The organism is Planktothrix paucivesiculata PCC 9631, from assembly GCF_900009265.2.
GTDB lineage: Bacteria > Cyanobacteriota > Cyanobacteriia > Cyanobacteriales > Microcoleaceae > Planktothrix > Planktothrix paucivesiculata.
On record NZ_LR735028.1, the window covers coordinates 1 to 57,671 of the forward strand.

Below are 57,671 nucleotides of genomic sequence, written 5' to 3' on the forward strand. Positions count from 1 at the left end.
AATTATACACCATCTGTAGGGGCGAACGGCCGTTCGCCCCTACTAGATATGGTTGTTTTGCGTAAGTCCTGTATTAATTACCCGATTAAAACCCCTTTCTCTTTCTTTGTGTCTTCGTGTCTTTGTGGTTCCTTCTTGTATCTATGAATTCAGCAATTAACACCAATCTAGTTAAACAAAAAGCCCTAGATTTGGGATTTCATCAAGTTGGTATTGCAGCCATTAGTGAAACCGAAGAAAACCGTCAACACCTGCAATCTTGGTTAGATCAAGGATATGCGGCGGATATGGCATGGATGAATAGCCCCAAACGCCAAAATATTCGTCAATTAATGCCAGAAGTTGCATCGGTTATTTGTGTTACACTTAACTATTATACCCCCGATAAACAACCAGAAAATCCCGAATTGGGCAAAATTTCCCGTTATGCTCGGGGACGAGATTATCATAGGGTTTTACATAAAAAATTAAAGACTTTTTCCGAATGGTTACAACAACAAGCACCAGGAATTCAAGCCCGATATTATGCCGACACCGGGCCAATTCAAGATAAGGTTTGGGCGCAAAAAGCAGGAATTGGATGGATTTCTAAAAATAGTAATCTGATAACCAGAAAATACGGATCTTGGGTCTTTTTAGGGGAAATTTTAACTAATTTAACCCTAACTCCCGATCCTTCCCATACTCAACATTGTGGCACTTGTACCCGATGTTTAGAAGCCTGTCCCACGGGCGCAATTACTCAACCATTTGTAGTCGATGCTAACCGTTGTATTGCCTATCATACCATTGAAAATCGCGCGGAAACCTTACCGGAAAATATTAGCAAAAACTTAAACGGTTGGGTCGCCGGATGTGATATTTGTCAAGAAGTTTGCCCTTGGAATCAACGTTTTGCTCAGGAAACAGACGTTATAGAATTTCAACCCTATCCTGAAAATATTGCCCCCAAATTAACCGAATTAGCAGAACTTTCTGAAACCGAATGGGATCAACGATTTCGTGCTTCTGCTTTACGACGCATTAAGCCGCAAATGTGGCGTCGAAATGCCCGCGCAAATTTAGACTATTAAGAAATAAGAGGGTTTTTTGGTGGTTAATTATATCAGTTTAGTTCGGTTTAGAAGCTAAAAAAGATTGATAGTTTTTAACCGCTTGGGGTTCAGAGGGAACAGCTTTTTTCATTAAAATTACCCCATCTCTAAAATCAATAATCCCGTATTCTTTATTAGCAGTTAACTGTTCAATTCGTTGATTGATTTCTTTGAAAGCATCGCGATCGCCTGAAAAAGCAATCCCATATTTTTGTAATTGCCATAAATCCGCTAGAACATAGTCAACAGAAATAACCTCTCCCGCATCATTTTTTAACTGATATAACGGAAACCTTAATACCTCGCGACGACTCGATAAATGCGGCACAATATAAGTCGTGGTAGCAACACTGGCATCGGCAGGAATGGCATCCATTAAGGGTCTAAATTGGGCAATGTGTGACCATTGGGTGGTAACGGGAATATAAACCCAAGGATCAACGGAATCAGGAATAATAAAATAGAGGCTACGATGGGGATTGGATGTGAAACTAAAGAATAACGATAACCCAATACAAAATAACCAAAAGCGACGGAATTTGACCGAGGGTAAAGCCACCTTTGCTCCCGAAATTTCTCCTGATTCGGGGTTTAATTGCAGGTCAGACTGTTCTTGTAACTGTTTTTGACGATTTGACCACCATAAAATTGTGCCATAAAACAACCCGGGAACCACCGTTAAAGCATAACGAATCGTAATTGATAATACCGATTCTCCCTTAGCCATAAATAGTTTTAATAAAGGAAAACCCGCAATCATCCAAGACGCTGGAGCGATCGCCGGAATAAAAGCCAAGGGCAACCACTGACCTAATAAATATTTTAATGTTCCCCCAAAAGGAGTAAAAATTTCCATCAGTAATCTGCCGGGATTACTAACAATTCCCCAAAGAATTTCTAAGGTTGAAGCCTTATCGCCATCGGCATATTGACCAAACCTTTCCATCATAAACCGTTCGGAAATATCAGCCGAAAATAAGGGCATGATTAAATTAGTTAGGGCTAAAATATAACCAAAACTCAGTAAACAAACGATTAAACCCTGAAGGGGATAACGTTTACTTAAAATTAGGTAAACCCCAACCCCAAATAAAATAATTCCCGAATCCTCTCGCACCATTAAAATTAAAACCGCACAGATCCAAAATAGCCACCACCAGCGTTTTTCCATCGCTAGTAGCGCAGTGAACATAAATAATGGAATTTGACAGATATCATGGAAATTGCTCAGGGTGGGGCCAATAACCGCATTAGCCCCATAAAAGCTGACAGTGATTAGGGCAGCTAAGGGGGGTTCCAAATGCTGACGAGCTAGGAGATATAACACCAGTCCCGCGACGGTAATTAATGTTACTTGTAAAACCGAGAGGGTAACGGGGGAAGGAAACAGCGCGTAAAGTGGTAACCAAAGTAATAAAGCTGGGGTGAAATGCTGTCCTAAACGATGGTAACTAACACTAGGAAACTCCCCCTGATGGACAACATTGGTGGATAGGGCAGAAGACAGGGAACTTTGAAAAAAACGTCCCTGGGCGCCATTCCAAAAGACTTGATTAAAAATGCCTTGGTCATAGGAGGCATAAAAACTAAAGTAACGGTGTAGAGTTAGGCTTAAACAAATGATAAAAAATGCGATCGCCACTCCTACGACCCATTTCAACGACGAATTTTTCTGCCAGTTTTGCCCGCTTAGGAACATTTGGGATCTACCTAAATTTTTTCAACAGCTATCAAGACCCCCAGACACTCAAGACAGGTGAGGGACATCAAATTACAATCACGGAATAGTCTACCATTCTCTTTTGGCTTTCCGGTTTTCCTGATCGCCAAAAAAAATCAAATCTAAAGAAGATATTAAATTACACTATAAATAAATGCAGTTGCCCATGTACTATCCTTCTTCCTTCCGAGACGGTGAAAATAGTTTACCGCACCTGCTGAAAACCCATGAAATGCAGGCCTTTCCCGAAAAACAGTCTCCGTCCCCAGAAGTCCCCTTGCAACTCCTTTTATTTGTAGATCAGCGTCCTAGCTCCCAAGAGCGAATTCGGCGAATTCGTGATTTCCTAGAGAAGTTAAATACTCAAGATGAATTTGAACTTCAGATTATTGATGTCGGTGAACAGCCCTATCTGGCTGAACATTTTAAACTGATAGCCACACCCACCCTAATCAAAATCCACCCCGAACCTCGACAGGTGCTCGCGGGAAGTGATTTAGTGGCTCAACTCGAACACTGGTGGCTGCGTTGGAGAGAAACAACGGAGTTATTGGAGTTAGAGGAACAACCGCCCGCTCCTCTGACTTCCGGTTCCCCCCTGGCTCATGCTGCTAATTCCGTAGCCCATGTCACTGAATTAATTCAACTCAGTGATCAGATATTTCACCTGGAACAAGAAAGGGAACTTTTACAGCAACAATTACAGTTTAAGGATCGGATTATTGAAATCCTAGCCCATGATTTGCGGAGTCCTTTAACAGCGACTTCCCTGGCCCTAGAAACTTTATCTTCTGATCAAATTACTCCGGCTTTAAAGGTGCGTTTAATTCAACAGGCTCGCGCTCAAATTCGTATTATTGATCGGATGATTACGGATATTTTACAAACATCAAATAGTCCTAATATTCGCTTACAAATTCAACCGAATCAGTTAGAATTAACGACTTTTCTACACCAAATTTTAGCGGAGTTAGACTCACAATTTCAGTCTAAATCGTTGAATCTAAAAACCGATATTCCCCATGATACCCCGTGGGTTTATGCAGATCCCGAACGGATTCGGCAAGTGATTGTTAATTTATTAGATAATGCAATTAAATATACTCCCCGAGGCGGAACCCTGGAAGTGAGTGTCTTACACCGCACCAGTCAAAAGGTACAGGTGAGTATTGCCGATAGTGGGCCAGGAATTCCCGAAGACAATCGCGATCGCATTTTTCAAGAACGTTTTCGTTTAGCCCGGGATGAAGATCAAGATGGTTATGGAATTGGTTTATCCTTATGTAAAAAAATTATTGTTGCTCACTATGGCAATATCTGGGTTGATTCTAGTTCCACCCGAGGCAGTTGTTTTCACTTTACCTTACCCGTTTACCATTAAGGTTGAGGAGGGAACAGGGCTGGATCAGTCTTTATTTCTCAACGCGGCAATAATTTTTTCATTGGCTTTAGGAAAGGGAAATTGATCAATTTCATCTAATGTCACCCAGCGAATTTCATCACATTCTAAAGGCTGAGGTTCTCCCCCCAAATAACGACAGTGATAAACATTTAAAGTGACTTTAAAATGGCTATAGGCGTGTTCAATCGTCATTAAATAATCTTCGACTTCGATTTCAATGGCTAATTCTTCTTGAATTTCCCGTTTAATACAATCTTTTAGGGTTTCTCCCGCCTCTAATTTTCCCCCCGGAAACTCCCACAGTCCTCCTAATAAACCCTGGGCTGGCCGTTTATCAATTAAAATTTGTTTTTGTTGATTCCAAATCACACCAACACCAATAATTTTATGGGGTAAGGGAGAGGAGATTTCAGGCATAGGAGTTGGGGATTGAAGATTAAGGTTCAAACATCAAGGATAATAACTATTCTTCAGGGGATTTTTCACTCACGGCGATCGATTTTTCAAAGGCCATTCTTTGTTCGGCATTACGCAGAAAATAGCCACTAATCATTGCCGACGCTAAGAGTCGTCCCAAATGTTCGCGACTGGTGGTTACTGTAATCCCAAAATGTTCCGAGGGTAAATTGCCTAATAGTCCTAAAATATTCCTTTCCATGACTTGGAAAACTTCCGAAGAATTGGGTTTAGAGAGTTGAGAAACCGTATCAGGACTCATGGACTGGACATATTGCCACAATAGATTTCCAAGTTCTCCAGTTTCTTCTTGGAAAAATTCTGAATTGCGCTTAGATCGGTCGTTCATGTTCATCTACTCCGTTATAGCAAGAGTTTTCTTAGATCTCAACCTGATACCCGGTCGGTTTGTCAGTAGTCCCGATCCGGCTTAGGTTTTAGGGTATGGGGCTAGGACTGCAATAGGAACAATAGACATCTCCCTATATCTTAATGGATTTTAAGCGGTTGAGCAGTTAGACTATATATTCTAGGCCGTGGAAACACGGATTAATCAGGATTAAAATTATTAATCACCCGCAAAACCTATGACTGTTGAAATTAAAGTTACTTCTATTGTTTGTCAAGCCTGTGCCAATACGGTGACTAAAGCTATTAAATCTTTAGATGCTGAGGCTGATATTAAAATTGATTTAGAGACAAAAATGGTCAATATTAATGGTAAACCCTCGGAAACCGCAATTAAAGAAGCGATCGCCGCCGTAGGTCATACCGTAGAGTAATAATTAGGCTAAGTAGTAAGCCCTTTAGGGCTTCATTCCCCAGAATTAGTAACAAAACCTAATACCAATAACTATGTCTTAGGTTTAGGGGACTAAGCCCTGAAGGGCTTACTACTAATAAATTTCTGGTTTGCCCAAGCAAGTTTGCCTAATATTCGCTACCCTGGACTTAGGAGCAAAATATTTCCGATTTCAGTCATAGATTAGTAATTAGACTCAAAAGCAGGAGATCATTTTCCCTTATCGGCGAGGCTATTTACAATTTAAGTAAAATCATGACTCAGGAATTCCATATTTCCGTAACCCCGGTTGGAGACAATCAATATTTGGTGCGAACCGAAAAAGTCGCATCCGGTGTCCCTTTGGCCGAAGAACAAGTTAAATGGCCGGTGGATGAATGGTTAGCCCAAGCCCGTCAATTGATGAATGATCCCCTGTTAGGGGTCTTAGAAGGCCAAAGCGTTCGTCGTTCTCGGGGTTTAAGTCAAACCATTGACCCTCAATCTACCAGTGATCCGCCCCTGTTGAGCTTAGTCGAATTGGGTCAACAGCTTTATCATGGCTTATTCCAAGGAACGTTACACGATAGTTGGACTTGCGCCCAAGCGATCGCTCAAAATCGCCAGGAACTCTTACAATTACGCTTAGGCTTAAAAGGCAAACGCTTATCAAGTTTACCCTGGGAAGTATTACACGCCGCCGACCGTCCCATAGCCACGGGAACAGATGTGGTATTTTCGCGTTACCAACCGGGAATGAGTTCCACTCTCCAGACCCAGGTTAGAAAACCCAATCAACCCTTAAAAATTTTAATTGCGATTGCTGCACCCACCGACCAAGACACCCTACAACTCAAGCGGGAAGTGTTGCATTTACAAGAAGAATTGCGACGGGAAAATAGACGGAGTAACGGCAATTTTGTGGAACCCCCAACCCCCGATATTCAACTCACAATTTTAGAACAACCTGACCGAGAACAACTCACCCAAGCTTTAGAACAAGGGGAATATCAAGTCTTTCATTATGCCGGACATAGTAATTTAGGGGTATCCGGGGGAGAATTATATTTAGTTAGTCGTCGAACCGGATTAACGGAAACTCTAAATGGCGATGATTTGGCCGGATTATTAGTTAATAATGGCGTGCAAATGGTGGTGTTAAATTCCTGTCGGGGAGCCTATGGAAATACACCGGATGTTAGTGATGATCCGGCCCAGTTAAATTTAGCTGAATATGCCATTAAGCGTGGTATTCCAGGGGTATTAGCCATGGCGGAACGGATTCCCGATGATGTGGCACTCACCTTAACTCGATTATTATATAGAAATCTTAATCAAGGTTATCCGATTGATTTAAGTTTAAGTCGAGCTAGACAAGGATTAATTTCTGCCTATGGTTCCGATCAATTATATTGGGCATTACCGATTTTATATTTACATCGAGGATTTAATGGGTATTTAACCACGACTCAAGCTAATAATTCTATTCTGGAAGAACAGGAATTTTTACCTTTACTTTCTGCTTCAGCAGAACAAGAACCCCAGCCCAAATCTACCTCTAAAACTCTCTCATTATCCGAACTGGATAACATGAATGATGATCATATCGAAGATCTATTAGATGATATGGTTTGTGAAGATAATTTAGATAATGATTCAGATGATCTGGACTTTATTGGAGATTTTCTCAATCAATCACGAGTTGAAAATCCTCCGACAAAAACCGAATTAATATCCAATTCAGGAGCGGAAAAACCTCTTTTTTCTCCTTTAAATTCACCTTCAAAACTAATTAAAAATAAGTCTTCAAACTCTGATTATAAAAACTTTTTATCCGGTTTAACTGCCGTTAATTTATTTAAGGGAAAACGATTATTTTGGTTTCTGCCATTTTTGCTAATTCCCTTGGGTTTTGGGGCTTTGTGGTGGCAAAATATGGCTTTACAATCGAAAAAATTATCACAGACAGGCCATAGCACGTCTCTAGGAACTGTTAACTCAAATAAACCTCAAGCAACGGATTTAAAAACAGCAAATACGGATTATGTTTTGGGAATTGCCGTTGATCAATTTTATCAAAGAAATCTCTTAGCCGCAGAAGAAGCAACTACGGAATTATTAGATAGAGGCGCCTTACAAAAAGCTAAATCCGCCTTAGCTGCGGTACAGTTTCAAGATTTGAATAATCCGATAATTAATTTTCTACATGGTCGGTTAGCTTGGCAATCGATTCAACGAGGAAGTACGGAATATAAAATTGATGATGTCCGACGCCATTGGGCAAAAGCAGTGCAACAAAGTCCTGATAATATTGAATATAAAAATGCCTTGGGTTTTGCCTATTATACCGAAGGAAAGTTAGAAAATGCCTATCAAGTTTGGATGCAAGTTTTAGAGATTAATGAACCAGTTTTATCGGGGAATATTAGACCTGGAACAGCCAATAATATTCAATCTGAAGTTAAACAACACGATAAGTTAAATGCTTATGCAGGTATTGCTTTGGTTTGGTGGAAGTTTGCTCAAACTTTGCCCAGTGCAGAAAAAGAATTTATGTTAAGTAAAGCGGTTAAATTTAGTAATAAAGTGCTCAGTGAAGCCCCAACTCAATTTCAACCCAATGAACTCTCTCAAAATTGGATGTGGTCTAAGGAGTTAATTCGAGATTGGCAATTATTACAAGAAGAAAAATAAGGAATAGGTAATACTTCGACTTCGCTCAGTATTATTTATTTTCCCCCCAATGTTGGGGGCTAGGGGGCTAGATGCCCTAAAATGTATAGTGTTTAGAATGGATAAGGTTATGAAGGATTGATCAGCAGTTTTAGAGACGATTTCTCAAGCAGCAATATTTGCCCCCTAAATCCCCCAAAATTGGGGGACTTTAAGAGGTTGTCCTGTTAAAGCGATCTCGTTTGAGTTACGAGCGCGAGCGCCAACTCATTAGTACGCTACATATAGCGTAACTGCGTAAGTCCTGATAGAGAAATCTTTTCCTTCCTATTCCCTGTTCCCTGTTCCCTGTTCCCTGTTCCCTGCTCCCTGTTCCCTGTTCCCTGTTCCCTGTTCCCTGTTCCCTGTTCCCTGCTATATTAGGGTTTCTGCAATTCAAATTCCTGACAGATAGATTTAGAATCAATGCCACTTTGATATTCACAGGAGAATTTTTCCTGACACCATTTTTTAATATTGACTTCCTCTAATTTAATCTGATTAGAACAGGAAGGTTGAATCACCTGACTCACCAAAGCCCATATAATAGTTCGGGTTACATCTAGTCCTGTTTTTAGCCACAATTCACGATTTGCAGGCACTCCGGTTTCTTTTACAGTTTCCACATCGACCCAAATTCCATGAGAACCTAAGATAATTTGAGCCATCCATTTAGCCCGAGGTAAATGGGTCGGAGAGGTAATTAATTTAATATGACGAGAGTGCCATTGACTCAAAATAGGTTGACTATAAAAAAAGTTATCAAACGTAGAACGGGCACATTTTTCCAGCCAAACTTTTTGGGTCGGAGCTTGTTCCCGTTGAAATAATTTTAAAATACAAGGATCATCTGAGCCCGTTGAAATTAAAATAGGAATTTGGGGATTTTGTTTTGCCAGTTCCGTGACATACATTTCCCGTTTAATACTTCCCCCCAACACAAAAAATGTATCCACCGGGGATTGGGATGCGGCAGAAAGTTTCTGGAATTGATGCCAAACACTACTCGAAAAGGTGATTAATAGAATAATCACGCTCAAAAGTAGAATTTTTAGGCAGAATTTATGTTTCAATTGTAAGTGTTGCCAATTCATCTGGGAGTGCCTGAAGGAATCAAAGGTGGCTCTATCATTTAAAATCAATCTCCTATGAATATTATCAATCCTGTGGTCATGGCTCGTTTATTTTATTGTACGTTATTCTTAGGTCTGGGACTCGATCCGGACTTGAGTTTAGCTCAAAATAATCTAACTCAACCCCAACCTAAATATAAATATCCCCAAGAAATTGTCAATGCCTATATTAGCAGTTGTAGTAAACGGAGTATTCAAGAAGGTTTAACCCAACCACAGGCCAAAATTGTTTGTCAGTGTACGATTAATCAATTTCAATCTCGATATAGTTTTGAGCAATTTCTAAAAATTTATACTCAAGCTCAAAAGGCGAAGGAATCTCCCGATGAGTTTGTGGATGTCGGGATAGAATGTGCTGAAAAACTCCTCAAATAAACTTATTCTAAAGATTGTTTATTGATAATCAAATTTCAATAATATCATCAATTTTTCACTTATTATTTATCTGCTATGATTCAGCCTTCACTCAAGCCTTCCCTGCGAGAAAAGTTGAATATTTCTCGTTTTTCTATTGCATATCCTCGAATTACCATTGGGTTTTGGATTGCGGTGATTGTCGCAGGAATCATGGCTTTTAGTAGTCTCAAATATGCCCTGTTTCCCGAGGTGACTTTTCCGGTAGTTGTGGTCAGTACCACCGCCCCCATTTCCACGGCAACGGAGACAGAATTAAAAGTTACTTTACCCATTGAAACCGAGGTTAAATCAATTCCCGGCGTCTATGATTTACGTTCATCTACCTATGCAGGTCGGAGTATTATTAGTTTAGCTTTTTTAGTGGGAACCTCCTTAGAATCCTCAACAAATCAGGTGGAAACGGTTTTAAAAAATATTCAATTTCCGACTAAAACCGACTATAATATTATCCCATTAAACTTAAATGAATCAACAGCAATTACCTACGCAATTCAAAGTGAAACCCAAACCTTAAAAGAATTAACCACGATTACTAAAGCGGAAATTCTGCCTCAACTTCAAGCCCTACCTGGAGTTTTAAAAGTTAATTTATTAGGGGATGGATTAAGTCGAGAAGCTAAAAAAGATATTGCCTCTTTATCGAGTTCTCAAACCTTAATTCAAGACCCTCCCACGTTAGTTAGATATAATGGGGAAAATGTCTTAGCGTTTCAGGTAATAAAACGCAGTGATGGCAATACCTTAGAAGTGGTTAATCAAGTTGAAAATACAATTAATACTATACAAAAAAACTTAACCGATGTCAAGATTATTCTAGCAGAAACCCAAGCGGATTATATCAAAAAAGCTACCCATTCTACAATTAATGAATTATTCTTAGCCGTTATTTTAGCAATTGCCGTTGTTTACCCGTTTTTAAGAAATTTTAGAGCTACTTTAATTACTGCTTTAGCAATTCCAACTTCTTTATTAGGAACCTGCATTGTGATGGCAATTGCTGGATTCAACTTAGAAACAATAACCTTATTAGCCTTAGCTTTAGTAATTGGAATTGTGGTTGATGATGCTATTGTTGATGTGGAGAATATTTCTCGATTAATTGATGCTGGAGAAACACCTAGAGAAGCAGCCATAAAAGGAACTAATGAAATTGGCTTAACCGTAACCGCTTCCACCTTAACCATTGTGGCGGTGTTTCTGCCTGTTGGCTTTATGGGAGATGCGTTAGGACAGTTTTTTAAACCCTTTGCCTTAACCATTTCTTCGGCCGTTTTAATATCCCTATTAGTAGCTCGAACCCTATCCCCGGTTTTAGCAGTATATTGGTTAAAACCCGTTAAAAATAGACCGGAAAATTACACTCCCAAACCCCACCCCATTATTGAAACTTATCGCCGAGTCTTGCAATGGTCACTCACCCACCGGAAACGAGTTATTCTAATTGCTATTTTCAGTTTTATTGCCGGTTTAGCCTTAATTCCTTTTGTCCCCCAAGGATTTTTACCCCGACTCGATAGGGGAGAATTTGTGATTAATTATTCCTATCCTCTCCCTCAAATTTCTAATCTTCAACGTAGAGACGAGCCAGGGCGCGTCTCCTCCACCTCAAACGAGCCACAGGGCGTCGTCTCTCCCTCCAGTGATATGTTTCAACAGCCAGGAGCTTTTGATTGGTTAACAGATTTAGCCAGAAATCCCATTCAACTTTTTTTGAGAAAAACTCGCACAACGGCTACAAAAATAGAGGCGGTTATTTTAAACACTCCCGATGTGGAAAAAGCTCTAACAATTATTGGGATTAAAGGCCAACCGAATCGAGGTAGAATTTATGTCAAACTGAAAAATAATCGTCAATTAACAACTTTAGAAGCTCAAGATAAAATTCGTGCTAATTTACCCCCCATTGATAACGTTACGGTCAGTGTTGAAGATATTCAATTTGTGGAAACTGGGGATGAAAAACCTCTGCAAATTGTGTTAGTAGGAGAAGACATTAATCTGTTAACCAATACAGCCAAAACCCTGCAAGAAAAAGTAGCAAAATTACCCGGTTTTGTCGATGTTCGAGCAACAGGGGAAGATAACACATCTAATAATATTAACCAAATTGAACGATTTAATGGTCAACGGGCGGCTTATATTACGGCGAATTTAAGCCAAGGTCAATTATTAGGAGATGCGACTAATCAAGTCATTGAAATTGCTCAACCCTTAATTCCTAATGAAATCACCTTAAAATTAACCGGAGATTCGGCTAGAATTGGTCAAGTTTTAAAGAGCTTTCTAATTACGCTTTTATTTTCGGTGGTTTGTATGTTAGGGCTACTATTCTTATTATTTGGTCGCTGGGTTGAACCGGCGGTGGTGGGGTTAACCCTTCCCTTATCTTTGGTCGGGGCAATGTTAGCTTTATTAATTACCCAAAGTGCTTTCGGGATTATCTCTTTAATTGGGTTAATTTTCCTGTTAGGATTATTAGATAAAAATGTGTTATTATTGATGGATTATATTAACCAATTACGTCAAAAAGGCATGGGTCGAAATGAAGCAATTATTGAGACGGGAGTTGTCCGTTTAAGACCCATTATGATGACCACCGCTTCGACGGTTTTAGGAATGTTACCGATTGCTTTAGGATTAGGTGCGGGGGCAGAATTAAGACAACCGATGGCCGTTGCGATTATTGGGGGTTTAATTACTTCTACTTTATTAAGTTTAATTGTTGTTCCGGTTTTAAATACGTTTTTAGAAGATGAAGGATTGAAGATTAAAAACCGATTTAAGAAACTGGGTTTATGGAAATAAACCACAAAGACACAAAGACACTAAGATATAATGAAAGCATTTGTAACGGGTGGAACAGGGTTTATTGGGGCGAATCTAGTTAGATGTTTATTAGAAAATGGTTATGAAATCAGGGCTTTAGTTCGTCCTGAGAGTAACTTAGATAATCTGAAAAATTTAGACGTTGAAATTGTTCAAGGAAGTTTAATTGATTCTAACTTGTCTCAATCTTTAAAAGGTTGTCAAGTTTTGTTTCATTGTGCCGCCCATTATTCTCTTTGGCAAAAAGATAAACCCTTATTAGAACAATATAATATTATCGGAACTCGTAATATTTTAGCCGCCGCCCGACAAGCGGGAATTGAACGAACTGTTTATACGAGTTCCGTTGCTGCGATTGGCGTAAAACCCGGAATTGCTGTTAATGAAACCTATCAAAGTCCGGTGGAGAATTTAGTAGGATATTATAAAAAATCAAAATATTGGGCAGAACAGGAAGCCCAGAATGCAGTAAAATTAGGTCAGGATATTATAATTGTTAATCCTAGCACGCCCATTGGCCCTTGGGATATTAAACCCACACCCACGGGGGATTTAATTTTACGCTTTCTTCGCCGACAAATGCCCGCCTATGTGAATACTGGATTAAATTTTATTGATGTTAGAGATGTTGCTCAAGGTCATTTACTTGCCTTAGAAAAAGGCAAAACTGGAGAACGTTATATTTTAGGTCATCAAAATTTAACCTTAAAACAATTTTTAGATTTATTATCACAAATAACCGGATTACCCGCCCCTGAAAAAACCCTCCCAGTTTGGCTTCCTTTGGGCATCGCTTGGGTCGATGAAATAATTTTAGCTAATTTAGGAAAAAAACCTTCTATTCCCTTAGATGGCGTTAGAATGTCCAGACAACCCATGTATTATAATGCTTCAAAAGCGGTTCAAGAATTGGGTTTACCTCAATCTGCAATTAAAACCGCCTTGAAAGATGCCGTTAATTGGTTTATGTTAACAGTTGACCGTTGACAGGTAAGGGCGGGTTTAGTCAGATATTTTTTAATGAATTGAAATCTTGATAAACCCGCCCCTACAAATCCGCAAAATCAGTGAAATCTATCTAAATCCGTAATCTAAAAGGAGAAAAATGGCCATTCAACTTGAACAAGCAATCACCGTTGGTAAATATTTATTCATGCAACGGTTAATGGGGCGAAAAAAATTCCCCCTGGTGTTGATGTTAGAACCGTTATTTCGCTGTAATTTAGCCTGTTCTGGCTGTGGGAAAATTCAACATCCCAAAGAAATTCTCAAGCAAAATTTAAGCCCTGAAGACTGTTTTAAAGCCGTGGAAGAATGTGGCGCGCCCGTGGTTTCAATTCCTGGGGGTGAACCTTTATTACATCCCCAAATTGATCAAATTGTTGAGGGTTTAGTCGCTCGGAAAAAATTTGTTTATTTATGTACCAACGGAATTTTACTCGAAAAAAGTTTAGATAAATTTAAACCTTCTCCCTATCTAACCTTTAGTGTGCATTTAGATGGATTAAAAGCAGATCATGATCGCTGTGTTGATCGAGAAGGTGTTTTTGAAATCGCAGTTCAAGCGATTAAAATGGCAAAATCAAAAGGATTTAGAGTCACAACTAATACAACGGTATTTGCCGGAACTCAGCCCGAAACAATGCAGAAATTCCTTGATTTTCTGGAAAGTTTAAATTTAGATGGGATGATGATTTCTCCGGGTTATAGTTATGAATGGGCTCCCGACCAAGAACATTTCTTAAAACGGGAACAAACCCAAGCCTTATTCCGTGAAATTCTATCGCCCTATCAATCGGGGAAAAAGAAATGGAATTTTAACCATAATCCTTTATTCCTAGATTTTTTAATGGGAAAAGAAGACTATGATTGTACGCCTTGGGGAAGTCCGAGTTATAGTGTTTTAGGATGGCAAAAACCCTGTTATTTATTGAATGAAGGGTATTATTCCAGCTATCAAGAATTATTAGAAAAAACCGACTGGGAACAATACGGAAAATCCAGTGGTAATCCCAAATGTGTGGATTGTATGGTTCACTGTGGTTATGAACCCACGGCGGCGGTAGAAGCGATGAAACTGGAAAATATGGGCCGTTCCCTGGGGGCTTTGTTTTAATCAGACCTAATCACCATCCTAAAGATACCCTCGTTTACGCACCCCCTCCTTTTTGTCTAAATTGCCCCTCCTGACGGGGTTACACCCCCAAATTAGCCTCAGTCCAACTCTATGAATTCTAAGAAGAATGTAAAGATTTGTTAATTTAGGGCATTTTGTAAAATAGACTACAGAATGTTCTGGTATATTAGAAATTGAAGACAAAAACAGCCTCTTACTTTTTAGGCTATTCATTCAGGAGAAACGAATTATGGGTACTCAAGATCAAGCTCGGGCTTTAATGATGCGTCATCACCACACCATCAAAAATCGTCAACAGTCCTTACTCAACCGGGTTTCCGATCAAGTCGGTGCAGAACCTGGCGATATCTCGACCATTCAAGGCAAACCCAGCGCCCATTCTGCCAGCAGCTATGACCGCAGCAACGCCACCATGAGTTAGAAAGATTAATAATTGCAATCTTTCTTCACATTTTAGTTAAGCAAATTTTAGTTCAAAAACCTTTCAATTTTAAACACAGGAGAAACAAACTATGAATACTCAAAACCAAGCTCGGGCTTTAATGATGCGTCATCATCAAGTGATCAAAAACCGTCAACAATCAATGTTGAATCGAGTTTCTGACGAAGTGGGTACGGAACCCGGCGATATCTCAACGATTCAAGGTAAACCCAGTGCCAATTCTGTCAGTAACTATGACCGTGGCAACGGGATGATTTAGGCGAGTTGAATATAATATTAAGCTGAAAAAACCCTTCAATTTTACACACAGGAGAAACAAATTATGGATACTCAAAATCAAGCTCGGGCTTTAATGATGCGTCATCATCAAGTGATCAAAAACCGTCAACAATCCTTACTCAACCGAATCGCGGATGAAGTCGGCATTGAACCCGGAGATTATCGGACAACAAACAATTCAAGGTAAACCGACAGACAGCGCGAGCAGCTATGACCGCAGTGGCTCGTCCATGAGTTAATTGAGTTGTTATTGAGATAACTGTAAATTCACCATGAATCAATCAATGCCCCCGCTTTGCTCCAGCAAGTGGGGATATTTTTATGGTTGAGGTGAAAGTTACTTAAACAGGACTTACGCATCACCGCTATCAATAGCAGGGGGTTTTCATTTTCCCAAATGCGATCGCTATCTTCAAAAAAAATTATCAATNTTTCAATTTTAAACACAGGAGACACGAATTATGGATACTCAAAACCAAGCTCGGGCTTTAATGATGCGTCATCATCAAGTGATCAAAAACCGTCAACAATCAATGTTGAATCGAGTTTCTGACGAAGTGGGTACGGAACCCGGCGATATCTCAACGATTCAAGGTAAACCCAGTGCCAATTCTGTCAGTAACTATGACCGTGGCAACGGGATGATTTAGGCGAGTTGAATATAATATTAAGCTGAAAAAACCNCTTTGACCCAATGTACTTGATTTTCAATTAACCAATGTGCTTTAATTTTTTCTGCAAATGTTTTCGCACTTAATTTCTGACTACTAATATAATATAAAGTCTCATTATATTCTTGATCACCCCGAAAACCCGTTCTTTCTACCTGAATAAAACTTTGAAGATGAGGATAATTTTTATGGTTGACATTTTGGCTATCAAATACTGATACTTTTCTGCTAATATTTCGCCCATGACTGACATCTTTTTCTTCATATACCGTTAAAGGTTTTTCGATTTCTGCTAAAATCTTGATCCGATTGTGCAATTTAATTTGATTCCCTTTTACCGTAATTAAATAATTATTTTTGCTCTCAATTATTGCCTGAGTTGTTTCCTTACTACAATGGAGAGCATCGAGGGTAAATACTTTATTTAATAACCCGCATTTTTCTATCATAGACAGAACTTTAGCGTTTTCAGAACTTTGTTTACTTTCAAAACTTTCCGATTTAATTACTAACTTTGTTTCTTGACTAAACCAAGATACCATAATTAACATATTTTGTTTCTGATTTTCATAGTTAGTCAGGGTGTTTTTTAAAGATTTTCCATCGATCGCAATCCAATCAACGCCTTCTTGTTGCCAATAATATTCCTGGACTATTGACTGAAAAACCAACTGAATTTCTATTGAATTTATTCCGAGCATTACTCGTCTTATGGTACTATAAGACGGCAATTTTTTAGTGTTAGTTTCTAATAATTTAATTAGCTTATTTTCTTCATTTTTTCTAAAATTATCTATTTGCTTATAAGTAACATTGCCAGTTAGCAGTGCTAAAACAATGATAGTCAACACTACCCATAATTCATGTCTTTTACCACGATTTTTCCGAAAATCCTTGACTAACTTCAGTTGTTCGATTATACTGTTTAACATAGTTTTTTAAAATCAAATAAAAGTGATCTTTCTTTGATTTTACCAAAAAAAGATCACTTTTATTTTCTTTTTTACCCCCGACAATGAAAACACCCTGCTATCAATAGTAGGGGTAATTCATGAATTACCCCTACATCTAGGGTTATATCCCCAAATTTGCGTAAGTCCTGTTAAATATTCCGATCGCTCAATGATATAATAAGCCGATATTCCCTGTAAATAAACAAACTGCTCCGTTAATAATCCCATATAGAAACCGGGTTTTTAATAATTTTAACCGCCAAAATCACTTAATTAATAAGTCAATTCCAATGGAGGAAAAGTGATGGAATTTGCCACAATTAATTTATCGACTCCTCTACAATTAACGATTGATTTAACAGAGGAGCAGTTTTTTCAGTTATGTCAAAACAATCGAGATTTAAAATTTGAACGGACTGCATCAGGAGTTTTAACAATTATGTCACCAACGGGAGGAAATACAGGCAGACGTAGTATTAAAATAGCGACTCAACTCGAAATTTGGAGTAGTAAAACCAATCTCGGTGAGGCTTTTGATTCTTCGACCGGATTTAAACTTCCCAATGGTGCGGATCGTTCTCCTGATGCGTCTTGGATTAAACGCGATCGCTGGGATACTTTAACCCCCAAACAACGGGAAAAATTTGTACCTTTATGCCCTGATTTTGTGATCGAATTACGGTCAGCAAGTGATACGTTAAAACCGTTACAAAATAAAATGGTAGAATATCAAGAAAATGGAGCAAAATTGGGCTGGTTAATTGATCCCCAAAATAAACGAGTTGAAATTTATCGCCCAGATCAAGAAGTAGAAATCCTGGAAAATCCCCCAACCTTATCAGGGGAAAATGTTCTCCCCGGATTTATATTAGACCTAACCTTAATTTGGTAAAACGTAGTAAGCCCTTTAGGGCTTCAATTCCCTATTTTAATCCTGAACAAATGAAACCCGCCCAATAAAAAAGAAGATTATGCAGCGTTTTCGCCGAAATAATTAATGAAAATCAATTTAAGTTTTCTCACCCGGGTTCTTGATATAATCCCTTGTCAGTCATAGTGCAAACACAAGGGGAAATCATGACAGATTGGACAGTGATTGAGGGTGGGGTGACTGCTCCTAGAGGGTATCGGGCATCGGGAATTACGGCGGGATTGAAAGCATCAGGATTACCGGATTTAGCCTTAATTGTCTCTGATGTAGATGCGATCGCAGCAGGAGTATTTACCACCAGCCAAGTTAGAGCCGCCTGTGTGGATTATTGCCGTCAACAACTGCAAGCCAAACCCAGTGCCAAAGCCATTTTATGTAATTCAGGACAAGCTAATGCCGCCACGGGATCAGCCGGTTGGACAGATGCGGTAGACTCTGCCCAAGCCTTAGCCGGAGTCTTAAATATTGCACCGGAATCGATTTTACTGGCTTCTACCGGAGTCATTGGTCAACGGATTAAAATGGATATCCTCAAGGCAGGAATTCCCAAGTTAGTCGAGGAATTGTCAGAAAATGGTAACGCGGCGGTAGCCAAAGCGATCATGACCACGGATTTAGTCCCGAAAACCATTGCCTTAGAAACCCTGTTTGGCGATCGCCCTGTGAGAGTGGGGGGAATTTGTAAAGGTTCGGGGATGATTCACCCCAATATGGCAACTATGTTAGCTTTTGTCACCTGCGATGCGGTGGTTTCCCCTCCCCTGTGGCAAGAAATGTTAAGCCGTGCCGCTAACCGGAGTTTTAATCAAGTTACCGTTGATGGCGATACCAGCACCAATGATTGTTTAATCGCCTTGGCTAATGGGGCGTCTCGGACTCCCGCAATTACGGGTATGGGGCCAGAAGCCGAAAAATTAGAAGGGATGTTAACGGCCGTTTGTGAATATTTGGCCAAAGCGATCGCCCGAGACGGAGAAGGAGCGACCTGTTTAATTGAGGTTCAGGTTTCCGGGGCGGAAGATGAAGCCTCAGCCTGTAAAGTGGCTAAAACCATTGTCGGTTCTTCTTTGGTGAAGTCCGCCATTTTTGGCAATGATCCCAACTGGGGAAGGATTGCGGCGGCCGCAGGCCGGGCGGGAGTCCATTTTGACCAGAATGATTTAGAAATCAAATTAGGGGATTTTGTTTTAATGCAGCAGGGTCAACCCCTAGCTTTTGATCGGAATCTGGCTAACGAGTATTTAAAACAAGCCAAAACAGGAGAATATCTCAAAGAAGATACGGTATTAATTTCAGTTAAAATCGGCAACGGCTCCGGCGTGGGCAAAGCCTGGGGATGCGATTTAAGTTATGACTATGTAAAAATTAACGCGGAATACACCACTTAATCAGTGATCAGTGTAGAGACGTGCCTGAGCGCAGCGATGCCGTAGGCTATTGGCGCGTCTCTGCCATGACTGATTACTGATTACTGATTACTGTTTCCTGTTCATATTGTGGTTCTAAGTTAACTAAAGAGGGTGTTAGGTAAAAGGGATAAGTGATAGAAGAATTAAGCTGAATATGATTAACAATTAAGCCAATACAAGGCATTCGATAAGTATTAAGTTGATCTAAAGTTTCCTGAAAAACTGTTTTATGAGTCTTATGAACAGTGGCGACTAAAATTAAACCATCCAAATGTTCCGCCAAAAATATACCATCGGTATATTCATGTAATTCTGGAGTGTCATAAATCACTAAATCATAACTATCTTGAAGGGTTTCGATCACTTTTTGCATTTGTTCTGAACCCAATAATTTAAAGGTATTAGCGTAGGGAACTCCGGCTGTTAAAACAAATAGAGTTTCTGCCAAAGGTGTTCGCTGAATCACAGAACTTGGTGTATTTTTTCCCATTAATAAATCACTAAGTCCCTTTTGATTAGATACTCCTAAAACCGTATGTAGTTGGGGATAACGTAAATTAGCATCTACTAACAAAACACGCTGCCCCATATTCGCAATTGTTTGAGCCAAATGCAAAGCAATAGTTGATTTTCCATCCTTAGATTCGGCTGAACAAATGGCAATCGAACGAATTAAAGAATCAGCATATAAAAATCTAACATTAGCATAAACTTGATCAAAAGCACCCAAAAACTGAGCCATTTTTTCTAACATTCGGCGGTTTGATTTTGCCAATTTTGGACTTCTGAGATCAACAGAAACAGCAAAATTATTATGGCGAGGAATCTCCCCTAAAAGGGGAAATTGAATAATATCTTCCAAGTCCTCACGGGTATAAAAAATATTGCGGAATCGTTCTAATAAAAGTGATAATAAAACACCCAAAGCCAGACCTGCACCCCCCACCATAATTAGCTTTTTCATCGGCCCCTCAGCTTCAGAAGAAACCGGTTTTCCTTTGGCATCCAAGAGAATACTAGGTTGAGAAATAACCTCCCAAGGAACGTTATTTTGAGCCGCTTCAATGCGTAATTTTTCTCGCTCGTCTAAAAATAAATTCAATCGTTTATTAGTTAAATCAAGTTGTTGTTGAATTTCAGTATATTGACGAACGACACCGGGAAATATTTGGGCTTGTTGATTTAAAGTATTCAATGTCTTATTTAACCCTTGTAGCCTAACCTCTAAGGATTTCATTAGACTATTCGTATTCACCAGTTGTACAATCAAACTTTGACGAATTGAGGTTTGAAAAGCCATTACCGAAGAATTATTTTCTAATTGTGAGGCTTTTTCTCCGAGAACTTTTTTATTTTCTGCTTCTAATAATTGGGATAAATTAGCCTGTTGTTCTTTTAATTGTTGAAGTTCTGGACTATTAGAATTAAAGGTGGCTGATTGAATCGCAATTTGAGTTTCGACCGCCATCAAACTATCTAATATTTGTTTGCGGAATGGACTTTCACTTAAGGCGGAAGCGGCAACTGCTTCCTCGGGATTCAGTGATAATTGTTCTTGAAGGTGTTGATATAAAACTTTCTGTTCTTCCAGTTGCCTTTCGGTTTCTTGACTCTGATTTTGTAAAGTCCGAATTTGTTCATATAAAGCCTGACCGCCTTGGGTTGGCTCTAATAATTCATACTCCTGTTGAATCTTTTCTAATCTACCTCTATATTCATCAACTCGTGTTTGCAATAAAGGCAGTTGTTCATCAATGAATTTAACCCCTTGACTAATCCGAGATTTCCGCTCATCCAAACTGTATTTTAAGTATTTTGCTTTAGCTTTCTCTAAAACAAATAGGATTTCTTTTTGGTCTTCTCCCTTATAGTTAACTTCTAAAATTTTAGTTCTATCCAGGGGGCTTTTACCATTGGATACCCGTGCTAATTTTAATTTATCTGCCAAAGTTTCCGCCGTTATTTTAGGATAACGAGTTTGAACTTGTTTAGCAATATTATTTAAAACTTCGGGACTGGTTAAAATTAGAATTTGAGTCGGATAATCTAACGTAAAAAATTTGTCACTGACTTCTCCATCAGAACGAGTAAAGGTTAAAGGGTCTGATAGTTTTTGTTCACTGGTAATCGGTTCAACTAGCAGTTGAAAGTTACCTTTATAAACCGAGGGTAACTCTGCTTTAATAAAAGGTAATCCAGCAATAGTGGTAATCCCTGTCACCCCAATAATCAGAAATATCTTGCGTTTTAAGGTTCGCAGTAAGGGACGAATACCGGGACGGCTAGTTTTGGGTTCCGCTAGGGGTTGTTGATCTTCAAGAACTGCTATTTCTTGCTGCATAGTGATGTAATACCCTTGTTATATAAAGTTACTTAGTGGGTGTGCTCAACCCTGACTGGAGTTTCTTCTCCACCTTTAAAATGATTTGAAATAACTTAGACAATCTAATCAAGAATAATCAATGGATAAAACTTTTGGAAATTATACTTCAATTGGTGAGAATTTCAAGAACGCCTTAAGTAATAACTACGGGTTTTTACTTAGAACTTTACTTACTCGGTATGAAAACCTCAAATAACCGATAAAAGGTAAAGAAGTTCTGAATTGGCTGTAACAATGAAGCACCACCATCACCCATTCTAGTTACGAAAGACCGACGGACAATAATCACATCATTATTGTGTAATACGGGATTATTCTCCTGGGCATTTCCTAATTCAAAATCGACATCAATGGTTCTTCGAGTCACCGAACCATTGGGGTTCAGGCGAATTAATTCGACAGACCTCTTATTAGCTCGGGTGTTCTCAAACCCCCCCGCCGATAATAAAGCTTGATTTAAAGGACGATTAGGGGGAATTTGAATCAAACCGGGACTTTTAACTTCCCCAACTACATTCACCGTGATTGTTGATGGAGAAAAGCTGGCGGAAGCAATTTTCTGTAAGTCAGTGGCAGCGATATCCTCAGCCGTGGGGACAATGATCGTATCTCCCTCCTGTAAAAAGACATCTTGGTTGATATCTCCCGACTGCAACAATTCCCAAAGATTGATGGTTGTGGTTTGTACCCCAGTTCTGGTGATCCTCTGGACTTCAATATTACGAATATCGGCCACATTGGTAATCCCTCCAGCCGTTTGTAATGCCCGGGTAATAGTGGGTAAATTTGTTGTGACTGCTACGGCTGTGTTTCCACCGTTAGTATCAGTTGCACCTCCTTCTTGACTCAGAGAATATGCCCCCGGACGAAATACAGCCCCGACAATCACTACCTGAATCGATTGACTCGGCGGCGCAGCCAAACTAGAAGAAGCGATTTGGCGCATTTGTTCGGAGTTAAAACCCGTCATTGTCGGAACAAAAATACTATCCCCGTCCCGGAGAATCGGATCTTGCATTAGGTTTCCCTGATCTAATAACTCCGCCAAATTTAAAGTCACAATCGGTTGTTGCGTGGTCGCCCGTCGCAGTTGCACTAAACTTAAATCCGCCGCTTGAGTCAGACCGCCAGCTATTTTAATCGCTTGGGTCAGTCGGGCAAATTGTTGATCTCCGGCTAAATTATAGGAACCCGGACGATAGACTTCACCGGCGATCGCAATCTGTACAGGACGAGGTGCGGTTAAATTAACCGTAACGATCGGTTGTCGGAGGATAGAAGAATAGAGTCGAGTAATCAATTTTTGAGTTTCCACCAGGGTTAAACCCACAACGGGTATGGGCCCAATCCCTTGCAGACTAATGGTTCCATCGGCGAGAACCGATTGTTCACCCCCATATCGTTCTACCCCAAAAACATCCACCCGAATCCGATCGCCCACTCCTAAAAGATAGGGAAAATCTCTAACTGGATTTTCTGCAATGGGTTGCTGTTTAGGCGGCACAGGATTAATTAAACGGGGAGTTTGGGCTTGTAGGGGCAACACAGAGATCAGGGGAACTCCTAAAACCAAAATTAGGGAAGTTAGAGGCGGGCAAACACAGCGAACAAACATATAATTATTAAACGCTAATTCTAAACAGGAGAGGCTTAAACCTAATCATATTACTTCTAATTATTTTTCAGAGTTTTTGGCTCTGGTCTTGATCTGCTATGGTTAAGCCAGTATATGGGAATTCTGGGAGCCTGGATTCTTGTATTCTAACTAACAATTCTCCATAATTTGAAGATCGAGAAAACAGAATAACTCTCCTTATTCAGAAAAATTGTAAACATTTAGTAAAGCTATTGTAAAAATGCACCATTTAGGCTTTAAGTTTCCCGGATGGAGAAGATACGATAGACTTTTAAGATCTTTAAAATAATTTTTGGCCATGATTATAGCAATAATACTTACCGCAGGACTAACGCTGATTTCCCTAGCCCTGGCTATCCCGGTTTCAGTGTTTTTTACCGAATGTCTGGCAGCATTAATTAAAAAGCCACCCCCAAATCAGAAATTTGTGGGGATTGATCCTAAGATTGCTGTTTTAATTCCAGCCCACAATGAAGCATCGGGAATCGCAGCCACCTTAAATACTATTTTACCCCAAGTTAATTGTAGAAAAAGTATTGTAGTCATTGCCGATAACTGCACCGATGAAACGGCCGCTATTGCCCGTCAATTAGGAACAACGGTTTTAGAACGCCATGATTTAGTACATCGTGGTAAGGGCTACGCCTTGGATTATGGTTTAAAGTTTTTAGCTGAAAATCCCCCGGAAGTTGTTGTCATGATTGATGCCGATTGTCACGTTGAACCGGGTACTATCTCTAAAATTGCTCACAAAGCGATGAGTAAACGGCGACCTGTGCAATCGACTTATTCAATGGAAACCCCCCCTAATCCGACTCCTAAAGATTCCATTTCTGCCTTTGCCTTTTTAGTAAAAAACTCGGTTCGTCCTCAAGGAATCGCTCGATTAGGGTGTCCCTGTGTTCTCACCGGAACGGGCATGGCCTTTCCCTGGTCAATGATTAGTAAAGTTTCCCTAGCCAGTTCTAATATCGTGGAAGATATGCAGCTTGGGATTGATTTAGCTCTAATGGGAGCTTCCCCCATATTTTGTCAAGAGGCTAAAGTGATTGGGGTTTTACCCGCCCAAGAACAAGTGGCTAAAACCCAAAGAACTCGCTGGGAACACGGACACTTAAAAACTTTATGTACTCAAGTTCCCCGCCTGCTTGACGCCTCTATTCGTCTCAAGCGCCGAGATTTACTAATCCTGGCCCTAGACCTCTGTGTTCCTCCCTTAGCCTTTTTAGTCATATTATGGGCGATCGCTTTAGTTCCCAGTGTCTTAATCGCTATCTTCAATCTCAGCCTTTTCCCCTTGCAATGTTTGCTCGTTCAAGGAATCATGTTATTAATGGCAATTCTGATCACCTGGGCTAATTTTGGCCGTTCTGTCATGTCTCTGAAAACCCTATTGAGTATTCCCCTTTATATTCTCTGGAAATTGCCTATGTATTTGGGATTCTTTAAAAAACCTCAACAGGAATGGGTCAGAACCCAACGGGATATTCTGTTATCCTAACTCGCTTTAGACCCGCTATCCACAAGCATGAAAGTCGCTTATCTCGTTAATCAATATCCCAAGGTCAGTCATAGTTTTATTCGCCGTGAAATCAAGGCCCTGGAAGCCCAAGGAGTAGAGATTCGGCGTTTCTCAATTCGGTCTTTAGAGTCGGAATTGATCGATCAAGGGGATTTAGAAGAATATCAAAAAACTCAGTTTATTCTCCATGTCGGAATTGGGGGTTTACTCTGGAATTTCTTCCGAGTTTTATTGACTCATCCCCGGAAGTTGTGGCGTGCGGTAGGACTGACTTTAAAATTGGGTTGGGGTTCAGAACGGGGTATTATCCTTCACCTTGTCTATCTAGCAGAAGCCTGTGTTTTATTAAATCAGTTATCCCAAGCCCCTGTCGAACATCTTCATGTTCATTTTGGCACTAATTCTACAACCGTCGCTCTGCTCTGTAATGCCCTAGGGGGGCCACCCTATAGTTTTACGATCCATGGGCCAGAGGAATTTGATAAACCCCAAGCGATCGCACTACCTGAAAAAATCAAACGGGCTAAATTTGTCGTAGCTATTAGTTCTTTTGGGAAAAGTCAGATCCAGCGCTGGTGTGATTATCAAGATTGGTCAAAAATTCATATCGTCCATTGTGGTGTTGATCCCCTGTTTTTGGATCATAGTTTTGTGCCTTTACCTTCGGAACCTCGTTTTGTTTGTGTCGGTCGTTTAAGCGAACAAAAAGGTCATTTAATCTTAATTGAAGCCCTTAGTCAACTCGTAGCCATGGGCTTGAAGTGTAAACTGATCTTTGTGGGTGACGGCCTCCTAAGAAATCAGATTGAACAATTAATTAATACCCTAGAATTAAATAATTATATTGAGATTACGGGTTGGGCTACCAATACCCAAGTCCAAGAACAGATTTTAGCTGCACAGGTGTTTGTCTTACCCAGTTTTGCTGAAGGGTTGCCTGTGGTTTTGATGGAAGCATTCGCCCTATCTCGTCCGGTAATTAGTACCTATATTGCGGGTATTCCCGAATTAGTTGAACCGGGGAAAAATGGTTGGTTAGTTCCAGCCGGATCTTTAGAAGATTTAACCCTCGCCCTGAAAACCGCCCTCACTACTCCGCTTGAGGAGTTGACCGCCATGGGAAAACACGGTGCGGCTAAGGTAGCTGAAGATCATAATATTAATATTGAAGTCCAAAAACTGATCGATTTGTTTGGCAGTCATTAAGAGGGGAAAAAATCTATCTCAAACTGGGGATTTAGGATTAGGGGGGTTGACAAACTATAAAAAGCTATGTTATATTAATAAATTGTGCGGGCGATTAGCACAGTGGTAGCGCACTTCCTTCACACGGAAGGGGTCACAGGTTCAAATCCTGTATCGCCCATTAATTTTGTCGATTAACAATAAGGATTCATAGTTTTATTGTATTGATTTTCCCAATTAAGCTGCAATGTCCTGTGAATACAAATACTGCTGAAACCCGATAAATACTGCGCTGATATTCGCAACGCTCCCTAGTTCTTCAACAGCATCACGAACAGTATGATATTTTAACTCTAACAGTTGAGGTAATTTAGTCCGGTCAAGTTCTCCCACGCCTGCTTTGATATATTGATCCAGCACAAAGTCAATAAATTCTTGCTGTTTGCCGAGATACTGCGAGAAGATTAAGGACTTGTGAGCGAGGACGCGCTCTCGGCGGCTCATGGGTGGAAAGGCATAAGCGATATAAGCCAACACATCATATAAATCGCTTTTTTCGGCATCAATCAATCGACTAATTTCTGTTAATTGATCCTCCCCGTAGCCCTTTTCTGCTAGTCCTTCTAATAATGCTTTACGGGTATCTGGGCGACCCCAGATTGTTCTTAATTCGTTTTCATTTTTGAATAATTCAGGAATTTCACCAAACAGACGTTCGACAAACTCTGTGGCGTTCATCGGTTTACCGTCTGGACTCCAAAAGCTGGTAGACATTCGGTTCTCAAAGGTGCGTTCTTTACCATCAGCAAGTTTAATTTTAATTTTGATGGTTTTGGGGCGGGTAACTTCTGTAATTTCGTTTGTATCTTTAGCTTTGTCTCTATCAATGTTGGTTGTGGATAATTCCTTGGGTTTTCTGCGAGTTTTGACAATTACCCATTCTTGGGGTTTGCCGTCCCATTTATCATCGTTGAAGTGTTCGTAGGCGTTGACAAAATCATAAATGGTGAAGTAGTCTTTGCCATCAAATAGGCGAGTTCCTCTACCGATAATCTGCTTAAATTCAATCATCGAATTGATCGGGCGCATTAGAACAATATTACGAACATTCCGAGCATCAACCCCAGTGGAGAGTTTTTGAGAAGTGGTGAGAATTGTTGGAATATTTTTCTCGTTGTCTTGAAAAATCTTGAGATATTGTTCTCCCAATTTCCCATCATTGGCAGTAACGCGGACACAGTAATTAGGGTTACTGCTAATCTTCATTTGATTGATTAAATCTCGCACGGCTAAGGCGTGATCTTGGTTGGCACAGAATACCAGGGTTTTTTGATTCTGATCAATTTCTTCCATAAACAGTTGCACGCGGTAACGTTCGCGATCTTCGATTTCAATGATGCGGTTGAAGTCTGCTTCAGTGTAGGTTCTGGCTTCGTCTATTGCACCTTCTATTAATTCATCTTCAGGGCTGTAAATATATTCATCGAGGTTTGTTTCGATTTGCTTGACTTTAAAAGGAGTGAGAAACCCATCGTTGATACCGTCTGTGAGGGCGTAGGTGTAGACTGGCTCGCCAAAATAGGCATAAGTATCGACGTTGTTGGCTCGTTTAGGGGTGGCAGTTAGTCCTAGTTGTACGGCTGGTGAGAAATATTCCAAAATACCGCGCCAGGTGCTTTCGTCACTGGCTCCGCCTCGGTGACATTCATCAATAATGATAAAGTCGAAGAAGTTAGGGAGATAGTCACTAAATTTAGGGGTGGGATTACCTTCTTCATCCCGTCCCGTCATAAAAGTTTGGAAAATGGTAAAAAAGATACTGGCATTTTTGGGGACTCGATCACGTTTTTTGATGGCTTCGGGGTCTATTCGCAACAGAGCATCATCGGGGAAAGCTGAGAAAGAGTTATAGGCTTGGTCGGCTAAAATATTACGGTCTGCGAGAAACAAAATTCGCGGGCGACGGGCGGTCACTGAGCCTTGCCGAAGTGTGGGTTGTCGGCTGAGGTTCCAACGACTTTGAAACAGTTTCCAGGCCAGTTGAAATGCAATGAAGGTTTTACCCGTACCCGTTGCCATTGTTAATAAAATCCGGTTTTGCCCGTGATAAATCGCTTCTAAAACGTGCTTGATGGCATTGTGTTGATAGTAACGGGCTTCATAAGTACCGCTTCTGTCTTCAAAGGGGATGACAGCAAAGTTATCTCGCCACTGGTTATCTTCGCTAAAGGTGGCTGACCACAGTTGCTCAGGGGTGGGATATTCGTTGATGTAGCCTTCTACCCCGGTGACCATATCGACTTGGTAGATACGGAGGCCATTTGTAGAGTAGGCAAATCGGGTTTCCAGTTTTTTGGCGTATATTTTTGCTTGTCCTAAACCCTCGGTATCTGGTAAGTCGCGTTTTTTTGCTTCGATGACGGCGAGTTTTTCACCCTGATACATGAGGACATAATCGCTATATTGGGGGTTAGCGCGTTTACCGTTGCCAATTAGGAGTCCAGGGGCAATAACTTCGCGACGGATGCGACTATTTTCGATAACTCCCCAGCCTGCGGCTTTTAGTGCAGGGTCAATTAGTTCGGCACGGGTTTCAGTTTCATTCATGCTACAATCTCCTCCTTAACAGTTTTTGAAGTATCTGCGGTGGTCGGTGAGCTAAGTCGAACCGTGAGTTCGCCAGCAAAGGCTTTTTGCAGGATGGATTGTTTGAGTTCGTTGAGGGTGGCGATTTTTTGGCGGTAGATGGCTTCGAGACGTTGGGTTTCAGAAGAAAGATCATCCATCTTAAAAACAATAGACTGCTGCTCGGCTAGTGAAGGAAGGGGTATTTGTAAACCCCTGAAAAACCCAAGACTTAGATTTGCTCGTGCATTATTAATTTCATTTTCATGAAGAATCTGCCGAAAATATGGAGAGTTAAGAAGATAAGAAAGGTATTTATTTATGAGTTTATCGGACTTACACCTTATTAAACATACTGCCTGATTAATATTCGCTAAATCTTCTCGGTCATAAATTGCTGTTCGACCAATAGAAGCACCAACAATATTAGTTAATACATCACCAAAAGAAAGAATGGATTTACTATCTTTTTCGTTAAAATTTTCCTCAACATATTTTGTTTTTTCAAACAGCATCTGATTTTCTCCAACGTTTTCGCTGGTAACAAAAAGGATGCCTGGTTCATCTACGTAATTTATACCTTGCCATTTAGGAGACGACCCTTTTGTAATACGTTCGCTCAAAGAACCTAATTCTACTTCTTCCCACTCGTCGCCTTTCTGGGTAAAGATAGCGTTGAGATAGCTTTCAAACACTTGGCGGGAGTTGGCGAGGTTTTTTTCGGTGTTGGCGATCGCTCTATTAATCCCCTCAAACGCCTCATCCAAAATTGCCACAATCTGCTTTTGTTCGGGAAGTGGTGGGAGATAAAGTTTGAGGTTTTTGATCATGTCTAACTTCAAAAATTTAGTACCTGCGCCAACAGATTTTAACTTGAAATCTTTTAAAGCACTTTCTACCTGAAGATAAAGATATTTATATAAAAGTGTCTCTTCTTGGTTTATCGTAATCACATAAGTTCTTTGGTACGCATTAAATTTTCCTTTGTAGTGCTTTACATTGAAATCACCTACAGCGTTATTTCCTGCCAATAAAATTGCTTCACAATCAAAGGCAAAGTGATCAATAGTGAATATTTCCCTTGAACAAGTGAAGAATGGATATTTTCCATTTTCAACAGCAGCATTGGCATTTAGCTTTCCTGTTGAAATATTGCAAACTTCACCGAGTTTTTTAACTTCCCAGCCCATCGGCAACTGTTTACTATCAATTGTCAACTGCATACAATCCCCCTAATTATCATCATCCTCATAATCCTCTACGGGTTCAATTTCATTTGCTGGTTGAGCGAAGCCGAAACCAGCATTTCTATAATGTGACTCATTCTGACACTCCGCCAAAATATGAAGCCGATCCCACTCACTATTCATTAAAGAAACCTTCTTGGCCCGACTCCAACCCTGAACCTGTTTTTCCCGATAAAAAGCATCAGCTACATGATCATAATGTTCTGCATAAACTAACTTTACAGGTAATCGCTTTTTAGTATGATTTGCACCCAAACCATTTTGATGCTCCCATAAACGCCGAGGTAAATCTTTTGTACTCCCTGTGTAGAAAGAACCATCAGCACATTCCAGAATATACATATAGGGCATTATTATGACCTCCTGTAACAAACTACGGACTTCGACTTCGCTCAGTCCTCATCTTTTGGTGGTTGAGCGAAGCCGAAACCACATTTTCATAGTATTCCTCCAATACCCGCCAAAATTTCTGCACTCTCCACGTCTAACGCAGCAATTTCATCTAAAATTTCCTGCGGTTCTCGTAACAGCGATTCCTCAGCTTTATTTGGATTCTTCACCGACAGATCAAACGTCTGCTGATCAATATCAGCAATATCCACCAGCCAAGACTTTTCCGACTCTGCAAAGGTAGCTTGTAACTCTACAAACTCCCGCAAATCCTCATCATTCAGGGAATTGGTTTTACCCATATTTCGCCCCGGAGCGAGTTGATAATACCAAATTTTTTGGGTAACCATCCCCTCAGTTAAAGATTTTCCCTGAACAAATAAAGGCAGTCCCTGAGCGAACTTGTACTGAGCGGAGTCGAAGAGCGTTCCCTGAGAGAAGTCGAAGGGAACCGAAGCTGCTCCCTGAGCGGAGTCGAAGGGAGCTTTCTCAAAAAACAGCACCACAGTTTTCACCCCCGCCCCGATAAAAGTACCCCCAGGACAATCTAAAATAGTATGTAAATTACAACTACTCAAAAGCTCTTGACGCAAAGCCCGTGAAGCATTATCAGAATTTGACAAAAAAGTATTTTTAATAACTACTGCCGCCCTACCGCCGACTTTGAGAATTTTGATAAAATGCTGCAAAAACAGAAAAGCCGTTTCTCCAGTTTTTATCAGAAAATTCTGCTGTACTTCCTTGCGTTCCTTCCCCCCAAAGGGCGGATTTGCTAAGATTATATCAAAACGATTCTTGTCCTGAATATCACTGAGATTTTCCGTCAAAGTATTAGTATGAATGATATTCGGCGCATCAATGCCATGCAAAATCATATTCATAATCGCAATCACATACGCCAAACTTTTCTTTTCTTTACCAGTAAAAGTATTAGTCTGAAGTATCTCAAGCTGTTTTGTTGTCAGCTTACCCCGGCGTAAATAATCATAACTCTCACACAAGAAACCCGCCGAACCGCAAGCACCATCATAAATTTTTTCACCGATTTTCGGCTTCACGACTTGAATAATTGCCCGAATCAACGGGCGTGGTGTGTAATATTCTCCCCCATTACGCCCCGCATTTCCCATATTCTTGATTTTGGCTTCATAGAGATGGGATAACTCGTGTTTTTCCTGTTGGGATCTAAACCTTAATTCATCAATATATTCCAGAGCATCTCGCAAACTGTAGCCACTTTGAAACTTGTTTTTTATCTCGCTAAAAATTTCCCCAATCTTGTATTCAATAGTATCTGGACTGGTAGCCCGTTGCTTGAAACCCTGTAAATATGGAAATAGCTTGCGGTTAACATAATCAATCAGATCATCGCCAATTAGCGCATGATCATGATCTACCGTACCATCCGCTTTTTTGGGGGCTGCCCAAACTGACCAGCGATGCGCCTCATCAATAATAAATTGGTATGGTTTACCGACTAATTCCGCCTCTAGCGCCCTCTCCTGTTCTAAGTCATCCAAATACTTCAAAAATAGCAGCCAAGAGGTTTGCTCGGTGTAATCTAACTCTGTAGTACACCCCGCCTCTTTCCAGAGAACATCATCAATATTTTTAAAGGTTTGCTCGAACATTTAGCTTAACTCTGGGATTTTTAATCTTAAAAATTGCGCCGATCTTTGCACTTACAAGGTTAAATAATAGGACACGGGGAACACCGGAACACCAAAAGCCCAAATATTAACAGAGTCAGTGCCCAATAAGCCTTGCTTAAGGCTCAATTCTGCGTTTTAATCTTTCTCCTAATCTGAGAATTTGGCACGCTAAAATGGCCGCCCCAAAACCATTATCAATATTCACCACTCCTACCCCCGTGGCGCAGGAATTCAACATGGTTAATAGGGGGGCTAACCCGTTAAAACTAGCCCCATAACCAACGCTAGTGGGCACCGCAATCACGGGACAATCGGCTAACCCTCCCACCACCGTCGGTAAGGCGCCTTCCATCCCAGCCACCACAATTAACACATCCGCATCGGCAATTATCGGCCAATTACTCAGTAACCGATGAATTCCGGCCACTCCCACATCCGATAACCGTTTAACCTTAAAACCCGATAGGGTAGCAGTGACGGCGGCTTCCTCGGCCACGGGTAAATCGGCCGTTCCGGCTGTTAAAATGCTGATGATTCCTTGAGCAGTGGCTTGGGGAATTTCCCCCGGATGAATGGCACAAATTTTAGCGGTTTCGTAATACTTTAAATCCGGGATTTGGGTTTGCAATTCTTGATAAACATGGGGTTCAATTCGAGTTGCCATAACTACCGGATTTCGCTGACGCATGACCTCGATAATCTTAATAATTTGTTCCGGGGTTTTATTCAATCCCCAAATCACTTCAGGAAATCCGGTTCTTAATTTGCGATGGTGGTCAATGTGGGCAAAATTTCCGACGGGTTCAAAATCAAAGTATTTGATTTTATCTAGGGCATCATTCGGGGTAATTTCACCGGATGCGACGGATTCAAGTAACTGTTGTAAGGCTTCAGGATTCATCAGGATTCAATAACTAATTATTCAGCAATTTTGAGTTCATACAAATTCCAAAATCCTCCCCCCAAGGGTGTGTATTCCACACCTTCAACCCGATCTCGGATAGCTTCAAAGGCAAGGGGATTAACCATATATAATAACGGTAGTTCTTCGGAAATAATTTTCTGCGCTTTTCCATAGAGTTCTTTGCGTTTTTTCGGATCAAATTCCTGGGAAGCCTTCACAAATAAATCATCTATTTGTTTTTCCCAATCGGAAACTTGCCAATCAGTAATCCCGGTTTCTCCCGGTTGCGGCCCTTGATTAAAGGTGTGTAACCGTCCATTCACTGACCATATATTATAACCCCCGTGAGGTTCAATTCCTCCCCCACTAAATCCACCTAAATAGGCATCCCAATTCCGAGAACTAGAAAGACGTTCTACTAGGGTATTAAAACTGAGAAATAATAAATCAACTTGAATCCCAATTTTACCCAGATCTTGGTTAATTTGGGTAGCCATTTGTTCCCGAATTTTTTTCCCCGCACTGGCTAAAAGGGTAAAACGAACCTGATTACCTTCACTATCGAGTAATTGTCCCTGATTATTATACTTAAACCCCGCATCAATTAGCATTTGTCTAGCTTTTTCGGGATTGTGTGTATAGGTTTTTAATCCTGCTTCTGGGGATAAATAAAAGGGGCTTTGGACTGGCAGGGGAGAATGTTGCAGTTCTCCTAATCCTAAATAAAAATTATTTTTCATCGCCTCCCGATTAATGGCATAATAAACCGCCTGTCGAAAGGCTTTATTATTAAACCATTTAGACTTAATCGGATCAACAAAGGGTTTTCCTTGGGGATTTTTTCCCCGATTCATATTCAATGACATAAACACGGTTCCCATATCGGGGCCAGAATTATAGATAGTATATTTCCCTCGTTTTTCTTCTGGCTTTAATAGAGGAAATGTTTCCGGTTGCAGGGTTAAAGTATCTAAGGAACCCGAACGAAAATCTAATAATTGAGTATCGGTACTTTCAATAATTTGCCAGACAATTTCTTCAATATAGGGTTGGGGATTTCCCTGGTCATCTTTGCGCCAATAATAGGGATTTCTTTCTAAAATTACCCGTTGATAAGGGGTATAACTTTTGATTCGATATTGACCATTTCCCACAATATCTTGGGGGTTGGTATCGGTTCCCCAGGTGGTTAAAAATTTGGGGTTTCCCTCACTATCGGTTTCAGTAATTGAGTCTTTTAAAATATGGGCGGGTAAAATACTTAATCCGGCTACATATTGTAAAAAAGGTGCAAAAGGTTCGGAAACGGCAAACTCCACCCGGCGATTATCTAATTTTTTGACCGTGGGAAAGCTGCGACTTTTTCCTACTCGTAAAATATCTTTAAAACTCGTAGGAATTTTATCGTTTAAATAAATATCGTTATAGGTGAAAATAATATCATCCACGGTTAATGGCTTGCCATCTGACCACTTCAACCCATCTTTTAAAGTAATAATAATTTTTTGTTTATCATCAGAAATTTCCCACCCTTCAGCTAACCCTGATTTGGGCATTAATTCTCCAGTCACGGGGTCGTCTTGAATTAACGGGTCATACAAATAACCAAAAACCGTATAGGCCGATTGACTCAAGGGCGGATTAAAGGTGGCTGGGCCGCTGGGGGTGGCGACCACCAACCGAGACGGAATTTGGGATTGGGCGGTACTACAGGCGCTCAGAACCAGGGCTAAGAGGATGAATAAAGTCTTTTGGAACCAATGGGTTTTGAATAGAATCATGTTGGATCAATTCATATATGGCTATTTTTCATTATAAAACATCTGTTGTAACTGAAATTCCAACGATATAACTATTTATAGGAATGTTAACTCACTTTTTCTAATAAAGCCACGGCATAGGCGGCAATGCCTTCTTCTCGACCCACCGGGCCTAATTTTTCGTTAGTGGTGGCTTTGACACTAATTTGATAAATATCTAAGTTTAATGTTGTAGTCAGAATATAGCACATTGCTTTAATATGGGGTTTTAATTTAGGACGTTCTGCTACAATTACAGAATCAATATTTCCGATTTTCCAACCTCGATCTAATATTAGTTGATTTACCTGTTTTAATAAGACTAAACTATCAGCACCCGCCCATTTTTCATCGGTTGGGGGGAAATAATGCCCAATATCTCCTAAACTTAACGCCCCTAACATGGCATCCATAATGGCATGGGTTAAAACATCCGCATCACTATGTCCTAATAGTCCCAATTCATGATCAATTTTAATCCCGCCTAAAATTAATGCCCGTCCGGGGACTAATTTATGAATATCATAACCATTGCCAATGCGAATATTCATGGATCTTTTTTCCTATTAAAATTAATACACTTTCTGATTTTACCATTAATAGGTAATATCAAGTCCACAGTTAAGGGTTAACCAAAACTTCAGAAGAAATTTAAGAATAGATAAAAAAACCTTTATGACCCAGAATGATAGGATTGAACAGACTTAACAGAAACATCAGGAGATTGAGAAGCCGCGACACAAAAAAAAGTAAATAAAATTAAAAATATACTAACTACATAACCCAGACCCATCATAGCATAGGAATTAGTCATACCATTACGGAAATATTTGAACAGTAAGACATTGGGAAGCAAGGTTTTCATGATAGTAACCTCCATGGTATTAACCTTAATAATAGTTGACACTTAAACCGCGAGAATCTCATGACGCTATTGACCTTATTAGGTGATTTTAGCGTTGTTTTAGTAAATGACTCTCTGGGCTAATTTTAATTTTGATGGGAGTTCGTTTAATCAAACTAAACGAAATAGAATAGAAACAGTATTGACTACTAAGAGCAATTTTTGACTGTTGTTTTGTAGCTATCGTCACCCCAAAAAGGTAGCAAGATCTTAGTATAAAGTTTTGGTGTTTAAAGCCTGCGTGCGCTTGAATTTAGACACCAAAACCCTGCCCCTTTTTTGATTAACGCGATATGGATTACTAAATCGACGGTGAGTAAACTGGCATGATGGAACCTACAAAGCCATCATACCACAATGATCGCTAACTCGCTCAATTAAATATAATCACCTTGGCGGGTGATGGTTGTATTCCTTCTATTCACTCACCAAAAAGGATGCAAAATCCGGTACATTTACCCAAGTTCCTGTTGCATTGGATTCCTGGGTTAAATCCATTAACAGTTGCGAATAAACCCCTTCTTTCAGCGAAGGTGTTAAACTTATTCCCTGTTCAATTCCTGTTATCCATTGGTCAATCACTCGTAGCAAAGGCGCAATCCGACCATCGGGATAAATGCGGGGAAATTCTAAGGTTTGGGGGATAGAAATTTCACTTAAAGGTTGCCCCTTTTGACTCCCCCATAATCGAAATCCATGCACATAATCCTGTTGATTATCACTACCTAAAATTAATGTACCTTCACTACCATAAATTTCTAGCCAATGTCCCCGTCCTTGGTAGGTGACAGAACTTAAACAAACTTGACAGGGAGTGCCATCATTTAGTTCTAAAATTAGGGTGCAAATATCATCAGCATCAACAGGTTTTAATTCTCCCCCAGCTTCAGGGTCGGGACGCCAAGTAATCGAAGTATTCAGTTGTCCGCAGAGGCGTTTAATTGAACCCAACAACCAGGAAATATAATCAAAACTATGGGAACCAATTGCCCCGAGTACCCCGCCCCCTTTGTCTTTTTGAGCATACCAATTCCAGGGACGAGTCTCATCAGCACGACTAGAAACTAACCAATCAATTTTGATTAATCTTTTCTGTCCTACATAATTTTCAGCTAACAGTTGAGATAAATGTTGCCAAGCGGGAATAAACCGAAATTCAAAATCTAAGCTGGTAATACAACCTTTCGATTGGGCGAGGTGATAGAGATATTTTGCTTCCGCCACCGTTAGGGTTGTGGGTTTTTCTAATAACAGATGTTTACCCGCATTCAAGGCTATTTTAGCCATATCAAAATGCAAAAAAGGCGGGGTAGAAATGGCAACTGCTTGAACTTCAGATAAAGCACAAATCTCCTCAATACTATTACAAGCATGGGGAATATTATGACTAGAGGCGATCGCTTTGGCTTTTTCTAAATCTCGATGATAAACTGCAACTACTTGGGTTTTAGGATGGTCTTGAAAGGCAGGAATATGAACTTTTTTGCCAAATCCCGTTCCAATCACAGCGATGCCAATTTTTTCGTCGGTTGTCATGATTTCTCCTGATCAAAAAAGTGTCAGTTTCTGCGATTAGTTTTTATAGCAGTTGCCGCTGACAATCAGAACATCAACCGATGCTCAAACGGGTGAATTTTTTTCTGGCGTTGTTGTGGCTTTCCCTGCTATAATTTCATCGGTATTCTATCTCCCAAAGTTATACTTTAACCTTGGCTTCTTGAGCCACAATCTCAACTTCATCCTCTGCTAATTGTTTTAATGACATTTCAACTTCACTTCCCCCTAAACGACCCAACGCTTGGGCAACCCGATAACGAATTTGCCAATCTGAATTCGTTACAAAAGGAACTAATAAAGAAACTGCTCTTCTGTCGCCTAATTCCCCTAAAGCACTAATAGCAACGGTTTGAATTAAACTATTATCATCTTGAAGTGCTGTTTCTAATAATTCAAAAGCCCGAGGTTCTTCGATGACTCCCACCGCCGCCACAATACTCAGTTTAACTAACCATTCTGGCGTAGTATTATAGAGGTTTTGCAGGTCATCAAAGGCATCCTTAAGTTTCAAAGCTCCCAACGCATCCGCCGCCGCCGCTTGCACGTCAATTTCGGGATCATTTAATAAGTGATAGTGCAGGACTTGATAAGAAGTTTCTAAATTCTGCTCTCCCAAAGTTGCCATCTGACTAACGGCCGCATATCGTACTCGACTATTACTATCCTTAATGGGGGCTTGAATTAACTCAAAAGCGATCGCCGGGGGTAATTTTCGGAGTTGATTGACACCGCTTAAGCGATCACCCAAATCACTAGAACTTAACAACTGCTGAACAGATTCAGGGGTAATTGTCATAAAAATTAAGGTTTTGAATTAAAGACTCTAAAAGGTTTTGAATTGATCAGGATAATATCATATTGCTTGATGTGAATAGATCAATATTGTCTGTGATTAAACTTTGCAAAAACACAGCAAATATCCGAGTCGAAACCCCCTGTCCCGACCCGTCCAATTTTTATTAACAACATCCGAGCAGATTTTAACCCTGTGCCGTTGCCATCACCCGCAGAATATCCCCACAGGTAAGAATCCCAATCACCTTACCCGAATCATCCACCACGGGTAAACGATGAATGCGCTTTTCATTTAATAACCGGGCGGCATCGGATAAAGATTTATGGGGAGTAATGGTAATAATCGGGGCCCGAGTCATCACTTCCCCGACGGTTTGACCTAATGCCTTATGCAATTCCTGTTCATAGCGGGAAAAGTTTTCCAGATAAATAATACTATCAAGGAACGTAATATAAGTGGGTGGAGTCACACCGCTTTCTTGCCACATCAAATCCGTTCCCGAGATAAAACCCACCAAATGACCGGATTCGTTTACCACAGGTAAACAACCAATATGTCTTTCCACCATCAGTTGTAGCGCTTCTCTGAGTGGCATCTCTGGCCTAACCAGAATTGGATTCGGGGTCATCACCTCAGCAACAGTCTTAGGCATGATTTCTGTGTGTTTGTTAAACTTATCAATCCCGATCATATCAGGTATGAGCTCCCCTGACCTGTTGCCATCAAAGCCGCATCTCAGGCCAACACAAAAATCCGTCCTATGGCGCTACTAAGCCTATCGAGGTTAGGACGGAGCTTGATTCCCCTATTTTTTGGGAAATTGGATTGGACAGCAATTGTCCAACTTATCAGAAAAATGGGTTTAAAACCCCGTCCCTTCGACAGGCTCAGGGCAGGCCGTTCTACGACGGCTTTTTATTCTATTTTAGAGTACACTAAAGAAGTGCTCGTAAGCAACAAAAACAATGAAAGCCAGGTATCGGTACAGAATCTACCCAACTAACCAACAAAAGAGGCTGATGTCTCAATTGTTTGGCTGTTGTCGTGTAGTTTTTAACGATGCTTTAGCTTACTGTCAAGATCAACACCGTGCGGGTAATAAAAAACCTTCTAGCAGTGAACTCTCTAAAAGACTTACAGAACTCAAGAAAACCGAGGAAAAAGAATGGTTGACAGAAGTTTCCTCTGTTCCTTTGCAACAGTCTTTGAGAGATTTAGAGCAGGCTTATTCCAACTTTTTTAAATCCTGTAAAGGACAAAGAAAAGGCAAAAAAGTTAAACCGCCTAGATTTAAGAAACGTAAATCCAAGCAATCAGCTAGATTTACCGATAATGGGTTTAAACTCTATCCTGATTCTCATTACATTCACCTAGCTAAAATAGGTGATATCAACGTAATCTGGAGTAGAGAATTACCCGCAATTCCTTCTAGTGTCACCCTAATCAAAGATAGTGCTGATAGATATTTTGTCAGCTTTGTGGTTGAGTTTAATCCTAAACAATTACTCAAGAATGGACAAAGTGTAGGAATTGACTTAGGCATCACTGATTTTGCTACACTAAGCAACGGTGAAAAAGTTAAATCACCTAAACCTTTAAAGAAACAATTAAAGCGTTTAAAAAAATTACAGCGCAATTTATCAAGGAAACAAAAGGGTAGTAAAAGAAGGGAGATTGCTAGAAAGAAATTAGCTAAACTTCACGTTAAAATTTCTGATACCAGAAATGATTTTTTGCACGAACTGTCAACTAAGATTATTCGTGAAAATCAAACAATAGTCTTAGAAGATTTGAATGTGTCAGGAATGATCAAAAACAGAAAATTATCTCGCGCTATTTCTGATTTAGGCTGGCGTAGTTTTAGAACTATGTTAGAGGCTAAGTCAGTCATGTACGGGCGTGATTTTCAAGTGATTGAGAGATGGATTCCTACTTCTCAAATTTGCTCTTGTTGTGGTTTTCACAGTGGCAAAAAAGAGCTAAATATTAGAGAGTGGATTTGTTTAAATTGCGGTACATCTCACGATCGTGATGTTAATGCCGCAGTAAATATTTTAGCCTGCACTGAGCCCCATTCGACCCCGCTCATGGCAGGCTTCGACTGCGTTCAGGAGAACCCAGGTCGAATTGTCGCCGGAGGGCTTTCGGAGACTTTAAACGGACGTGGAGGCAGACATAAGACTACCGCTAAGGTAGCAGTAGCCAGCGAAGCGTCAACCCACCCAGCATTTCAGCAGCTATCAATTTTTGATCTGCTTAAATAGATGGAATCCCCGCCCGTTCACGGCGGGGCGGATGTCAATCAGGACTAGATTCGGAAGTGGGATTACGAATTTGTTCAGCTTCGGGACAATCTTCAGAAATCGGCAGATCAAAATAGCACTTAGGAACAGAGGCTAACTTCTGACTAATTGACCCAATACTGTCTATACGGATCATTTCTTCCCACGAACAGACCTCATCCTCCTCATCTGTCTCATAACGTAGCGTGACCAGATCTCCCTCAATGTCTGTAATTCGAGCTTTCTCAATCCAACGTTGCTGATCTCGTAAGAAAATAGAGACTTCCCGACCGTCACAACAAAGCTGATAAATCTTGCGATGTAGCATTTTTTACTTTTCCTGAGAAGTTCGCTGGCTGATCTGAATTTCCCCTGTCAACCTAAGTATTCAAGGTTTAACAGGATACCTAAGCACCTGGGATTATACCGGATTACCAGGTGATCAGTCTAGTTAAAACCATTGTCCTTATATTTTAACGCCTAACATAGATTTAGCCTAAGAAATTTAGTCTGTACTGACTTCTTTTCCGGTTAGGGCATTTCTAGTATAGGGCTTAAATTCACTGGGAGTTGGCTCGGGCCATAAATCTGCCGTGCTCTGGAACACCCTTGGCGATCGCACTTCGCAGACATCCGACAATAAACCTGTTAAACTTTTCACCAGAAAGTTATAGTGTTAGGAAAAAGTGTCCTGTTAAAACCGTTGAATCCAATCATCAACCGTTTGATATGACCAAGGGTTAAGGTTATTTTTATTGTTCAACTAAACTGCCATCTAAATTTTTAAGGGAGAGGATCGTATTTTCATGGTTTATGCAGAATATTTAGGTCAACCTTCTATTTTTGAATTAGCCCGTACCGGGGACTTCAGGGCAATTAACGATTTAATTAATACCTATCTTCGACCCGAAGGGATATCCGCGAGGGTCGCCCCCCCCGATCATAAAGGCTGTTTACCCGTTCTTGTCGAATTCCAGCAAGAACCCATAGCCGAGAGCATTGTTAAATTTATCTGTCATCTGCTATGGAAACTCAACGCCCCTAACCTAGCAGGAGTAAAAATTGCAGCCCGGTATCAAGGAGATGGGGAGATTCTCTGGAAACAGTCCGTGCGGCTAGTGACCCCAGCTAATCGAGGGGCTCGAGGACAGGGATACCGACGGTGGTTAAACCCGGACTGGATTAAGTTTAAAACCCTGCGATTAATGTTTATGATGGGTTCGGCCGTTTCTGCCTTTGTTTTAGGCTGTTGGGTGAGTTACTACGAAGTCAACGCCCAGCAACTGCCCCTCTCTGACCCTCAACCCAAGGTAGCGATGGTCGCACCGCCCTCTAAACGTTCTGATACCGTCCAAGCTGCCCTGGAAGTGGTTCCGGTTGTTCAACACCAGGACGTGAAAAACCCCCAAGATCCCACGGTGACCTTAGTATTTGGGGGAGATGTTACCCTATCCGATCACGTTGAAAATGTGATTGGGACGAACTACTCCTTACCCTTTGCCCAACTCCCCGAATATCGCGACGCCGACGTGGCAATGGTGAATTTAGAAAATCCCCTCACCCGTTCTACTTTGCGCCGTCCCAACAAACAATTTAATTTCAAAGCTGACCCAGAATCCGTTCAGGTATTGACTCAAGGAGGAATTGATATTGTCAATCTTGCCAATAATCATACGATGGACTACGAAGAACCCGGGCTACTGGAAACCATCGCCACTTTAGACCAAGCTGGAATTAAGGCTGTGGGAGCAGGTCGAGATCTTAAAGAAGCCCGTCGCCCCTCCATTATTGAAGTCAAAGGTCAACGGATTGCCTATTTCGGCTATTATGATGCCGACTTTCATGCCGCCACCGAGAGCCTAGCGGGAACCAATCCCCGTTATGATGAGCGGGTCGCCGCCGATATTAAGGCCATTCGAGATCAGGTGGATTGGGTGGTGGTCAACTACCATTGGGGGGTAGAACTGGCGGAATATCCGGGGGACTGGCAAATTGACCTAGCCCGATTTACCATTGACCAGGGAGCCGATGTGGTGATTGGTCATCATCCCCATACTTTACAGGGTGCAGAAATTTATAAAGGTCGGCCAATTGTTTACTCCCTGGGAAATTTTATTTTTGGGGGAAATAGTCGGAAAGACTATGATACGGCCGTTGTTAGGGTGGCTTTAAATGCCAATCGTCAAATGAAGGTGGAGTTTTTACCTGTAGAAGTTACCCAATATCAAGCCCAGGTGATTTCAACTCCCAAGGGTGAGGATATTATTAAGCGGCTGGGGCGACTCTCCCAAATTTTTGATCAACCCATGCACTCGGGGGTAGTTTTAGACACCCCACAACGGCAGATTCAAACGGTTGATAGAACCTTAACGCCAACCCCCGAAACAACTGTGCCCTTGGTCACCGAAACGGAGCCGGAAAGTCCATCAACTGTAACAGAGATAGTCCCCTCGGAACCGTCGAAAACGTTATTCTCCGAACCCATGCAGTCTCCAGTTTCTGAGGAGTCGGGGTCTAGGTCACAGACCGAATCTTCCCTATCCCCTAAACTGGATGAAAATACCCAAACCCCGGAGGATCTCGAACCTTATATTGATCAACCGTTTATTCGAGATCCGTTTATTTCCCTGCCGTCTTTTCCCCAGACCCCTATGCCTAACACCCAAAGTTACAAGGGTTCCTCCTCCCCGATCTCCTTTCAAATTGCCATTCCTAAACCGGAATCCCTAGCAACGGAGTCGGAGGGTTCGGTCTCAAACCGAGAGAGAGGATCTCACGCTAAGATTGATCTTCCTCTAAAACATTGGGAGTTTAATCAAGCCCTAGGCTAAGATCCCCTGGGTTAATTTGTTCACCTGTCCAAAGTTTATTTATTCCTAATTATTACTGTGTTTGCGATCGCACTGAAACCCCATCAACAATATAAAACCTACGTCCTATCTGACCCGACTACCCAGTCGAGCTTAGAAGTTGTACCCGAACGCGGCGGAATTATTACCCGTTGGCAAGTCGGGGGTCAGGATTTACTGTATTTAGATAGTGAACGGTTTGCTAACCCGGAGTTAACGGTACGCGGCGGAATTCCGATTTTATTCCCCATTTGTGGGAATTTACCCGATGATACCTACACCTATCAGGGTCAACCCTATCACCTCAAACAACATGGTTTTGCTCGAAATTTGCCCTGGACAGTAGCCCAACAGGGGACAAATCAGGGGGCTTCGATTACCTTGGTCTTGCAAAGTAATCCCCAAACCCGGTCGGTTTATCCCTTTGATTTTGAAGTGGAGTTTATCTATACCCTCAAAGGTAATTCTTTACGGATTTTCCAGCGCTATACAAACCTTTGCGGGACAATGGATAGTCTACCCGCCCAGACCATGCCCTTTTCCACCGGGTTACATCCTTATTTTTTAACTTTGGATAAGGAGCAGTTGGCTTTTGAAATTCCAGCCATGCAGTATCGAGATCAACGTAACCAGAAAAACCATGTGTTCACGGGGCGCTTTGATCCCTTGGAGGAGGAAATAGACGGGCTGTTTAATCCCCTAACCGGGTTAGCCACCACGACCCTTGATCACAGTCGTCGCTCTAAAATTATTATGGGCTATAGTTCCGCCTATTCTAGTGTGGTCTATTGGACACTCAAGGGCAAAGATTACTATTGTTTGGAACCTTGGACAGCCCCTCGCAATGCGATGAATACGGGAAAATTATTGACGTATCTCAAGCCCGGAGCCAGTTGTGAGATGCTCGTCCACCTGAATGCAACATTTTTTTGAGAAACCCCTTGTCAACCCGAAAGTGTTGTGTTACTATTAGAAACTGTGCGTGGGAAAAGTACAAAACGCGCGGGTCGCTAACTCAATGGTAGAGTACTCGGCTTTTAACCGATTTGTTCCGGGTTCGAGCCCCGGGCGACCCATAAAACATTTACCAGTCATGCCATTCATCAACCAACAGTGAATGACATGACTGATAATGACTTATGTTCAGCATTCGCAGTATATGATTTTTTAATGTTCTCGTTGCAAATTGCATTGACGATGCACTAAACGAGCATTTTCTGGAATAGTCTTACCGCCTCGCCAGTAATGTTTTTCATGATCGAGAGCAGCATCATTAATTAAGGTAATGCGCTGATTACAAATTTTGCAAGTTGGGTCTTGTCGATAAATTTCTTCTTTCAACTGGCGGGAAAATACTCGTTGCGAGTCATTAGGATATGTAACCTTCATCACTTCAGCTAATCGTTGTTTCCACGTTGAAAATGAGTAATCAATTCTTTGAATATCTCCTGTTGAAGTTTTAACACAATCCACCCATTTTTCATCTGTACTAATTAAATCTAAATATTCCTCATAAATTAGATCAGAAGCACGGGTTAAAGCACCTAAATCATAATCGGCAAATGAAACAGTAAGAACTTGAAAAATAGAAGCATTAAGCTGTGTTGACCAACTTCCTCTTTCTGTTCTTAATCGAAAGGCTTGAATTCCGAAAATAGTATAAGCTGCTTTCATTGATTTTTTAAAAGTCTCTCTAAATTCGTTAAGTTTGTCTGCGCCTGGATTTCGATAAGCTTGTAGAAACTCATTTAAAAAATTCTTCATTCCTTTTCGAGCATTCCTATAATTCATTTGTAAGAAAGCCAAGTATCGTAAAACTAAACCTCGATCTTTCATGCGTTTATCCAAATTTTTTTGATTAACACAAGCTAAAAATTCATCTGATTTAGCCAGTTTTCGGATTAAGTCATTTAATTGACCTCGATAGAGACAGTTCCTAATTTCCATGTCATTCAAAACAATACCACCCGTATTCAAACGTTCAAAAATTAAAAATTTTAGGTTCTTGTCTGTATCCTTGGGCAGTTCAAAGGCTCTCATGGTAGAATCTTCTAAATTGTTTTGATCTTTTTGAGGAAGTTGATTAAACTTATGCCCATTAAATTGCCGTAAGCTTTCTAATCCTCGAAGCGCGTATTCATTATCAAAAAAATTAAAAATAGATGTTAACCTTTGTAACCCATCAATAACTTCACGGGCTCCTTCTTCATTAGATGCTAAATAAATAACTGGGACAGGTAAACCAATTAAAAATGATTCAATTAATCGAGACGCTTTTTTCAAATCCCAAACATATTCGCGTTGCCATTCAGGAGCAATAATTAAGCTTCCTCTTTTATACCATCTATGATATTCTGATAAACTGCGATCGCTTTTATCTAAAGATACACTTTGAGGTTCTACAACAATATCTCCTTCCTCATTACCCTCAAGATCAACTTCTTCAGATTGACGAGATGGTATTATAGATTCAGTACCATTAATTAATTGTTTTACTCTTTCCCATTGATCGAGGGTAACTGCATAGTTTGTTGATTGAGGTTGGCGAATTACCATCAATTCTTTTAAAATATCGTCTTCTTTAACTTGGTTTCTGAGAATCGGATTATTAACCAATTTGTTGGTAAACTGAATAATTGCAAAGGTTAGATTTTTATCTTTAATTCTTCTTTCCTGATCAATCCAGTAATCTTCATCAGGAAAATTATTAATCGCTTGAGGGAGTTCAAGGATTTTTGCAATAGCATAAATTCCTGAATCTTGGCCTGATATCCAAATTAATACACCATCACCAACAGACATTTGATTAGCAAATCGATTGACTAACCAAGGCATTTGTTCTAAATCTTGGATAGCATCAAGGATTCTGTAATACTTAGGGTTACTTTGAAATAGCCAATAAGCCATTGACTGCTCCTCTTATTTTTTATATTTTTATATTTTTATATTTTATATTAATCGGAGTCAGCCCTTTAGGGCTTAATATTATGGTGTGATAACGAGCGATCGCAGAATTGCCAAAAGCCAACAGTGATACTTGACAAAAGTAACATTATGTCATATAAGAAAGTTCAAAACCGATACGAGCCAACAATATCAATGGTTGTAAGCTTTTCTGGGCTTAACTTAGAGTGATTTTGAAGTTCCTTACCTGTAGCCATGGGATTGAAGCCCTTCAGGGCTTACTACAATTTTGAAGCCCTGAAAAGCTGACTTCGATGCTGATTCACCAAATTTGACAAATTTGTGATCCGATCCACCGGAAATTACCAAATTGTCTTAATATTGTTTTAATTAGTGACGACCTCGGAACAAATTTACAAAACAACAACTTAGGAGGCAATTTTATGGCGCTCGTACCCATGCGGCTTTTGCTAGATCATGCGGCTGAAAATGATTATGGACTTCCTGCATACAATGTGAATAACATGGAGCAGATCCAAGCCATTATGCAGGCTGCTCAAGAAACTAATAGCCCTGTGATCTTGCAAGCTTCTCGCGGCGCTCGTCAATATGCTGGTGAAAGCTTCCTGCGCCACCTGATTTTAGCGGCGGTGGAAACCTATCCCAACATCCCCATTGCCATGCACCAAGACCACGGCAACTCCCCCGCCACCTGCTATTCTGCCATGCGTCATGGCTTTACTAGCGTGATGATGGATGGTTCCCTGGAAGCCGATGGTAAAACCCCCGCCAGCTTTGAATATAACGTGGCTGTCACCTTGGAAGTGGTGAAAGTGGCTCACTCCATTGGGGTTAGCGTTGAAGGCGAACTGGGTTGTTTAGGTTCCCTGGAAACCATGCAAGGTGACAAAGAAGATGGTCACGGTGCAGAAGGGAAATTGACCATGGAACAGTTGTTAACTGACCCTGACCAAGCCGTTGAATTCGTAGAACGTACCCAAGTAGATGCTTTAGCGATCGCTATTGGAACCAGTCACGGCGCTTACAAATTCACCCGGAAACCGACCGGAGAAATTCTGGCTATTAGCCGTATTGAAGAAATTCACCGCCGTTTACCGAATACTCATTTGGTCATGCACGGTTCTTCTTCTGTTCCCGAAGATTTGTTAGAAATCATCAACAAATACGGCGGTCAGATCCCTGAAACCTACGGTGTTCCTGTGGAAGAAATCCAAAAAGGAATTAAGAGCGGTGTCCGTAAAGTTAATATTGATACTGACAACCGTTTAGCGATTACCGCAGCCTTCCGGGAAGCGGCTTTCTCAGATCCTTCTAACTTTGATCCTCGTCACTTCCTGAAACCTTCTATTAAATATATGAAGAAAGTTTGTGCGGATCGTTATAATCAATTTGGTTCTGCGGGTAATGCAGATAAGATCAAAGTTCAAACTTTAGATGAGTTTGCCGCTAAATACGCTAAAGGTCAATTGAGCGCTACTACTAAAACAACTGTTGCCGTTTAATTAGACCCTCAATTTTGGGATTAAACCGTCTCAGTTAATCGATTAAAAGCCTGGTTTCTTGAAAAAGAAGCTAGGTTTTTTGTTGTATCCTGTATGAGCAATTATCCGCTATAGAGCTACGCATTACAGTTGTAAAGACGCGCCATGGCACGTCTCTACTAAATCTGTACTCATTCCCTATTCCCTATTCCCTATTCCCTGTTCCCTGTTCCCTGTTCCCTGTTCCCTAGTCCTATAATTTCAACTATTCCGCAAAACGATATCCTTTTCCATAAACCGTATGAATTAGGGGTGTTTCTCCATTAATTTCAATTTTTCTTCTTAACAGGCGAATTTGTGCGGCTAATACATTGCTGCTGGGTTGTTCACCCTCTCCCCAGAGATGGTGATGGATTTGATCATGGGTTAATAACTGTCCGGGAGAGCGCATCAAATACCCTAAAAGTTGACTTTCCTTTTCCGATAAATCAATGATTCGTCCCCCTCGATAGGCGAGTTGATTATCGAGGTCTAATTCTAAGTCTAAGACCTGTAAACGGTTAGCATTAGTGACAGAGGATTCTATGACTTGATAACGACGGAGGAGGGCGCGAACTCTGGCTAATAATTCCCGTAATTCAAAGGGTTTCATTAAATAGTCATCTGCGCCCGCGTCTAACCCTTTAACTCGGTCATTTAGGGTATCCTTTGCGGTTAAAAATAGAATGGGGGTTTGATCTGAATGCGATCGCAATTCCTGACAAATTTCTAAACCGGATTTTTGGGGCAACATCCAATCTAAAATCAATAAATTATATTGATTTTTACGAGCTAAATCACAACCTAAATGACCATCTGTTGCAATATCAACGGTATAGCCTTCCCGGGTTAATACCCGACTCAAAGGTTCTGTTAATTCGACTTCATCATCAACTAATAAAATTCTCATTAAATGAATTAATTTACCTAAAGAGCAGCGACTATTCTGGTTTTCATTGATTGACAAAAAATGGAATTAAATTTGTTTCCCATCCCCTAATTCCTCTAACAATGGGTAATCAGGTGATGGTTGCTCCAGTGAATCTTCTCTGATGGAGTGATGATGGAGAACCAATACTAAAGACACAATGGCAAGTAATCCCAAAACTTTCCAAATTGTCGCCGAACTCAAGCTCGTTACCGGAAAGTGTAGGGTGCGCTTCCGATTCCGACGCTCGCGCCACTCTTGATACTCACGTTCGGTGGTCATAACAAAAATCCCCTTCAGTCGTGTTCAATTAACTTATTTTCCCAACGAGTAGGGACTACGACAGAAGCTACACACCAACCCACAGGACGCTCATGGGTTTGCCATCAATTAATTTCCCTAGCCAGTCAGGAGTAGAATATCTGTCTCCATTTTACACCCAAATACTATCAGATGTCTATAGATTTTAAACTCCGATCAAATATCCTGCTTCTAGGGATTAAAGCCTAAACTAAAACCGATTAAAAGTGCATAATTTCCGGTTCTAAATAAGCAGCATTAATCCATTCCTGCATGGCTGGAAGTGCCCAAACGGTTTCAACATAATCTTGTTCAATTTCTCCCAACTTCACATCATAGGTAACAAATCGAGAAATAACTGGGGCAAACATAGCATCTACAATGGTAAAACTTCCGAATAAAAATTCACCGTGAGAACCATATTTTCCCCGACATTCTCGCCAAATTGAGGTAATGCGATCAATATCGGTTTGTACGTCCGGTTTCATTCCCTCTCTGGGGTAACGAGTCCGACAATTCATCGGCATTTGTTGCCTTAAATTCATAAATCCGGCGTGCATTTCATAACTGACACAACGCGCATAGGTTCGGGCTTCTAATTCTTGAGGCCATAAATCATGAATCAAATTTTCAGCAACATATTCACAAATAGCGAGGGATTCCCAAACCGTTAAATCTCCATCTAATAAGACCGGAACTTTTCCCGACGGAGAATAGCGCCTGATTTGCTTATAGGTGGTGGGATTTCCTAAATCAATTAAAATTTCCGAAAAATTAACTCCGGCTTGCTTCAGAAGTAACCAAGGACGCAACGACCAAGAAGAATAATTTTTATTCCCAATCACCAGAGTTAACTGTCCCATAATCTGGTAAATAAAAGTTAAGGTAATTATTGCAGTTTCATCAGATACCGAATTTTCGGCCAACTGTATTAATAAATCCTAAATCCCTCATTTCCCATCTTTATGATCACCGTAGCATTACCTAAAGGCGCTTTATTGATAGAAACGATTCGGCTTCTGCAAGCTGTCGGACTTGATTTTAGCGGTTTTTTAGATCCCAGCAATCGACAACTTCAAATTCATGATCCCACCCAAACGGCCAAGGCGTTATTAGTGCGGGCGCAAGATGTCCCGGTTTATGTGGAATATGGTCAGGCCCAGTTAGGCATTGTCGGTTATGATGTCCTGCGGGAGAAAAAGCCGCAAGTGGCTTCACTGGTTGATCTCAAGTTTGGCAAGTGCCGGATGTCGGTTGCGGTTAAACAATCAAGTCCTTATCAAATTCCGGTAGAATTACCGCCCCATAGTCGGGTTGCTTCTAAATTTGTCCACTGTGCCAGCGAGTATTTTGAGAGTTTGGATTTACCTGTAGAAATTATACCACTCTATGGTTCTGTGGAATTAGGGCCGATTACGGGAATGTCTGAAGCGATTGTGGATTTAGTTTCTACGGGTAAAACATTACAGCAAAATGGATTGACAGAAATTGAGGTTTTATTTGAAAGTACCGCCTACTTAATTGCCCATCCCTTAAGTTATCGTTTGAATACGGGTGGACTGAAAGATTTAATTACTCAAATTGAAGAACAATTAACAGTTAAATGTTAATTGTTGTAGGGGCAGGTTCGTCCAGATTTAGGTGATTAACAAAGATCTAAAAGAACCTGCCCGTACCAAATTAAGTTTTAACTCTTAACTCTTGGGGACGTGCCAAGAGCGCGTCTCTAAACTGAACACTAATTACTTTTAATTCTTACACTGATAACTGCTAACTGCTAACTGATTAAAATGGCTACCCTAATTTCTCCTAACAATACTCCTAACTCCCGTGAAACAGATTGGCGCTTACTACTGCGGGTTGCTGAGTATGCGAAACGCAATCAACGGTTATTAATTTTGTGCTTAATTTTATTAATTCCCCTATCGGTTTCCGGTGCAGTTCAACCGATTATAGTCGGACAAGCGATTTCTCTGATTCGTCAAGAACCGACCACCCATCCTTGGCTCAGAGAAATGTCTGTATCGGATGGATTGAATATTTTAGCAATGATTCTTCTGATCACAATTTTAGTCCGATTTTTACTGCAAGCCATTCAAGGATATTGGGTACAAAAAATTGGTCAACAAATCACGACGGATATCAGAAATGATTTATTTGATCATGTCACCTCTTTAGCGGTGAAATTTTTCGATCGCACTCCCGTAGGACGATTAATTACCCGTTTAACCAGTGATGTTGATGCCTTGGGGGATGTATTTTCTACGGGGGCAATTGGGATTATTAATGATTTATTTTCCATTTTAGTCATTGCCATTTTAATGTTTATGATGCAATGGAAATTAGCATTGATTTTAGTTTTGATGATGGTTCCGGTAACGGCTGTAATTGTTTATTTTCAACAACAATACCGAAAAGCCAATTATAAATCCAGAGACGAACTTTCTAATCTTAATTCCCAGCTTCAAGAAAATATGGTAGGAATTGGGGTAGTACAATTATTTCGCCGAGAAAGATTTAATTCTGAATTATTTCGGGCTACTAATCTGCGGTATATTAAAGCAGTAGATGAGACTATTTTTTACGATTCGGCGGTATCTGCAACTTTGGAATGGATTGCCTTAATTGCCATTGGCGTTGTTCTCTGGTTTGGCGGTCAGCAAGTTGTAGAAAATGAATTAACTTTTGGGACGTTATCGACTTTTATTTTATATGCCCAACGATTATTTGATCCACTGCGACAATTTGCGGAAAAATTCACGGCTATTCAATCAGGATTAACCGCAATTGAACGGATTAATAATATTCTCAATGAACCGATAGAAATTCAGGATCTTGATCAAATTACTGCCCATCTTTCCACCTTAGATTCTGATGATCATAACTGGGTACAAATGGGAGAAATTCGGTTTGAAAATGTTTGGTTTGCCTATAAAGATGATGACTATGTGATCAAAAACCTGAATTTAACCATTCGTCCCGGGGAAAAAGTGGCTTTAGTTGGGCCGACGGGGGCTGGAAAAAGTACAATTATTCGGCTCCTGTGTCGATTATATGAACCGACTCAAGGACGAATTTTAGTCGATGGGATTGATATTCGAGAGTTACGCCAAACTGAACTTAGACGTCATATTGGGGTGATTTTACAGGATGGTTTTTTATTCGCTGGAGATGTTAAAAGTAATATTACCCTGGGAGAATCCTATAGTTTTGAAGACATTGAACAGGCGGCGAAAAGTACGAATGTCAATCGTTTTATTGAACAGTTACCCCAAGGATATAATACCGAACTTCGAGAACGGGGAACTAATTTATCCAGTGGTCAAAAACAACTGTTAGCCTTTGCCCGAGCCGCTATTCGGAATCCTCAAATTTTAGTCTTAGATGAAGCTACGGCTAATTTAGATGTGGGAACGGAAGTTTTAATTCAAGAAGCCTTAGAACGTCTGTTAAAAGAACGTACTGCGATTATTATTGCTCACCGTCTTTCAACCATTAGAAATGTGGATCGAATTTTAGTATTAAAACGGGGTCAATTGGTTGAGTCGGGAAGTCATGATGATCTGCTGACACAAAATGGATTGTATGCCAGTTTATATAACTTGCAAATGTTAACAATAAAGGAATAGGTAATTACGAATTACGAATTGGTAATAAACTGGTACAGGACTTACGCAAGCAGGCTATATATAGCGTGTCAAAAGTAGGCGATCGCATACCAATGATAATAGCAATCGCCCTAAAAAGTCCTAATTATTTATTTTCCCCCCAATGTTGGGGGCTAGGGGGCTAGATGGCTTGAAATGTATAGTGTATTTTCCGCCTAAATCCCCCAAAATTTGGGGACTTTAAGAGGTTGTCCTGTTAAAGCGATCTCGTTTGAGTTACGAGCGCGATGGCAGTACCGCCGCCTGTCGGCATCGCCAACTCATTAGTACGCTACATATAGCATAACTGCGTAAGTCCTGCACTGCTTACTGTTCCCTGTTCCCTGTTCCCTGTTCCCTAGTGCGTAGCACTATAACTGATTTATATGCCCGTTGCTGGAGTGGTCAGGGGTTTATTCAACTCAATCGGAGGTTGATTTGATACTTCTGGGATGGGGGGCGGTTCTGGGGATGGTTGATCATAGGTTTCAACGGGGGGTTGTGCCTGTTCCACCGGAGATTCGTAGGTTTCGGCGGGGGGTTGATATTCCGGTTGCGGGGCGGGGGGATTTAACCATTGTTGCCAATCTTGGATTTGGGCTTGAGCTTGGGAATAGGCGGCACTTTGAGGGGGAATTTTCTTTAAGATCCCAATGGCGCCAGGGACATCATAGGTGGACTGATCTAAACCCAATTGCAATAGATTTTGACCCCATTGATCAATCAGTTGCTCAACCCGACTCCTTAATCTACTGGAATTGGAGACTTGATTGGCCATTCTAATCGCTGCCACATAGGAGTCCGGGGTTCCCGGTGAGGCTAGAGTTTCGGAATTACGAAGGTTTTCGGCATCTCGGAGTTGGCTTTTCCACTGGCTAATTTTAGTTTTGGCGGTGTTGTATAATACGATACCAGAGTTGATTTGTTGGGCTTGGGCGATCGCCTCGGCATAATTGCCTTCGGTTGCCAACTGTTCAGCCCGATCTAAAATAGGCTGATATTCTAATCGCTGACTGCGATCTGTCCATTGGCCAATCTGATTTTGAGCCGTTTCATAGAGGGTGCGTCCTCTACCAATTTTTTGGGCCTGGGCGATCGCTTGTTTGAGAGAATCAGCATCGCCAAAACTGGCCAACTGTTCCGCCGTATCTAATAACGGTCTATCTTCAATTTCTTCGATCCGCCTGATCCAACTGACCATTTCAGTTTTAGCCTCGGTTCCCCGGGGGTTCGAGGCTGGGATAGTTTGAACTTGGGCAATGGCCGCCCGCAGGTCACTAACACCGCCGGGTTGGGCTAATTGTCGCGCCCGTTCTAGGGTAGCAACATCGGCAATGGAGCCTTGCCAATTGCGAATATAGGATTGAGCTTTTTGATAAAGCGGTCGATCTTGACCAATTTTTTGAGCTTGGACGATCGCATCTTTTAAACCCGCCACCGTATCTAATAAAGCTGGAACATTAGCTTTTGCTAAGACCGTAAAATCCTTAACATTTTCTTGTAAATTCGCACTGCCGGGAATTTTATTGGCGATATTAATTGCTTCTTGCCAGTTGCCATTTTTGAGGGTTTCTTCCGCCAAATTCATCATTTTATTGCCGACGGTGGTAATTTCTTTTTGTCCGGCTTCTTTTAAATAACTTTCAGTAGATAGTTGGTCAATTAACTTAGTTGCTTCTATCCAACTGTCTAAACTGTTTTCTGCAATTAAACCCCTAGCTTTGGCTAATTTTTGGCTATCTTCGCGGGTAATCGCAATCAAATCCGTCAGTTCTTGATATTTAGTTGTTCCCCAATAATTATTCCCTAAATTTAATAATAAAGTTGCTTCTTTGAACGCCAAATTTAACTTTTCTTGGCGCATTAATTCTTCGGATTTCTGATAGGTTTCTTCGGCTTTATCCCAAATAGAATTCCATTGGTCAATCCGTTTAGAAACTTCGGCGGCGGCGGGAGTATGTTCCGGGGTTTTTTCTGCCGAGGCGATGGCTTCTGAAAGTTGTCCGGCTTGAAACATTTCCTCAGCCAAATTCAGAATATCCATTGACCAGTTTTCAATTTGGCGATTAATTTCCGGGCGCAGGGGATGATCTTTCGATAAACTATTCACTAAATCAATAGCGACTAATAAGTCTTGAACAGTTTGTTTATTGGCGGCGGACTCTGCACAATATAACCGTAGGGAAGCCGAGGCTACGGGCCAGAAAATTTTAGGACAATTGGGTAAAGCCGGCAAACGGAACAACAGACTCACGGCTAAGACCCCAATTCCCCCCGGAACCAAAATCAATAGTGCTAAGACCAGGGGCAGCAGGTTAACGGGAATAGTTTTGGGAAAAACAAAGGGTTGGCGTTTTTTGGGTTGAGGAGAAGATGAGGCTTGAGGCTGTTGATAAAGCACCATCTGGCCGGCCGTTTCTGTCAATGCGGGGGAATTCGGTGTTTCATCGGCCGTTGGTTGGGGGGTATTCCCGGCTTCCAAGCTCGTGCAAAGTTCTTTCAGCCATTCCGCACGACTTTTTCTCACCAGGGAACGAATCGGAACTTGGGGCGAACTCCCTGAAGCAGTGGCATTAGAAGATGGGCTTTGACTTTGTTCTTGTTGGTTTTCGCTCATTACAATTAACTCAAACGGCTTCAAGCAAACTAGGATTCTAACCCCATTCAAAGCCCGGGAAACACTCTGGGCTTCTTGGGTGTTATAGCATTACACAGACTCAAACAGCAAGGGGATCGAGGGATTTGGGGGAATTAGGAGCCACGGCTTACCCCAGTCTCGGCCAACGGACTACAAGGGTTTAAAGATTTAGGCCTATTTGATTTCAGCTTAATCAAAACAGGACTTACGCAAAACAACCATATCTATAGCAATCCTAAATAGGTTATGGTAGGGGCAATTCATGAATTACCCCTACCACAACGATTAAATTTCAACAAATATTACAACTTAAATAGGATTGCTATAGTAGGGGCGAACGGCCGTTCGCCCCTACAGATGGTGTATAATTGGGTATTCTGCGTAAGTCCTACAAAAGTCAACTGGGGAAATTAATTCGGTTTGACCTGAACAGTTTTGAATTCTTGGAGTTGACAATCACCCAAGCGATTTACAATAGCGGAGTTGATCTCTTTTTGATTATTTTCCCAACTCATAACTCTATTTCTAAACTGAATGTTTCCCGGGTTATAAGGATGCCAAATTTTTTCTATTTTCCTTAAATCTGCACAAGGAAGTTTGGCAATATCCCTTTTTTTTAATTCAACGGGATCGGAATATTTAGGATTTTTGCCTAAAGCTAATAACATCACCCGGTAGGTTTGTCGTTCTGCTTTGGTAAATTGTTTGGCAGATAATAAATAGGCTAATCGTTCATAATCGGGTTTAACCTTAGTTTTTTCCGACACTGTAGCCGTCCTAGCTATTCCCATCACTAAAGATGTAATTGATGCGATTATACCCAATAAAACAATAACTTTTTCTCGATTACCCATGTTAAATTAAAGTTAATTCGTTGTTGAGGTTTAGCCCTAATTGCAAAAATTATAAACCCTGAATCCACTCTTGACACAAATTAAATTGAGGATAGGGTAAAAACCCTGCAATATTGAGTTAAAGTTGTTGTAATTTTTGATAACGACCTAACGCTAACAAGGGAAAATAATGTTGATAGTAATGATATTTGATATAAAAATGACCCGGGAATCCAGTTCCCGTAAATTCCGATTCATCCCAGCGACCATCAGCTAGTTGGGTTGAAATTAAATAGTTAATTCCCCTTGGAATTGCCTCCAGTTTATCAGATTCCGTTGCCATTAACCCAATTAACGCCCAAGCCGTTTGTGATGGGGTACTAACGCCCTTTCCTTTCAATTTGGGGTCATTATAACTCTGGCAAGTTTCCCCCCAACCTCCATCAATATTTTGACAACTGACTAACCAATTTGCCCCCCTTTCTATTAAGGGGTTAAGAGAAGTATAACCCCAATTTTTATAAATCGGATTAATTACTGCTAAAGCTGATAATACTCCACTGGTTCCATAAATATAATTAACTCCCCAACGCCCGAACCAACTCCCATCGGTTTCTTGTTCCTGTTTCAAATAGGAAATCGCCCGTTCAATTGAGGGTTTTAAAGATTGAATTTTCAATTGAAATTCTGAGGAATTAGGATCTAATTCTCCTAACATTTCAATCACTCTCGCTGTAACATCGGCCGTATTCGGATCAATCATGGCTTTTAAATCCCCATAGGGAACCGCATTAATCCAATCCTGATCATTATCCATGTCAAAAGCAGCCCAACCTCCGGGTTTACACTGCATTGAGAGCATCCAATCAATCCCTCTAATCATTGTTGCTATTTTCAAGGATTCATCAGCAATTTTAGCTTGATTTAATGCCATAACTACCACAGCAGAATCATCTAAATCAGGATAAAATCGATTCACAAATTCAAACGCCCACCCCCCAGGTTTTCCCCGTTTATTTTTAATTGTCCAATCTCCATAATCTAAAATTTGTTGACGAATTAACCATTCTGAACTTTGCATAATAGCAGAATGATTAGAGGTAATTCCTGATTCAATTAAAGCTCGAATTACCCAAGCTGTATCCCAAACTGGAGATATACAGGCTTGCATCCGATAACTTTCTTCTGTTTCTATGGCAAAATTATCTATAGCTTTTAAACCCCGTTGAATAATCGGATCAAATACCGGATAATCTAAGCATTTTAAGGCTAATAAAGAATTTAACATAGCCGGAATAATTCCAGCCCAATCTCCAGTAACTTCTTGTCGTTCTAAAATCCATTTTTCTGCCGCTTGTAACCCGGCTTCTCGTAAGGGAACAAGATTAAAATTTTCGGCAAGTTTAAAAATATTATCTAACTCGATAAATATATCTGTCCAATCATTATTTTTAGACAGTTCAAAGATAGCATTTTCTCGTCCTTCTACATATAATTCATCTAAATTAATACTAGAATCGAATCGAAATACAGGTTTTTTATCAAATACAATTAATAGAGGAACCGTACTACTTCTAGCCCAACTAGACATTTCATAAATCGTAAAGGGAGAACCTTCGGGTAACAACATAATCCCAGGGGGAATTGAGGGAATCCCGCGCCAATCATAACATCCAATCAAGGCTAAATGTAGTTTTGTAAAAATCCGAGTTTTGGTAATTCCTCCCCGTTCTAAAATGAATTGTTTGGCTTTAATTAAAGCATAATCTGTTTCAGATACCCCCAA

48 protein-coding genes, 2 tRNA genes and 1 pseudogene (1 of these 51 running past the window's edge) are annotated in these 57,671 nt (G+C 40.7%); 24 read left to right on the forward strand and 27 right to left on the reverse strand.

Features of this window, described 5'->3' with window-relative positions:
- Positions 1 to 143: 143 nt before the first annotated feature.
- Positions 144 to 1,073 (forward strand): tRNA epoxyqueuosine(34) reductase QueG, encoded by a 930-nt coding sequence (gene queG / locus PL9631_RS24415; RefSeq protein WP_083624481.1) that lies wholly within the window; start codon positions 144 to 146, stop codon positions 1,071 to 1,073.
- Between the two features lie 37 nt (positions 1,074 to 1,110).
- On the opposite strand, the gene PL9631_RS24420 is transcribed toward queG, so the two are convergent.
- Positions 1,111 to 2,793 carry a DUF2079 domain-containing protein gene (locus PL9631_RS24420; RefSeq protein ID WP_083624483.1) on the reverse strand — a complete coding sequence of 561 codons (1,683 nt, stop codon included), beginning with the start codon at positions 2,791 to 2,793 and terminating at the stop codon, positions 1,111 to 1,113.
- A gap of 253 nt (positions 2,794 to 3,046) precedes the next feature.
- Here PL9631_RS24420 and PL9631_RS24425 point away from each other — a divergent pair, with 253 nt between their 5' ends.
- Positions 3,047 to 4,195: a histidine kinase gene (locus PL9631_RS24425; RefSeq protein WP_083624563.1), complete on the forward strand. Its 1,149-nt coding sequence runs from the start codon at positions 3,047 to 3,049 to the stop codon at positions 4,193 to 4,195.
- Between the two features lie 24 nt (positions 4,196 to 4,219).
- Here PL9631_RS24425 and mutT read toward each other — a convergent pair whose 3' ends face one another.
- Both mutT and PL9631_RS24435 read right to left on the reverse strand, forming a co-directional pair.
- Positions 4,220 to 4,633: an 8-oxo-dGTP diphosphatase MutT gene (mutT, locus tag PL9631_RS24430; RefSeq protein ID WP_083624484.1), complete on the reverse strand. Its 414-nt coding sequence runs from the start codon at positions 4,631 to 4,633 to the stop codon at positions 4,220 to 4,222.
- 46 nt (positions 4,634 to 4,679) lie between these two features.
- Positions 4,680 to 5,021: a DUF760 domain-containing protein gene (locus tag PL9631_RS24435; protein ID WP_083624486.1), complete on the reverse strand. Its 342-nt coding sequence runs from the start codon at positions 5,019 to 5,021 to the stop codon at positions 4,680 to 4,682.
- Positions 5,022 to 5,259: 238 nt separating this feature from the next.
- Between PL9631_RS24435 and PL9631_RS24440 the strand changes: the two genes are divergently transcribed.
- Both PL9631_RS24440 and PL9631_RS24445 read left to right on the forward strand, forming a co-directional pair.
- Positions 5,260 to 5,454 (forward strand): heavy-metal-associated domain-containing protein, encoded by a 195-nt coding sequence (locus PL9631_RS24440; protein ID WP_083624487.1) that lies wholly within the window; start codon positions 5,260 to 5,262, stop codon positions 5,452 to 5,454.
- Between the two features lie 275 nt (positions 5,455 to 5,729).
- Entirely contained in the window at positions 5,730 to 8,147 is a 2,418-nt protein-coding gene (locus tag PL9631_RS24445) for a CHAT domain-containing protein (protein WP_083624489.1), read from the forward strand.
- Positions 8,148 to 8,545: 398 nt separating this feature from the next.
- On the opposite strand, the gene PL9631_RS24450 is transcribed toward PL9631_RS24445, so the two are convergent.
- Positions 8,546 to 9,259 carry a YdcF family protein gene (locus PL9631_RS24450; RefSeq protein ID WP_083624491.1) on the reverse strand — a complete coding sequence of 238 codons (714 nt, stop codon included), beginning with the start codon at positions 9,257 to 9,259 and terminating at the stop codon, positions 8,546 to 8,548.
- A 54-nt stretch (positions 9,260 to 9,313) separates the two neighbouring features.
- On the opposite strand from PL9631_RS24450, the gene PL9631_RS24455 reads away from it, so the two are divergent.
- The 8 genes and pseudogenes from PL9631_RS24455 (at position 9,314) to PL9631_RS24490 (ending at position 16,049) form a co-directional block, all read left to right on the forward strand.
- Positions 9,314 to 9,673 carry a hypothetical protein gene (locus PL9631_RS24455; RefSeq protein WP_083624492.1) on the forward strand — a complete coding sequence of 120 codons (360 nt, stop codon included), beginning with the start codon at positions 9,314 to 9,316 and terminating at the stop codon, positions 9,671 to 9,673.
- Between the two features lie 75 nt (positions 9,674 to 9,748).
- Positions 9,749 to 12,520, forward strand: coding sequence for an efflux RND transporter permease subunit (locus tag PL9631_RS24460; RefSeq protein ID WP_083624494.1), 2,772 nt, complete (start codon positions 9,749 to 9,751; stop codon positions 12,518 to 12,520).
- A 30-nt stretch (positions 12,521 to 12,550) separates the two neighbouring features.
- Positions 12,551 to 13,528: a hopanoid-associated sugar epimerase gene (gene hpnA, locus PL9631_RS24465; RefSeq protein WP_083624495.1), complete on the forward strand. Its 978-nt coding sequence runs from the start codon at positions 12,551 to 12,553 to the stop codon at positions 13,526 to 13,528.
- A 118-nt stretch (positions 13,529 to 13,646) separates the two neighbouring features.
- Positions 13,647 to 14,657, forward strand: coding sequence for an adenosyl-hopene transferase HpnH (hpnH, locus tag PL9631_RS24470; RefSeq protein ID WP_083624497.1), 1,011 nt, complete (start codon positions 13,647 to 13,649; stop codon positions 14,655 to 14,657).
- Positions 14,658 to 14,907: 250 nt separating this feature from the next.
- Positions 14,908 to 15,099 carry a hypothetical protein gene (locus PL9631_RS24475; RefSeq protein WP_083624499.1) on the forward strand — a complete coding sequence of 64 codons (192 nt, stop codon included), beginning with the start codon at positions 14,908 to 14,910 and terminating at the stop codon, positions 15,097 to 15,099.
- 91 nt (positions 15,100 to 15,190) lie between these two features.
- A complete protein-coding gene (locus PL9631_RS24480; RefSeq protein ID WP_083624501.1) occupies positions 15,191 to 15,379 on the forward strand; it encodes a hypothetical protein in 189 nt (62 codons plus the stop codon).
- A gap of 63 nt (positions 15,380 to 15,442) precedes the next feature.
- Positions 15,443 to 15,638: pseudogene (locus PL9631_RS24485) on the forward strand (hypothetical protein).
- A gap of 222 nt (positions 15,639 to 15,860) precedes the next feature.
- On the forward strand, positions 15,861 to 16,049 hold the full coding sequence (locus tag PL9631_RS24490) for a hypothetical protein (RefSeq protein WP_083624504.1): 189 nt from the start codon (positions 15,861 to 15,863) through the stop codon (positions 16,047 to 16,049).
- Positions 16,050 to 16,066: 17 nt separating this feature from the next.
- On the opposite strand, the gene PL9631_RS24495 is transcribed toward PL9631_RS24490, so the two are convergent.
- Entirely contained in the window at positions 16,067 to 17,002 is a 936-nt protein-coding gene (locus PL9631_RS24495; RefSeq protein ID WP_083624506.1) for an ISAs1 family transposase, read from the reverse strand.
- A gap of 325 nt (positions 17,003 to 17,327) precedes the next feature.
- On the opposite strand from PL9631_RS24495, the gene PL9631_RS24500 reads away from it, so the two are divergent.
- Together PL9631_RS24500 and argJ are read left to right on the forward strand one after the other, a co-directional pair.
- On the forward strand, positions 17,328 to 17,915 hold the full coding sequence (locus tag PL9631_RS24500) for a Uma2 family endonuclease (RefSeq protein ID WP_083624507.1): 588 nt from the start codon (positions 17,328 to 17,330) through the stop codon (positions 17,913 to 17,915).
- A 185-nt stretch (positions 17,916 to 18,100) separates the two neighbouring features.
- Positions 18,101 to 19,342 carry a bifunctional ornithine acetyltransferase/N-acetylglutamate synthase gene (gene argJ, locus PL9631_RS24505; RefSeq protein ID WP_083624509.1) on the forward strand — a complete coding sequence of 414 codons (1,242 nt, stop codon included), beginning with the start codon at positions 18,101 to 18,103 and terminating at the stop codon, positions 19,340 to 19,342.
- A gap of 73 nt (positions 19,343 to 19,415) precedes the next feature.
- On the opposite strand, the gene PL9631_RS24510 is transcribed toward argJ, so the two are convergent.
- Complete coding sequence (locus PL9631_RS24510; protein ID WP_083624510.1) at positions 19,416 to 21,704, reverse strand: GumC family protein; 2,289 nt, start codon at positions 21,702 to 21,704, stop codon at positions 19,416 to 19,418.
- Between the two features lie 208 nt (positions 21,705 to 21,912).
- Positions 21,913 to 23,361, reverse strand: a complete 1,449-nt coding sequence (locus tag PL9631_RS24515; protein WP_083624512.1) for a polysaccharide biosynthesis/export family protein — start codon at positions 23,359 to 23,361, stop codon at positions 21,913 to 21,915.
- A 319-nt stretch (positions 23,362 to 23,680) separates the two neighbouring features.
- Between PL9631_RS24515 and PL9631_RS24520 the strand changes: the two genes are divergently transcribed.
- The 3 genes from PL9631_RS24520 (at position 23,681) to PL9631_RS24530 (ending at position 26,270) form a co-directional block, all read left to right on the forward strand.
- The gene (locus tag PL9631_RS24520; protein WP_083624514.1) at positions 23,681 to 24,883 is read left to right on the forward strand and encodes a glycosyltransferase family 2 protein; all 1,203 of its coding nucleotides are present in this window, start codon (positions 23,681 to 23,683) and stop codon (positions 24,881 to 24,883) included.
- A gap of 27 nt (positions 24,884 to 24,910) precedes the next feature.
- A complete protein-coding gene (locus PL9631_RS24525) occupies positions 24,911 to 26,110 on the forward strand; it encodes a glycosyltransferase (RefSeq protein ID WP_083624515.1) in 1,200 nt (399 codons plus the stop codon).
- A gap of 88 nt (positions 26,111 to 26,198) precedes the next feature.
- Positions 26,199 to 26,270: transfer RNA gene (locus tag PL9631_RS24530), tRNA-Val, on the forward strand.
- A 56-nt stretch (positions 26,271 to 26,326) separates the two neighbouring features.
- Here the strand turns inward: PL9631_RS24530 and hsdR are convergent.
- The 11 genes from hsdR to PL9631_RS24585 form a co-directional block, all read right to left on the reverse strand.
- Positions 26,327 to 28,696: an EcoAI/FtnUII family type I restriction enzme subunit R gene (gene hsdR, locus PL9631_RS24535; RefSeq protein ID WP_083624517.1), complete on the reverse strand. Its 2,370-nt coding sequence runs from the start codon at positions 28,694 to 28,696 to the stop codon at positions 26,327 to 26,329.
- Complete coding sequence (locus PL9631_RS24540) at positions 28,693 to 29,937, reverse strand: restriction endonuclease subunit S (RefSeq protein ID WP_083624518.1); 1,245 nt, start codon at positions 29,935 to 29,937, stop codon at positions 28,693 to 28,695. The genes hsdR and PL9631_RS24540 overlap by 4 nt, the downstream gene beginning before the upstream one ends.
- 9 nt (positions 29,938 to 29,946) lie before the next feature.
- A complete protein-coding gene (locus tag PL9631_RS24545; protein WP_083624520.1) occupies positions 29,947 to 30,312 on the reverse strand; it encodes a GIY-YIG nuclease family protein in 366 nt (121 codons plus the stop codon).
- Positions 30,313 to 30,398: 86 nt separating this feature from the next.
- Positions 30,399 to 31,982: a class I SAM-dependent DNA methyltransferase gene (locus tag PL9631_RS24550; RefSeq protein WP_156090696.1), complete on the reverse strand. Its 1,584-nt coding sequence runs from the start codon at positions 31,980 to 31,982 to the stop codon at positions 30,399 to 30,401.
- 136 nt (positions 31,983 to 32,118) lie between these two features.
- The gene (larB, locus tag PL9631_RS24555; protein WP_083624523.1) at positions 32,119 to 32,904 is read right to left on the reverse strand and encodes a nickel pincer cofactor biosynthesis protein LarB; all 786 of its coding nucleotides are present in this window, start codon (positions 32,902 to 32,904) and stop codon (positions 32,119 to 32,121) included.
- Positions 32,905 to 32,921: 17 nt separating this feature from the next.
- Entirely contained in the window at positions 32,922 to 34,688 is a 1,767-nt protein-coding gene (locus tag PL9631_RS24560) for an ABC transporter substrate-binding protein (RefSeq protein ID WP_083624525.1), read from the reverse strand.
- 86 nt (positions 34,689 to 34,774) lie between these two features.
- On the reverse strand, positions 34,775 to 35,257 hold the full coding sequence (gene ispF / locus PL9631_RS24565; protein WP_083624527.1) for a 2-C-methyl-D-erythritol 2,4-cyclodiphosphate synthase: 483 nt from the start codon (positions 35,255 to 35,257) through the stop codon (positions 34,775 to 34,777).
- 122 nt (positions 35,258 to 35,379) lie between these two features.
- Positions 35,380 to 35,571 carry a hypothetical protein gene (locus PL9631_RS24570; protein ID WP_083624529.1) on the reverse strand — a complete coding sequence of 64 codons (192 nt, stop codon included), beginning with the start codon at positions 35,569 to 35,571 and terminating at the stop codon, positions 35,380 to 35,382.
- A gap of 456 nt (positions 35,572 to 36,027) precedes the next feature.
- Positions 36,028 to 37,146, reverse strand: a complete 1,119-nt coding sequence (locus PL9631_RS24575) for a Gfo/Idh/MocA family protein (RefSeq protein ID WP_083624531.1) — start codon at positions 37,144 to 37,146, stop codon at positions 36,028 to 36,030.
- A 160-nt stretch (positions 37,147 to 37,306) separates the two neighbouring features.
- Positions 37,307 to 37,963: a phycobilisome degradation protein NblB gene (gene nblB / locus PL9631_RS24580; RefSeq protein ID WP_083624533.1), complete on the reverse strand. Its 657-nt coding sequence runs from the start codon at positions 37,961 to 37,963 to the stop codon at positions 37,307 to 37,309.
- Positions 37,964 to 38,147: 184 nt separating this feature from the next.
- Positions 38,148 to 38,615 (reverse strand): CBS domain-containing protein, encoded by a 468-nt coding sequence (locus tag PL9631_RS24585; protein WP_083624565.1) that lies wholly within the window; start codon positions 38,613 to 38,615, stop codon positions 38,148 to 38,150.
- 313 nt (positions 38,616 to 38,928) lie between these two features.
- Here PL9631_RS24585 and PL9631_RS24590 point away from each other — a divergent pair, with 313 nt between their 5' ends.
- A complete protein-coding gene (locus PL9631_RS24590; RefSeq protein ID WP_083624534.1) occupies positions 38,929 to 40,227 on the forward strand; it encodes an RNA-guided endonuclease InsQ/TnpB family protein in 1,299 nt (432 codons plus the stop codon).
- A 34-nt stretch (positions 40,228 to 40,261) separates the two neighbouring features.
- Here PL9631_RS24590 and PL9631_RS24595 read toward each other — a convergent pair whose 3' ends face one another.
- Together PL9631_RS24595 and PL9631_RS24600 are read right to left on the reverse strand one after the other, a co-directional pair.
- A complete protein-coding gene (locus PL9631_RS24595; RefSeq protein ID WP_083624536.1) occupies positions 40,262 to 40,573 on the reverse strand; it encodes a DUF6679 family protein in 312 nt (103 codons plus the stop codon).
- Between the two features lie 177 nt (positions 40,574 to 40,750).
- Positions 40,751 to 40,906, reverse strand: coding sequence for a hypothetical protein (locus tag PL9631_RS24600; RefSeq protein ID WP_156090697.1), 156 nt, complete (start codon positions 40,904 to 40,906; stop codon positions 40,751 to 40,753).
- Positions 40,907 to 41,051: 145 nt separating this feature from the next.
- On the opposite strand from PL9631_RS24600, the gene PL9631_RS24605 reads away from it, so the two are divergent.
- From PL9631_RS24605 to PL9631_RS24615, 3 genes are all read left to right on the forward strand, one after another.
- Positions 41,052 to 43,076 (forward strand): CapA family protein, encoded by a 2,025-nt coding sequence (locus PL9631_RS24605; protein ID WP_083624537.1) that lies wholly within the window; start codon positions 41,052 to 41,054, stop codon positions 43,074 to 43,076.
- Between the two features lie 57 nt (positions 43,077 to 43,133).
- Positions 43,134 to 44,027: an aldose epimerase family protein gene (locus PL9631_RS24610; protein WP_083624539.1), complete on the forward strand. Its 894-nt coding sequence runs from the start codon at positions 43,134 to 43,136 to the stop codon at positions 44,025 to 44,027.
- A gap of 71 nt (positions 44,028 to 44,098) precedes the next feature.
- Positions 44,099 to 44,170 (forward strand) — tRNA-Lys (locus PL9631_RS24615).
- Between the two features lie 91 nt (positions 44,171 to 44,261).
- Here the strand turns inward: PL9631_RS24615 and PL9631_RS24620 are convergent.
- The gene (locus PL9631_RS24620; RefSeq protein WP_083624541.1) at positions 44,262 to 46,001 is read right to left on the reverse strand and encodes a GmrSD restriction endonuclease domain-containing protein; all 1,740 of its coding nucleotides are present in this window, start codon (positions 45,999 to 46,001) and stop codon (positions 44,262 to 44,264) included.
- Positions 46,002 to 46,441: 440 nt separating this feature from the next.
- Between PL9631_RS24620 and fba the strand changes: the two genes are divergently transcribed.
- Complete coding sequence (gene fba / locus PL9631_RS24625) at positions 46,442 to 47,521, forward strand: class II fructose-bisphosphate aldolase (protein ID WP_083624543.1); 1,080 nt, start codon at positions 46,442 to 46,444, stop codon at positions 47,519 to 47,521.
- A gap of 244 nt (positions 47,522 to 47,765) precedes the next feature.
- Here fba and rppA read toward each other — a convergent pair whose 3' ends face one another.
- The 3 genes from rppA to PL9631_RS24640 form a co-directional block, all read right to left on the reverse strand.
- Positions 47,766 to 48,449 (reverse strand): two-component system response regulator RppA, encoded by a 684-nt coding sequence (rppA, locus tag PL9631_RS24630; RefSeq protein WP_083624567.1) that lies wholly within the window; start codon positions 48,447 to 48,449, stop codon positions 47,766 to 47,768.
- A 66-nt stretch (positions 48,450 to 48,515) separates the two neighbouring features.
- Positions 48,516 to 48,749 carry a hypothetical protein gene (locus tag PL9631_RS24635; RefSeq protein ID WP_083624544.1) on the reverse strand — a complete coding sequence of 78 codons (234 nt, stop codon included), beginning with the start codon at positions 48,747 to 48,749 and terminating at the stop codon, positions 48,516 to 48,518.
- Positions 48,750 to 48,988: 239 nt separating this feature from the next.
- Positions 48,989 to 49,630 carry a glutathione S-transferase family protein gene (locus PL9631_RS24640; RefSeq protein ID WP_083624569.1) on the reverse strand — a complete coding sequence of 214 codons (642 nt, stop codon included), beginning with the start codon at positions 49,628 to 49,630 and terminating at the stop codon, positions 48,989 to 48,991.
- Between the two features lie 102 nt (positions 49,631 to 49,732).
- Here PL9631_RS24640 and hisG point away from each other — a divergent pair, with 102 nt between their 5' ends.
- Together hisG and PL9631_RS24650 are read left to right on the forward strand one after the other, a co-directional pair.
- A complete protein-coding gene (hisG, locus tag PL9631_RS24645) occupies positions 49,733 to 50,377 on the forward strand; it encodes an ATP phosphoribosyltransferase (RefSeq protein WP_083624546.1) in 645 nt (214 codons plus the stop codon).
- A gap of 180 nt (positions 50,378 to 50,557) precedes the next feature.
- On the forward strand, positions 50,558 to 52,396 hold the full coding sequence (locus tag PL9631_RS24650; protein WP_083624548.1) for an ABC transporter ATP-binding protein: 1,839 nt from the start codon (positions 50,558 to 50,560) through the stop codon (positions 52,394 to 52,396).
- 400 nt (positions 52,397 to 52,796) lie between these two features.
- Here PL9631_RS24650 and PL9631_RS24655 read toward each other — a convergent pair whose 3' ends face one another.
- The 3 genes from PL9631_RS24655 to shc form a co-directional block, all read right to left on the reverse strand.
- Positions 52,797 to 55,031, reverse strand: coding sequence for a hypothetical protein (locus PL9631_RS24655; protein WP_083624551.1), 2,235 nt, complete (start codon positions 55,029 to 55,031; stop codon positions 52,797 to 52,799).
- 431 nt (positions 55,032 to 55,462) lie between these two features.
- On the reverse strand, positions 55,463 to 55,906 hold the full coding sequence (locus PL9631_RS24660) for a GUN4 domain-containing protein (protein ID WP_083624552.1): 444 nt from the start codon (positions 55,904 to 55,906) through the stop codon (positions 55,463 to 55,465).
- Positions 55,907 to 56,024: 118 nt separating this feature from the next.
- Positions 56,025 to 57,671 carry the 3' portion of a squalene--hopene cyclase gene (gene shc / locus PL9631_RS24665; protein ID WP_231516849.1) on the reverse strand. 297 nt of this gene lie beyond the right edge of the window, so the window shows 1,647 of its 1,944 coding nt (coding positions 298-1,944); the start codon falls outside the window, past its right edge — the gene reads right to left on this strand; its stop codon occupies positions 56,025 to 56,027.

Excerpts from the sequence above, each read along its gene's own strand:
- PL9631_RS24435 (WP_083624486.1), bottom strand. The coding sequence starts at position 5,021 with ATGAACGACCGATCTAAGCGCAATTCAGAATTTTTCCAAGAAGAAACT.
- PL9631_RS24420 (WP_083624483.1), bottom strand. The coding sequence starts at position 2,793 with ATGTTCCTAAGCGGGCAAAACTGGCAGAAAAATTCGTCGTTGAAATGG.
- fba (WP_083624543.1), top strand. The coding sequence starts at position 46,442 with ATGGCGCTCGTACCCATGCGGCTTTTGCTAGATCATGCGGCTGAAAAT.
- PL9631_RS24595 (WP_083624536.1), bottom strand. The coding sequence starts at position 40,573 with ATGCTACATCGCAAGATTTATCAGCTTTGTTGTGACGGTCGGGAAGTC.
- PL9631_RS24425 (WP_083624563.1), top strand. The coding sequence starts at position 3,047 with ATGCAGGCCTTTCCCGAAAAACAGTCTCCGTCCCCAGAAGTCCCCTTG.
- PL9631_RS24590 (WP_083624534.1), top strand. The coding sequence starts at position 38,929 with ATGAAAGCCAGGTATCGGTACAGAATCTACCCAACTAACCAACAAAAG.
- PL9631_RS24445 (WP_083624489.1), top strand. The coding sequence starts at position 5,730 with ATGACTCAGGAATTCCATATTTCCGTAACCCCGGTTGGAGACAATCAA.
- PL9631_RS24525 (WP_083624515.1), top strand. The coding sequence starts at position 24,911 with ATGAAAGTCGCTTATCTCGTTAATCAATATCCCAAGGTCAGTCATAGT.
- hsdR (WP_083624517.1), bottom strand. The coding sequence starts at position 28,696 with ATGAATGAAACTGAAACCCGTGCCGAACTAATTGACCCTGCACTAAAA.
- nblB (WP_083624533.1), bottom strand. The coding sequence starts at position 37,963 with ATGACAATTACCCCTGAATCTGTTCAGCAGTTGTTAAGTTCTAGTGAT.
- PL9631_RS24570 (WP_083624529.1), bottom strand. The coding sequence starts at position 35,571 with ATGAAAACCTTGCTTCCCAATGTCTTACTGTTCAAATATTTCCGTAAT.
- PL9631_RS24475 (WP_083624499.1), top strand. The coding sequence starts at position 14,908 with ATGGGTACTCAAGATCAAGCTCGGGCTTTAATGATGCGTCATCACCAC.
- queG (WP_083624481.1), top strand. The coding sequence starts at position 144 with ATGAATTCAGCAATTAACACCAATCTAGTTAAACAAAAAGCCCTAGAT.
- mutT (WP_083624484.1), bottom strand. The coding sequence starts at position 4,633 with ATGCCTGAAATCTCCTCTCCCTTACCCCATAAAATTATTGGTGTTGGT.
- PL9631_RS24635 (WP_083624544.1), bottom strand. The coding sequence starts at position 48,749 with ATGACCACCGAACGTGAGTATCAAGAGTGGCGCGAGCGTCGGAATCGG.
- PL9631_RS24480 (WP_083624501.1), top strand. The coding sequence starts at position 15,191 with ATGAATACTCAAAACCAAGCTCGGGCTTTAATGATGCGTCATCATCAA.
- hpnA (WP_083624495.1), top strand. The coding sequence starts at position 12,551 with ATGAAAGCATTTGTAACGGGTGGAACAGGGTTTATTGGGGCGAATCTA.
- PL9631_RS24460 (WP_083624494.1), top strand. The coding sequence starts at position 9,749 with ATGATTCAGCCTTCACTCAAGCCTTCCCTGCGAGAAAAGTTGAATATT.
- PL9631_RS24500 (WP_083624507.1), top strand. The coding sequence starts at position 17,328 with ATGGAATTTGCCACAATTAATTTATCGACTCCTCTACAATTAACGATT.
- PL9631_RS24655 (WP_083624551.1), bottom strand. The coding sequence starts at position 55,031 with ATGAGCGAAAACCAACAAGAACAAAGTCAAAGCCCATCTTCTAATGCC.
- larB (WP_083624523.1), bottom strand. The coding sequence starts at position 32,904 with ATGAATCCTGAAGCCTTACAACAGTTACTTGAATCCGTCGCATCCGGT.
- PL9631_RS24575 (WP_083624531.1), bottom strand. The coding sequence starts at position 37,146 with ATGACAACCGACGAAAAAATTGGCATCGCTGTGATTGGAACGGGATTT.
- PL9631_RS24560 (WP_083624525.1), bottom strand. The coding sequence starts at position 34,688 with ATGATTCTATTCAAAACCCATTGGTTCCAAAAGACTTTATTCATCCTC.
- argJ (WP_083624509.1), top strand. The coding sequence starts at position 18,101 with ATGACAGATTGGACAGTGATTGAGGGTGGGGTGACTGCTCCTAGAGGG.
- PL9631_RS24450 (WP_083624491.1), bottom strand. The coding sequence starts at position 9,259 with ATGAATTGGCAACACTTACAATTGAAACATAAATTCTGCCTAAAAATT.
- PL9631_RS24440 (WP_083624487.1), top strand. The coding sequence starts at position 5,260 with ATGACTGTTGAAATTAAAGTTACTTCTATTGTTTGTCAAGCCTGTGCC.
- PL9631_RS24660 (WP_083624552.1), bottom strand. The coding sequence starts at position 55,906 with ATGGGTAATCGAGAAAAAGTTATTGTTTTATTGGGTATAATCGCATCA.
- PL9631_RS24545 (WP_083624520.1), bottom strand. The coding sequence starts at position 30,312 with ATGCCCTATATGTATATTCTGGAATGTGCTGATGGTTCTTTCTACACA.
- hpnH (WP_083624497.1), top strand. The coding sequence starts at position 13,647 with ATGGCCATTCAACTTGAACAAGCAATCACCGTTGGTAAATATTTATTC.
- PL9631_RS24650 (WP_083624548.1), top strand. The coding sequence starts at position 50,558 with ATGGCTACCCTAATTTCTCCTAACAATACTCCTAACTCCCGTGAAACA.
- PL9631_RS24585 (WP_083624565.1), bottom strand. The coding sequence starts at position 38,615 with ATGCCTAAGACTGTTGCTGAGGTGATGACCCCGAATCCAATTCTGGTT.
- PL9631_RS24620 (WP_083624541.1), bottom strand. The coding sequence starts at position 46,001 with ATGGCTTATTGGCTATTTCAAAGTAACCCTAAGTATTACAGAATCCTT.
- rppA (WP_083624567.1), bottom strand. The coding sequence starts at position 48,449 with ATGAGAATTTTATTAGTTGATGATGAAGTCGAATTAACAGAACCTTTG.
- PL9631_RS24455 (WP_083624492.1), top strand. The coding sequence starts at position 9,314 with ATGAATATTATCAATCCTGTGGTCATGGCTCGTTTATTTTATTGTACG.
- PL9631_RS24640 (WP_083624569.1), bottom strand. The coding sequence starts at position 49,630 with ATGGGACAGTTAACTCTGGTGATTGGGAATAAAAATTATTCTTCTTGG.
- ispF (WP_083624527.1), bottom strand. The coding sequence starts at position 35,257 with ATGAATATTCGCATTGGCAATGGTTATGATATTCATAAATTAGTCCCC.
- PL9631_RS24605 (WP_083624537.1), top strand. The coding sequence starts at position 41,052 with ATGGTTTATGCAGAATATTTAGGTCAACCTTCTATTTTTGAATTAGCC.
- PL9631_RS24490 (WP_083624504.1), top strand. The coding sequence starts at position 15,861 with ATGGATACTCAAAACCAAGCTCGGGCTTTAATGATGCGTCATCATCAA.
- PL9631_RS24515 (WP_083624512.1), bottom strand. The coding sequence starts at position 23,361 with ATGTTTGTTCGCTGTGTTTGCCCGCCTCTAACTTCCCTAATTTTGGTT.
- PL9631_RS24520 (WP_083624514.1), top strand. The coding sequence starts at position 23,681 with ATGATTATAGCAATAATACTTACCGCAGGACTAACGCTGATTTCCCTA.
- hisG (WP_083624546.1), top strand. The coding sequence starts at position 49,733 with ATGATCACCGTAGCATTACCTAAAGGCGCTTTATTGATAGAAACGATT.
- PL9631_RS24510 (WP_083624510.1), bottom strand. The coding sequence starts at position 21,704 with ATGCAGCAAGAAATAGCAGTTCTTGAAGATCAACAACCCCTAGCGGAA.
- PL9631_RS24550 (WP_156090696.1), bottom strand. The coding sequence starts at position 31,982 with ATGTTCGAGCAAACCTTTAAAAATATTGATGATGTTCTCTGGAAAGAG.
- PL9631_RS24540 (WP_083624518.1), bottom strand. The coding sequence starts at position 29,937 with ATGCAGTTGACAATTGATAGTAAACAGTTGCCGATGGGCTGGGAAGTT.